Origin of the sequence: Spirochaeta cellobiosiphila DSM 17781 (assembly GCF_000426705.1) — a bacterium.
Taxonomy (GTDB): domain Bacteria; phylum Spirochaetota; class Spirochaetia; order DSM-17781; family DSM-17781; genus Spirochaeta_E; species Spirochaeta_E cellobiosiphila.
The window spans coordinates 57,672-115,342 of sequence record NZ_AUFW01000012.1 but is presented as its reverse complement, the minus strand read 5'-3'; the positions used below and the strand labels follow the sequence as shown (position 1 = coordinate 115,342).

The following is a 57,671-nucleotide window of genomic DNA, read 5'->3' as shown; positions in this document are numbered from 1 at the left end:
TATTTTCATCAGAATGATTTTTAATGCCACCAAATGTTTCTACTAAGGATAAGCGAAAAGTTTCTAAGTCATTACTAAGACTACCAAGTTCATCCTTTGATTTGGCTGTAATTTGCTGAGATAAATCATGGTTTATAAATTGAGCAATATTATTTTGCATAGCTTTAACTGATTTAATAATGGAGCCTACAACCCTGCCTGTTAAAAGCAACACAATCAAAAAGATAGGAATGATGATCATAAAAGCCGCTATAATCCCCTGACGCCTTATCAGCTGCACTTCCATTTTTATATTATCCATTTGTTCGTCTAATTGCTCTATACTTGTTGTCAAAGAAAAAACAACCGTTGATGTTGCAGCTCCAAAAGCAGAACGTTTCTCTTGAAATTCCTCATATCGAGGACTTTGATAGATACGATCATTCTTTAGAATTTGATTTAAAGAAATATTAGTCATGTACATGATATCTTCAACAATATCCATTAACTGATTATAAGAGGCAAGAAACTCATCCCTTCTATTATCCATTAATGAATCTAATTTGGAGATGACATTGAGAGAATCATTGATACTGCTATTGGTATTGTTAAGATATTTTAAATCCTGAACGATAACATTGGCAGGAACACGGTTTTTGCTAAAATCATCATATTTCTTTTTTAAAATAGACAGGTTGTTCAACTGAAACTCGTTAATAATAGCTCTTTCATCTATTAATTCCGTCTTATAAAAATCCAGTTGATCCGTATCTTGGTTGATTCTTCTTATTTTTAATTCGAATAGTGAATAAATCCCGAATGATAAAATAGTGGCCAAAATAAATAATGATAATATTCCAAAGATTTTGACCTTAATACTCATCCCTGACTCCTATAATTAACACGCTATGCTATCCATTATAGAATGGGTATTCACTGAGTCCAAATATTATTTTAACTTTATTATGCCTTCTTAGATAAATAGTAAGGATAATCACCTTCATACACATTTAATTTGCCATGATCAATTTCAAACACCCTATTAACCAACTGAGTTAAAAAATACCTATCATGACTTACAATAATGAGAGTTCCTTCAAAACACTTAAGAGCCTCTAGCAAAACTTCCCGAGATGTAATGTCTAAGTGATTTGTGGGTTCATCTAATATCAAACAATTTACGGGATTAGCCAAAATAGAAGCTAACACAACACGACTCTTTTCTCCTCCAGATAACAGACCAATATTCTTGTCCACATCATCTCCAGAAAATTGGAAGGCTCCTAAAAGGGTCTTTCTATATCCAATAGTAGAATCAGGTAAGCGATGTGTTATTTCTTCAAAGATAGTTCGTTCGTCATGAAGAAGGTCCGATGAGTATTGACTGAAATATCCTAGATCCACAGAACTACCTATTTGAATAGTACCGGAAGTTTGAGGAACTTGCTGGCACATAATCTTTAATAAGGTAGATTTACCGGCGCCATTTACCCCGGTGACAGCAATCTTATCACCTCTATTAATGTCACCGCAGAGTCCTTCAAAAACCTTGACATTTCCCCTTTCCTCATCTGTCCATACCTTACTTAGATTATCAAAGTTAATAACTCGATCCCCACTTCTTCTGACTTGAGCAAACTCAAATTTCATAACCTTAGGTTCTGGAGGGATGACAATCCGTTCCAGTTTTTCCAGCATTTTCACACGGGATTGAACTTGAGCCGCATGAGAAGCCCTTGCTTTGAATCGAGCTATGAATTCTTCATCCTTCGCAATGGAAGCTTGTTGCTTATTGTAAGCAGCGATTAGTTGCTCCCTACGAATATGACGTTCCTGCAAATAAAAATCATAATCTCCGGAATACATAGTAATTGTTTCTCCAGCGACCTCGATTGTTCTATTACACAACCTGGTCATAAATTGGCGATCATGACTTGTCATAACAAGAGAACCTTCAAAGTTTTTTAACCATTCTTCCAACCATACAATTGATTCCATATCCAAATGATTAGTAGGTTCATCCATTAACAATAAATCTGGATTAAGGAGAAGAATTTTAGCTAAGGCTATTCTCATCTTCCATCCTCCAGAGAAGGTATCAACACTTCTTGATCGAGCTATTTTATCAAACCCCAAACCCTCAAGAATGGTTTCTGCTTTATTATCTAGTTCATAACCGTCTCTATTAACGAAGGCCATTTGTAGTTCGCCATAAAGATCCATCTCTTTATCATTTAACCCTTCTTCAGAGGCCATCCGATGCTCAAGATCAGTTAGCTTTCTACCAATTTCAAAGACCTCACCAGCTCCGGATAATACTTCCTCTAATACAGAAGAACCGGTCATCTCCCCTACATCTTGTGAAAAATAACCAATCACAACACCTGCATCTACAGAGACAGAACCTTCATCAGGAGTTTCGACACCCGTCATTATTTTGAATAAGGTAGATTTTCCGGAACCATTAGGGCCTACCAACCCAATACGATCGCCAGGTCTAACCAAAAAGGTGGCGTTTTTGTATAAAGTTCTATCACCAAAGGACATTTTAATATTGGACAGATTAATCAATGACTTACTCCCTAACTTTGAGACGAATGAAGAAAGCAGTCTATCGGAACTATATCATTTAGTCAAAAGAACTATCGATATCAATAGTATCAGCTTGAACCTTATCATCCCAACGTCGTAGGAAGTCTTGACGAGACAAGATTTGTGCTCCTAATTTTGTCTTATATGACATGTAAGGATGACCGAGATTCCAGAAAGAGATTCCTTTTTCTTTTAATAATTGAGCTAACAGAATAAGTTGTACTTTACCCAAATTATTCCATGCCGAATTATGTCGGTAGAAAAAACCTGTCAAACTAGTATAAGTCCTGCCCAATGTATAACCTAGCTCACCAGCAATGACCTCATGAGTCATCGAATTCTCTAATGTCACACCCCATAATTTAAGCTTGTACAAATGACGATTAAGGGCTAACTCCATCATTAATCTTCGATAAGGTCTTCTGAGCCAACTTTTTTCTTTCCAAACATTTTGAAGATGATACAAAACTTTTAATGGATCAGAATAAACCTTTAAAATATAAGGGCTTAAACCTTCATCAATACGTTTAATAATCTTATGACTCTTCGAATCAACATGTAAATTAACCCAATCCAGGACAGCATAGGATTCCTGAAGCTCGGGAAGCATATGTATTTTACCCGATAGTTCACTAGAAATAGCAATCATACCCAGGGAAGCTTGTGCTTCATAAACCTTAGCATCCCATTTGAGTGTATGAAAATAAACAGGACCTGTGTGTTCAATAAAAATATCTCTCCACTCACTATTTAAATGAGAGGTACTAAGTTCAACTAAAGTACCAGGAAGCACGACGCCATCGAGAATCCAGGATTCAAAAGGATAAGATTGCTCTATACCTGTAAAGCTGTCCTGAATAAAGCTTGAAGAGACAAGCTCGGATATTTCAATTTGTCCACCAATAGACTTCTCATTCCTCTGCCAATAATTACCAAAAAGAAGTAGATATTTATAGGGGCTTCTATTAATAAGTATGTAATATTTGCCTCTACCACCCACAGGTTCAGATACATATCTAAATGAAGTTTTATAGCGAGGAGGATATTCAATGATCAAAGATTGGATATAATCGATATGATAAGGTTCCTGCATTTTAACTGTTAAACAGGTTAAGCTGTTTGCTCTCCTCTCGAACTCCTTCCCGATGAAGAAGCTTTTCCTTAACACGAAGCCCACCAGCATATCCGGTCAAGGCTCCATCACTACCAACGACTCTATGACATGGAACAATAATGGACAAAGCATTCGCACCATTAGCAGAAGCAATCGCTCTTAGCCCTGTAACAAAATCCATATCCTGTGATTGCTTTTTGTAACTAACAACTGTGCCGAATGGAATAGTTATCAAATAATTCCACACTTTAACCTGAAAAGGGCTTCCCACAAGTCCTAAGGGCAAATCAAATTCTTGTCTCTCACCCTCAAAGTACTCCCTAAGCTGGGCGATGGCCTTGTCAATGACAGGACTAGCTTCTTCACGATACTCGGCATGTAATCGATCTTTAATACGCTTATCAATCAAGTCCCTTTTTTTACGATAAAACCAATCAGCTAAAACTAATTCTTCCTGAAAGGAGCCCATTAGCATATCTCCATAGGGGGAATGGTATATATAAGTGCTGATAAATTGGTTCACAATCTATTATAATCCTCATTCAATAAGGCTGTTAAGACATGATCTTCCCATTGGCCATTAATCATCAAGTATTTTTTTGCATATCCTTCTGTCTCAAAACCTAACTTCTTGAGAAGATGGGCTGATCTCTTATTAGAGGGCATATAATTAGCCATAACTCTATTTAATTTGAGATCACCAAAAGCAAATTTAAGAACAAAATGACATAGGGAAGTCATAACCCCCTTACCTTCATGATTCTTATCAACGCCATACCCCATGAAACAAGCTTGAAAAACACCCCCAGAGATACCGGATAAAGTACAGTGTCCCCAAATCTGGTCTTCTTCATCTGACAAAGCAACAAAACTAAATAAGCCACCCAAATTACGTTGTTGTTCCCATTGCAATAAACGAACAGACCAGGACGCTATACTATGATATTCCTTATCTCTAGCAGGTTCCCAGGGAGCCAAATGGTCATGGTTGTTCACATAAAATTCAGAAAGGATACTGGCATCCTTTGGTTTTACTTCTCGTATTATCATATGCGCATAAGTCTAACACTAAAAATATCTTTGCAAAAGGTCTTACACTTTTCCCTTGTTTACTTGCTTATCCTAGATTAATATAGATAATTAAATAACGATTAGTGAGGGAATAATGAAAATCAGTCAGTTAGAATCAGATTTAGGATACAAGATAATAACAAAAGATTTTGAAGATCGAGAAGCTGATTCAGGCTATACATCCGATTTATTAAGCGATGTCATGGGGAATGCACCAGCTGATTCGGTATTCATAACCATTCAGGCTCATAAAAATACCATTGCTGTAGCCACATTAGCCGGAGTTTCGGCCATTGTAATCTGTGGAAATCGGCAGATACCGGAAGATATGATCCAAGCGGCTAAAGAGGAAGAAATTGCGATCTTTCAAACCCAGGACAACCAATTTACCGCATCCTGTAAGATCGGCCAATTGCTTGCTTAATGCTTGTAACAGCAGATCTGCATAATCATAGTTGTCTCAGTCCCTGTGGCGATTTGGAGATGAGTCCTTCTGCAATGGTAATGAAAGCAAAAGAATTAGGAATTAGGATGCTAGCCCTTACAGATCACAATAGCGCTCTAAACACACCGGCTTTCGAATTCCACTGTCAACAACAGGGAATATTACCTCTGTTTGGAATCGAAGTAACCAGCTTCGAGGAGGCTCACCTCCTCTGTTTGTTTCAAACAGTAGAACAGGCCATGGATTTAAGCAAGGAACTCTACCGGGTTCTTCCTGCTATAAAGAATGATTCTGATAAATTAGGAGATCAAGTTTACGTTGACAAGGACGATATGATTGAAGGAGAAGTGGAACATCACTTAACTAACGCTGTGTCATGGACCATTGATCAAGTAAGGCAGAGAACCATAGAGGACAAGGGTTTGTTTATTCCTGCTCATGTGGATAAACCAGTCTTCAGCTTAATCAGCCAACTAGGCTTTATTCCAAATGAGTTTTATCATGCCCTTGAAATAACAAAACCTGACACACACCCTGATTATTATGACAACAAACTGATAACTAACTCAGATGCCCATTTTCTTCATTCGATGGGAACTCGTAAAAGTATCTATGAAATGGGAGATTTAAGCTTCAAATCCTTCACAGAAGCTCTTTCACAAGGACATTATCAAATATTCATGTAGACTTATTGCTCTAGGTACTTGATGTATAATTCAAGATCTTCAGGAAGTGGGATACCTGCTTTCTCAAACCTCTTACGTTTACTATCCATACGTAACATAGCCTTACGAGTATTATTCACATACCGATTCTCCAAGCTCGTATACAATGGCTTTTTAGCTAATACTTCCCTAACTTCCTTAGGGAAAGGACAGAACTTATAAAAGATCTCTCTATTAGCAGCATTAAGTTTAACCCGGCCTTCATATTCATTTTCAATCCAGGTTTGATAATCTTTGATAAATCGTTCTTTATCAGAACGAGTCTTCTTCACTAATGCTTTGATCTCTTCCTTGACAGTTAAAGATAATTTAGGATGCTTTTGATAAAAGTTAATATAATCATAGTAATATCCTACTAAGCCGCCCTCAACAGGATCAGTCCACTTAGCACCGGCAATAGTTTTACTCATCTCCCAACGGAAAGCTCCCAACAGTTCAAGGATCGAAGATTCCAGTTTACCATTAAAATAGAGAGGTAAAAAGAATCGGCCCTGGGTAGAACGCTTACGCCCATCTAATTCCTGCCACATCATCATTCGTTCACCAATGGTGGGATACAGAACAATATTGGGAAGGACTTCCATCTTGATAACATCAGATCCAAACTTGGAATGGGCCACAACTTCCCTGAAAAATACAGAAAAATCCCTTGTTCTCACTTCGTTAAAACGTTGGCTTACCTCTTCTGGTTCCTGAAATAAACGTTCTGACTTACCTAAAAATCCCTGGCTGCACAAGATAGGAAGAGAGCGCCGTCTATTACCAAACAACAAGGGCTGTACATTGGCTACAATTTTCTCTATCTCATAGCGAACTTTATCTTCTGCTGTATTTCTATAAATGATTTCAGCCTCGGTTTCCTTCTTAGTGAACCGTTCCTGACGTTTGAGCCTATCCCTAAAGGAGTCACCCATGTCATCCATTGAAGGCATAACTTCATCTTTGTAAACCTTTTCCAAGAAGTACGGGAGTGTCATTACAGGAATGTCATGATCTACAAACAATTCCTTACTATAGGCCTGATCCAAGAATTCGAGGTCCTCTTTGGTTAAAAAATCCTCATCAATAAGACCAAAATGCAACATGATACCAGGTATAAAGCTCTTCAGATCTGATCCTAAGACTTTGAAAAAACATATCTCATACAGTTCCCAATACATAGCACTGAATTCTTTTCTAAGCTCTATAGGTTCTTTATCCATGGAATAACGATCTTTCAATGCTTTTATCTTATAAGTAAGTTCTGTAAAGGTCTCCCGGAACTCATCACTGACTTCAGCAAAATCCAGTATTCGTTTTAACAAGTTTTTATACTTGGCCAAACCTTGACCTAAAGCTTGATCTGTTTTAACGACAGGAACATCTTTGGAAGCTTTTGCTTCTGTTACTACAGGTGCGCTTTTGAGCTTTACCAGATCTTTGTATATATCGAATTGTTCTGCAGGATCATAACCCAGCAATTGTTGGATGTCTTTACGACAATGCCAGGTAAATTTGGCCATAAAGTGATCGAAGATATTCTTTTTATTTTCGTCATCACCATCCAAAGCCAGGATTTGCTCAACCCATCCCCCAGCCGAATACAGTATTCCCATCAAGCTTTTGATATTAAGAACCATAGACTTATTGAGATCCAACAACTGTTCCATGGCCTTACCAAGAAATTGAAAGGTATAATAATTAGAAGGTTCATCCTGATAGAATAGATTGGCTAATATTTTATCAGACTTCTTCACCAGCCTTTTAAAAAAAACAAACTGCTGATAATCAATCACAGCTTCAGGTCTTAGTAAATCCTCTTCATTGTACAGTCCCAGATCCTGCTGTAGTCTTCCCAAGAATAAATTATGATCCCATGGCTCAGAAAGAGGGAGATTTTTATCAGACCCCAATTTTCTCAAATATTCAGAATACTGACTCAAAGACATATTATAACGAGTTTGATCACTTTTTATTTCAAACGCTTCATGGGTAGTAGTAGCTAAAGCGATACTATCCTGAATGGAAGCTAATTTATGCCATAAGTATTTATAATTCTTGAAGAGAAAAACAGCCGATTCAATACGTTGTACCAAAGCTCTGAGAACTCTTAAATTTAAACGAATACGAGACTGTAAGGATTGAATAAGATTTTCTACACTTACAGGAAGATTGGTAATAATACAATCAGTCACGGTCAATACAGAAGTATAGCTAGGTCTAGGACTTCTTAAGCCAACGACCCCACAGACAGATTCCCCTTTAATTAATCCGACACGGACACTGCTCTTAATAACTTCATCAGGAGACATTCCTTCAATATCAGATTCACAGGATAACAATTCAGCCATTCCTGAATGAACCATAGTAATAGCTTTCTCACTTTGACCTTGAAGGATCAAAATTGTCCCAGCTTCAACTTTTTTATTGGCTACCCTCTGGTTGAGATCAAATACTTCCATTAATTTTATTATAGGAACAAATAAAAACTTTGGCTACGATTTCCTTACAATGGACAGGAAAACTTGCTCATGTTAGAAAATTGTTTCCTCCACAAACAAACCATGATAGTATAGGGGGGAACAAGACAAGACAATCAGAAAGCGTTAAGGGACGGAGAAAACCCTCAGGCTTAAAGCTTTGCTTACTGATCTAAGCTTCAAACTCCTTGTTCCCCTATGTTAATGTGGTTTTCCCTCTTTTTAGAGGGTCAACCTCGTTATAAGATTACTTAACCAAAAGAAGAAAATCAAATTAAATAAACTTTTATTCCATAATTACTTAGACAATTTTTTTCGCTATCCAGTTAAATAGCCCATCTGGTACAAGTTTAAGGAGAAGAACGGTTAATTTATTAAAAAAACCGGGTATACATTGAATTTGTCCCCGTCTTAAAGCTTTCCAGGATATTTTGACAACTTGGTCGGGTTTCATCCATCTTACGATGAATCTATTCTTCATATTTTTATCAGCCAAAGGAGCATTAATATGAAAATCCGTCCTGGTCAAACCGGGACATAATACTTGAATTCTCAAATGAGGATTGGTGTTTTCTAATGCTACAGCTTTGGTAAACAGAATAAGAAAAGCCTTCGTTGCCGAATACATAGAAGTTCCTGGTAAGGCATAGAACCCCATCATGGAACTAACATTAACCAGGGAAGCTGATTCCTGCTTGTTAAGAGTTGGATAAAAAGCATGAACAATTTTTGCAACAGATTTGTTATGGACATCAACCATCTCTAATTGTCTATCAATATTATCATCAAGAAATCTTTTTCGATTACCATAACCAGCATTATTAACAAGAAAACTTATCCTGGGATTATCCTTATACTTATTAATAAAATCATCTAAGGAGGCTTCATCTCCCAGTTCAAGATACTCAGTATAGATATTGACATGATGCTTCAGTTCCAGGTCATGAGCTCTCTGGGATAAAACATCCATCCTTCTTCCTGTCAGAACCAGGTCATAACCTTGACTAGCCAACTTATCCCCATAGGCAGCACCAATTCCACTAGTGGCACCTGTAATAATAGCGATGGGTCTACTATCTGCCATTACGAGCTCTCTCCTTTAATAAATAAGTGTGGGCATTACGTGACATCTTATCCAGACCTTCTAGAAGAACATCCTTATTCTGATCTTCAATACCAGACATTAAGATATCACTCCATTCTTGAAGACACTCCTCCCAGTAGGCAATACGTGTCTCTGATTTATTGGTTAAATAAAGGAGGTGAGACCTCTTGTCATGAAGATCATCCTTTTTATAGAGCCATCCCTGGGAAATTAGTTTTTTTATTCCCGTAGAGATTGCCCCCTTATCCATCTTAAGATAATGAACCAAATCATCTTGGGTAGCTCCCTGATTATCAAAAACAGCGAGCAGGATGATTACCTGTCCTGGACCCAAGCCATCTTCTTCTAACTTATGCTTAAGAAAAATATGCCTATAACGGTACAAAACACTAATATTATGATCTGGAGAATTATTCACTAGTGATCTCTTTGATGTTTTTAACAAAAAACATTCTAATCTCCTGCTTCGTTTCACAAAAGGCTTCAATACACACTTGGCGTCCTTTAAGGTATATTTGAATAACCCTAATCCAACGGTCTGTATCTTCCCCTTTACTGTTAGAATAAAGCAAATGGTAGCGGGCCCCCTGTTTTATCCATAGGTCATGAATCGTTCGCCCCTGAACCTTCGTGATATACCCACTCTTTGTCAGAATTTTATTACGCTTTAATTCGGGAACAATTTCGTCAGGAGATAGTTTCATATCCCTAATAGCATGAAGGAATATCTGCATAGCCCCCCAAGCATCTTCCAAAGCTCTGTGTGGTGATATTTCCAGGTTTAAAAATTGACACAAACTGCTTAACTGATGATTCGGAGCTTCCGGATATACTTTACGGCTTAACTTTAATGTATCAATAGTCCAAAAGCTGTCTAGCTTAGTGCCTAATCGGTAAGATTCCATTTCAAGAAAAGGCAAATCAGCTAAAACATTATGAACAACTAATACTCGTCCTCTGACTTGATCCAGAAAGGGAGAAAAGACGTTCTCAATAGGAGGACAATCTTTTACATCATCTTCAGATATACCATGGATATCTTGTACATTGGGAGGAATATCTCGCTCAGGATTAATAAGGACATTCCATCGAGACTGCTCGCCAGACAAGTCAAAATGAACCAAGCCAATCTCTACAATACGATCAGCAAAAGGGTTGAGGCCAGTATTTTCTAAATCAATAGCTGTCAATTTTAAAGGAGTAGGTACTTTATTCACAAAAGCCATAATAAACCGGGAGGGAATCGACTAGCAAGGAGTTTACCGATATGATAACAAAATGAAATCACAAAACAATCAATATCCTTTGGCCGTCATCTTTATGATATTATCAGGTTTAGCCTTTGCGCTTATGGCTCTCTTTGTCAAAGGATCCAATTCTCTCCCCTTAATGGAAAGGGTCTTTTTCCGCAACCTGGTGGTTCTCATCATTCCCCTTGCCTCATGGATCAGTAAACCCAATTATAGTTTATGGGGGCGAAAAGGAAACCGCGGATTATTATTACTCAGATCCCTCTTTGGTTTTTTAGGTGTCTTAGGATATTTCTATGCTATCAGTCAAATGAACTTGGCTGATTCTTCAGTACTCAACAAACTCAGCCCCTTCTTTGTCACCTTCTTCGCAGGATTGTTTCTTAAAGAAAAAATCACAAAGAAAGAAGTCGTGGCCTTGGTTTTAGCCTTTACAGGAGCCCTCTTCATTATTAAACCTACTTGGAATTATTCCATGCTCCCGGCTTTATCAGGTTTTACTTCAGGACTTCTGGCGGGTGTGGCCTATACCATAATCAGAGGTCTTCATAACAGAAACGAACGTTCAACAGTTATTTTGTTCTATTTCTCCTTAGTATCCTTATTACTATCAGGCCTAATGATGATCAAAGGATTTAGAGTTCCTGATAGTTCAGAACTTATATCCCTTTTGCTCATAGGAGTATTTGCTGCTGGAGGACAGTACTTCCTAACCATATCCTATAAATTTGCTGAAGCATCTAAAGTATCCATTTATTCCTATTCAAATATTGTATTCTCAGCGCTTTTTGGCTTTATTCTTTGGCAGGAAGTACCTGATACTTATTCCATCATAGGAGGTATTATTATAGTCTTTGCAGCCCTATGGATTTTTATTGTACAGAAGAAGAAGTAATGAAAAAGCATTTTACAGTTACCACATTTATAGTGAACCAGAACAAAACCCTCCTTCATAGGCACATAAAGACAGGGAAATTACTCCCTCCAGGTGGGCATCTGGAAGATAACGAACTTCCCCATGAAGGAGCCCTTCGTGAGGTAAAAGAAGAAACAGGCCTAGAGGTCACGCTCTATGAAGAGGACAGCCTAAACTGTTCTGATGCCATTGTCTTGCCAAAACCTAGACATGTTTTATTAATAGAGGTGGGAGAAGAACATTACCATATTGATCTTTGTTATTTTGCTCATGCTCAAGAATGGAATATCAATCCAGGTCCAGGGGAAGCCAACTCATGGATATGGGTAAGCAGGGAAGAACTCTCTGATTTACCATTAGTAGACAACATCAAACAAATAGCAGAAGAAGCATTATCCCTACTGTCTAATAATTAGACAGTAGCTATAAGAATTTTCTCATCCTGTAGAACGAGTAAAGCCCTATCTGGTTGATTCATCTGATTGTACAATTTTGATCCGACACGAACCGTTTCATGGGGACACTCATTAAGAAGATCAATAGATCCCTCAGCACAGTCCTTTTCAGCATCAATAAAATCCTGAAGCTTCATATTGGTAAATATATGAATAGAATAGGAATCCTTCATAAGACCCAAATCAAAACCTTCATTGGGATGAATAACTATTTTATTCTGGGGTAGTGTAGTATCTAATCTAATATCAAGAGGACTTGTTCTTCTCATTGTTATTAAACCTCCTAGATGATAATTATATCCATTAATAGGGCATCCACAAATATTCTTTTGTAATTTTTCCTTCCTGATCTACAGGAATCCCTTCTGATCTGAGTAACTGCATCTGTTCATTCTGCCCAATGGGATTTTTTATGGCTATCTGAAGTCTACTATTAACAACCCGATGCCAAGGTAAATTATGATGGGAGGTCTCAGTTTTCAGAATATAAACGATATACCGGGCTGATCGGGGAATACCAGCCATGGAAGCAATCCTCCCATAGCTAGTAACATAGCCCTTTGGTATATTCTTGATGATCGTAATAATATTATCTTTAATGTCCTCTGTCATTTCCTATCTTTTTCCCATCTGATAAGCTTGGGATTATGAGGATATAAAGCCTTGGCCTTTTGTAAATATTCCATGGATTTATCCTCTTCCTTTATTTTATCATACCCCTTGGACAGAGCTAAGTTAACTTCAAACTTCCAAACTTTAGATTGAGGAAAGGCAGCTTTATTGGCCAACAAAAGTTTAATAGCCCTATCCGGATCACCACCCATAAATTTGGGCATATTCATTATACTATGAGAAAACATAAGAGTGGCCATAGGATTAGAAGGATCTTCCTTCCAATAGTTTTCAATATCTTGGGCCAAATCACGGCCTTCTCTTAACATAGCCTTAAAGCCCCCTAATATCAAAAGCTGACTGCGGGACATAATAATCAATCCTCTACCTTGATAGCTAGATTGAAGACTCGTATGGTTAATGACCTTGTTATAAAAAGCAACACCAGTGTCTTCATCGCCTCGATAGACAGCCCCCATACCAAGAAGATAATAGGCATAGTACTTATCGTCTTCCTTACTAGTCTGGTCAATGTAGCTATTTAATACCTTTTTATATTCTTGCGAATCAACATCATATACAAGGTCTTCAAAGTTATAGTCAAAAGGTTCAGCAAAACTCATAAGGGGAATAAGTCCAATGGCAAACAATAAAAATGGCTTCATTTAATATCCTTTGTGGTTAACTTCTTTTCATTAAATAAACCATAACTAAGAGGAATGATTACAAGAGCTGTAAAAGTTGAGAAAATTAAACCAAAAATAATGGTACTGGCCATAGGACTCCAGACAACAGAACGACCTCCTAAACCTAAAGCCGTAGGGAGTAATCCGGCTATAGTGGTTATAGAAGTGAGGAGAATAGGTCTTAAACGGATAGATACAGCTTCCTTCACAGCAAAGGCCACAGCGTGTCCTTGAGACCTCAGATCATTAATAAAAGATATGAGAACAATAGAATCATTAACAGCTATCCCTGCCAGTGCGACTCCTGCATACAGAACGGTAGTACTAAAGGGTGTTCCTGATACAATCAAGTACAGAATAACTCCAGCGAAAGCAAAGGGAATCGTTAATAAAATCATAAATGGTTGAAAGTAAGAATTGAACTGAGAACCCAATATCAGGTAGATAAGGAATATTCCCACAAGAAATATCCTCAAGATATCGTATAATAAAGTTGAGAACTGAGCAAACTCCCCTCCCTGTATTAGATTTACATCCGGATATTCAGATTTCCATTTACTTTCCCACATATCCAGAATCTCTTTATTAACCGAAGGCACTAGACTTTCCTCATAAGCTTGACTATCAATAACAACCTCCCGGCTGCCATCAACACGATCTATAGTGCCAATGCCTCTGTCTTCCTCAATCACAGCAATGGAAGACAAGGGAATAGAAGAACCATTCCCCAGGGGGATACCTAAGGTCAGCAAGTCTTCTGGTCTATTACGAAAGGAAGTGTCATAACTTAGGATAACATCAACCTCTTCATTGTCCCTAAAGAACTCTGTAACCTTTGTCCCTCCATATATACCATTCAAATAACGCCCTACAGTGATAGGAGATAATCCATACAAGGCAGCCTGGTCCTTTTTAAGTCTTATTTGTAATTCAGGGGTTCCTCCATTCAAAGAATCCTTAACATTATATAAATTGTCATTCTGCCAGAGTACCGATTTAATGTCCTGGGTCAACTCCTGCAACTGTTCAAAACTATTTCCTCTCAGACGGAAGGCTAAAGGTGGATCTACAGGGGGGCCATTTTGAGCTTTGCGTACAATAAGCTGCGAAGGGCCAGGAATAGACAACAAATCATTCTTAACATCGGTCATGATTTGGGTAATAGATCTCTTACGTCCTTCTTTTCTCTCAGAGAGATCTACCATGATTTGAGCAATATTGCTTTGACTAATGTTTTCAGAACTGCCTGAACGATAACCAATGAATGATGTTACAGAAAGGACCTCCCCGTTACCAATACGGGGAATAATAAGCTTTTCCATTTTCCTGACAACATCAGAAGTTCCGTTCATAGTCGTTCCCGCAGGCATTTCTACATCAATATAGAATAATGTAAAATCTTCAGCACTAAATAAATCCTGTTTAAGAAAGGGGACACAGGAAAAAATAGCTATGGAGATCCCTACAATAATTGATAGGAATATCTTTTTGTGGCCATATAAATAATCAAGGAATCGCGAAAGTCCCTCCTGAACCTTTTGAAAGATTTTACCGTCTGGTTTGGGTTTACTTGACCACTCGGCAAAATGAGAGGGCAGAAAGATAAGAGCTTCCCCAGTGGACACAATCAAAGCTATTGTTACCACCAATGGGATGACCCTCAAGAACTTACCAATGACTCCTGGTAAAAGCATAAGAGGAAGAAACGCAGCAATCGTTGTTGCTGATGCGGCTATAACCGGAATAACAACCTGATCAGTCCCCTTAATAGCAGCAGCGGAGGACGTTAAGCCTTGTTGCCTAAGACGATAGGAGTTTTCAATAATAACAATAGCATGATCGACTATCATACCTAATACTAATACCAGACCAAACAAAGTATTGGAATTAAGAGTCTCCCCAAGCATATCCAGTACCAGAAAAGTTACAGCAAAAGTCAAGGGAATACCCAAACCTGTAATGAGGGCATTTCTAAAGCCAATGAAAATATAAAGAATGACGATCAGCAAGATAAAACCAAAAAGGGAATTGGACAAGAGAACATTCAAACTATCCCTAATAGGAATAGTCGAATCATTAATATAGGTAATAGATAAAGGAGGGGCTAACTGTTTTTCATACTGTGAAGACACCAGCTTAATTTGCTTTACCAAATCAATACTATTAGCGTCTTCCCTTTTAGCAACCTTAAGGGCAATCCCCGGAATGCCATTGAAGTGAACACGGGGAGCATCGGGACTGTAACCTTCCCGAATACTGGCAATATCCCGTAAGGTAAGACGACCTACTTCTGATCGGCGAATCACAATATCACCAAAGTCATCTCTCTCATTAAGCTCGCCAATAGTACGAAGAAGATACTCCCTGCTATCAGAAATAACACTCCCACCAGGAATACTCATATTATACCCTTCCAGGCCTGTTACCACAGAAGATAAGGGAATCTTCAAAGCTTCCATTCGATTCAAATCTAAGTCAATCTGAATCTCCTTATCTCCCAGACCAACAGCGGTTACATCCGAGACACCTTGAATTTGTTCTATCTTTTCTTTTAATTCCTCTGAGGCAACATTTAGATTCCGAAGCTCTGTTTGTCCTAGAATCATGACTTCAATAACGGGAAGGAAGTCGCTTGTGGAAAAGTCACTCAACTCTCCTTCAAGAACTCCCGAGGGTAGATTAACCTTATTAAATCTGGTCTGAACTTCTTGATATAAACGTTCAAACTCAGCTTTGGAGATCCCATTCTCCATCTTAACCCTCACAAGGCTGAAGCCTTCAGAAGTAGCGGACTCAACTTCATCCACTTTTTTCATATTATTAAAAGCGTTTTCAATGGGGATAGTGACGCTTCGTTCTACATCCTCAGCCGCCACACCAGGATAAGGAACAGTAATATTTACCCAGTAAAAAGGAACATCTGCATATTGTTGTCTAGGAAGATTCACAAGACTAAGCCCCCCTAGAATGAGCAGGCACACCATAAGTATGTTGATAAAAACTGGATTTTTAACACTAAATTTACCAAAACTCATACCCTGCTCCTACTGTACCAACTGGTAGTCGAAGCTTGCCTCTCCCTCCAGGGAATCGGCAGGAGTGACTATAACCAGATCTTCAAAGCTGGCTATCCCTGATACAGACAGATTATCTCCAAAAAATCTAGGAGACTCTATGGCTTTATATACAGGATGAGAATCAACTAGCAGATAGATACCTTGAGAACTTCCTCTCTGGTATAGGGCAGAAATAGGGACAATTAGATCCTGCTGACCATCGGGAAATATTTCAACATCAATAGTCATACCAGAACGTACCACATCCCCCCAGGTATTATCCCAATTGATAATAATCGCATAACTTCCTGTATTACCATTAGCTCCGGCAGCAATAGCCTTGATCACAGCAGCTGTCCAGGAATTCTGTCCCTGTAGGCGAACTTGCACCTTACTATCAAGAGATAAAGACTTGATAGCTTCTTCTCCCAGGTAAACTTCTGCCTTGAGATGGTCCAGATCAACTATACGAGCTACCTTTTGCCCTCTTTTTAGGTAATTACCTACAGATATTTCTTGAGGCCACTCTGCGATTGTTCCTGTAAAAGGAGCCTTAATATGGGTATTATTTAGAATTTCCCGGGCATTAACTAACTGAGCTTCAGCACCGCTTAGTTTGCTCAAAGCAGACTTTAGTAAGGAAGAAGAACTAGCACCCTGGGAATATAAATCTTGAGTCGTACTATATTCGAGCTTAGCATTTTCAAAACTTACTTGCGCTTGTTGATAATTCAGCTTGGCTACTGTATCTGTAATACCGGTCAACACCTGGTCAGCTTCAACATGTTGCCCCAAATTAACAAGCACTTTGATAATCACTCCTTCCGTTTGACTGATGATCCAGGCTTCGTTGCCCCCCATGAGAGAAGCACTCAAACGAAAAGATTGTTGAAGATTCCCTTTAACAGGATGAACAACATTGACCTTGGGAGTGGGAAGCTCCTTCACTTCAAGAGAGGAATTGGATTTGTCATCCTGGGAACAAGACAACAAGACCAGAGAAAATAATAGATACAGAACTTTAGCCATAGAGGGACTCCTTCTATTTACGTTCATAATCAAATCACTTATATTAATATAATCAAAATATAACGGATTGTGATAATTATGACTCCATTTGGTCAACAATTAAAGATCCTCAGAAAAAGAAAGCATCTAACACAAGAACAGTTAGCTATCAAAGTAGGTCTCAAACAGTCAGCCATAGCTAACTACGAGAAAGGGCAACGCTTTCCTGATGAACAAACTTTAATCAAATTTGCTCAAACCCTGGAAAGCTCACTGGATGAGCTTTTAGGAACAGGTATAGGCTACTATGGCGTCCTTAAGGACGAACAAGTCATAGAATCGGGCCAGGCTTTCTACCAAAAACTTCTACAAGGGGATGAGCAGAAAGCCCTTTCTATTGTCTATAATAATCTATTGTACGGTGCGACTTCACATCAAATATACAAATATCTCATATTGTCTGCTCTCTGGAAGACCGGCCAGGCCTGGTCTGAAGGACATATAAAAATAGCCCAAGAACACTATATCAGCGGCCAAATCATGAAAATACTCAGCATATTAGGAGAAAAGCTACCAAAGAAACCTACCCTTGGAAAAACAGTAATAGGCTTTTTGCCTACAGGAGAAGAACACATTATCCCTTTAAGAATTTTTTGTGATTTGTTAGAACAGGAGGGAGTAAAAACCTTTTTCATTGGTCAAAAATTACCTTTGGAAGAAACATGTCAGTGGATCAATCAAATCAATCCCGATGCCTTGGTCTTATCCATAACTCAGGAAAAATCATTACCATCTTTACAACAGAATCTTAAAACCATTGAAGAGTATTGCTCTGAATTAAAGATGATAATGATAGGGGGATCCGGTCTCAGCAAAACATCAAGTATCCCAGAACTGGGAAAAATAAGGGTTTATACATCAGAAGACCTATTCGGAGGCGTAGAAAAGCTCCTAAGATTAATGAGCGCGCCAATTCAATCTAAAACGGAATAATTCTTTATCACCACTTCGACCTGATATTAGATCACTGTTCCCCTTAGAGTCCTTATAAAATTGAAGAGGATCACCATAATGAACTTCATTCAGAAAATTCCCCTGGACCTCACTAAGAACATGTCCTGTATGGTGGTCCATATCGTAAGTATCAAGAAGCCAATGCAGGTATCGTGAATTATTAACATGCTGATTCATATCCAAATCAGAGTAGCGAACAGACCAATCAGTAAAGGAAGAAGGATTACTCACAGCCTCTAGCTTAACCGCATTAATGGGAGAGCTATAATCCTTTCGGACAGGAAATTCTTCCAGAAGATTACCCGGACGAGCAGGACGACCTTTCTTTAAATCAAATAAAATCCAAGTCGTTTGAGCTTCACAGACAAGCTCATTAGAAGCATTTCGTAACTGGTAATGCCTCTCACCTACAAATCCCCTAGCCTCTGTTGTCCATGTAAGGATCTTAATAATATCTCCATTACCTGGATATTGATGCATCTCAAATCCAATGCGGGACAAAAGAAAAACAAATCCCAAATCATGAAGTTTTTCCCAAGAGTAGCCAATAGCCCCACTATGAGCTCCGGCGACCTCCTGGAGAACATCCATAATAGCAGACGCTTTAATGACTCCCTTTGCATTACAGTCTACAAAAGTCACTCGATAATTATCTTCAAAAATTACATTATCCATATACTTGTTATTAACTCCTTGTCATATGAATACGTCATTATAGTGCTTATTTGATTCAACTGATAGGTCTCAACCTTTGAGCTTTTATTGACAAAAGGGATTTAAAACCTTAGTTTTCATTCTGGAGGGTTTAGATAACCGTGAAAAAATTAAAGTATCGATTTGGAGAGAAGTTAAGAAATCTGAGAGAAAAGAAAGGAATCACCCTTAAAGCTGTTGCCGAAATAGCCGGTGTTTCTGAAAGTCTCATTTCGCAGATTGAACGAAACAAAGTCAGCCCTTCCATAGATACACTATTTGCCATCGCCGATGCACTGCAGATTGAACTGGATTATTTATTCGCAGATCTACAAAGACAAAGAAAAGTAACCATTGTAAAAAAAGCAAAAAGGCCATCTGTTCTATTAGAAGGAATCAACTACCATCAATTAACAGTATTGCCAGGTTCAACAGATAAGTATGCTATTGAAGCTTTTATTTTAGAAATTCCACCAGGAATCTCTAAGGGACATGAAGAGTTCGGACACACAGGTAAAGAACTTGGATTTATTATGAGTGGAACAGGTGAGCTTCAATACGGCAAGGAAGTATTTCCTTTCGAAGAAGGGGACAGTGTCTCTTTCTCAAGTGACCTGCCCCATATTATACGTAATACAGGAGAGGAGACCCTTAAAGCTTTATGGGTGATCACCCCCCCTAAGATCCTCTTCTATAATCAAACAGAAGAATCCTCTGAAGTCTAATCTATTATAGATCCCAAAACCTTTGAATCACCTCAGCCAGAGCTGATTCAGAGTGGGATCTTGTTGTCACATAATCAGCAATATCCTTAACCGCATCCCGGGCATTTGCCACAGCAACCCCCATACCAGCCGCTTCGATCATCTCACGGTCGTTAAAACTATCGCCGACTGCCACAATCTCCTCTTTACTTATGTTAAGCATCTTAGCTAATTCGAGCATTGCAAAACCTTTATTCACTTCTTTATTCAAAAACTCCAAATATATAGGTTTGGAATAACTCATATAAAGACGCCCCTCTGCAATAGCTTTTGCCTTAGGATAGATACGGTCCAGATCCTCCTCTGGCGCATTAATCAATAATTTTAGAGGCTCATCATCGATATAATCCACTAACGAACCTACGGCTTCATACTCCATTCCTGATGCACGTGAGTATAATTCGGCTCTGTCATTTGACTCATTGACATAAAACTTTTGCCCCTTGTAGGACTGAATAGTAACGCCTTCCTCAGTCGCCAGAGCAGCTACCTCTTTAGCCAAATCGACAGGAACTCCTTTACGGAAGATTTCCTTTCCTGTAGCAATATCGTTAATAGAAGCTCCGTTGAAGGAGATAAAATATTGATTATCCTTACTATCAGGAAATAATTGATGGGCATATTTTGCCATACTGGCCGTAGGTCTACCGGAGCAGAGAACCACTTGCACACCACTTTGGGCCAAGCGCTTCATAGCGAATAAGTTATCCTGGGAGATCTCCCAATTATCATTAAGAAGAGTATCATCCATATCTGTTAATAGCATTCTGTATTTCATTATTACAAAATGCTAAATATTTACGATAAGAGCAAGTATTAGGGGCACAACTCTTGGTATCTTTGATCTGCATAATCCGCAGCGACGTGGTCCCCCACTTCCCGATAGGAATCTCTCAGGTTATACCAGGTATCTCCATTAGAGGGATTGAGAGAAAGGGTCTGATTAAAATACTCAATAGCTTGTGGATAGTCTTCCTCAAGAAAGGCCAAAACACCCAGATTATTAAGGGCTTTCCAGTACTGTTCATCAAGGGACAGAGCTGTTAGGTAAGCTTCACGAGCTTCTTTTCTGCGGTTTAGATGATCCAAGCACAAGCCCCACTGATTAAACAGATCCGGATCAGCACCACCCAAAGATATAGACTCATTAAACTTCTTAAGAGCCATTTTATATTTCTTCTTAAAGTAATAAACCATTCCCTGGTTAAAATATACCAAAGGCTCCATAGGCCATTCTGATTGGGCTTTCTGTAAACTTTTAAGGGCCTTTCTAAAATCACCTTGCTGTACTAAATAGGATGCTTCATGCATCATTTGTTCTAATTTACCCAAGAACTATTCTCCTAGAGACTGGGCAACTTCTGCCCAAAAGCTGTCAGCATCAATGGATCCATCCAGATATAAACGTATCAGTTTACGAACCCGTAAAGGGAATTTCTGCCAATAGACATCAGTCCATCCAGGGATCTGATTTTCCAGTTCTATACGATAGGAAGCACTCATCTTACCTGTAGAGAAGCTCAGAAAATCACTAATCATCTTCTTAAACATATCAGGATTCAAAGAGACCTTGGCTTCCATAGCTTTGGAATCTCTTTTCTGTCTCTGATCTTCATTAGGAATCCACTCTTCAAGCAGCATGGATATCTGTTCATCTGTTAATTCGGGAGCCTCCTTGCGAATAACATCAATGGCCATTCGTTTGACAGAAGACTCGAGCATATTACGTGTTTGATTCAAAGAAGATTCCAGTTGTCCCGCCAGCTGTTTTGCCGCTTTCTGAGGACTAACTCCTATAGAACCAATACGGGTTAAGTTGGATTTTCTTCTTTTAAGGGCTTCTTCGATTGCTTCTATAGAAGGAGAGTCAGCCCTATTTAATATAAAATCAAGAACATTAATCAGATCTTGATCTGCCAAAATAAACTCCTAACCTACTTTCTTTTCCAATTCTTCCAAATCAGAAGCTTTAATAGTCGTAACACCAGTTAATTCAAAGGTCTTAGCTTTGTAAACAGCTTCTTTTGCTTCATCTGATTTATCCTGGACTAATAAAAGACGTCCATAGTTATACCAGGCTTCTACAAACTGAGGATTGGAAGATATAAGCTGACCGTAGATTTCAGAGGCCTCCACTGTTCGGCCTAAATCAATCAATATGGAACCAAGATTGTCCAGAATGACACTATCCGTATGGTCATAATCATAGGCCTCCTGACAGATAACCAGAGCCTCTTCCTTCTTGAGAGCTAATGAGGCTATGAAGCCTAGACAGCCATAAAATACAGTATTACGAAAACCTTGATTATGAAGGTCCTTTAAAATGGCCCAGGAAGCTTGAATATCATCAAGCTTCCATAACCACAAAGCTTTATAAACTTGGGCATTTCTCCTTTCCCGGATCTGCTTTTCATTTTTGGCCTCAATAGCTTCAATACTATGAATGATTTTTTCACTCATAGATAACTCATTCTTCTTGATACTCATAAAAAGCAAACGGTTCATTTGGCTTAAAGACAAATGACCAAACTTATACGCTTTGGTGAATATTGGATATATTTTAGTCCAATGGATTTGCCTAATAGACATAGAATAGACTCTCATCATGTAGAGTTTAGATAAAAGGGATTTGAACATCGAAAGCTAACCTCCCCACTTAGTATATATGGATCTTGATATTTTGTATTGTAATTGTGTGGTTATTGTTCCCAAGGCCCTTTGCCTTGCCTAATAATCTGAGCCTCACCCCTTTCCAGTTTAACCACTGTAGATAGGGATTTTTCCAAAGGTTCACCGGAATCGATGATAAGATCAATTCCATTAATGGATTCTAATTCCCAACCACATTCTAATAAATTATCCTCTGGATATTCCACATCTACATCCTGATCTATCAAGTCCTTACCGGCGGTTATGGAAAAAAGGGGAACACCTAATGCCTCCACAAGACAAATAGGGACCCTATGATCAGGAATACGTAACCCTATCTCCGGACGTTTGATTCCTATCTTTTTCTCTATCTTTTGAATCGTTTCAAGGATAAAGACATACGGCCCGGGAGTATAATGTTTAATGAGACGGAAACTTTGATTATCTACATGAGCCACACTACTCATTTCACTAATAGAGGAACAGATAAGAGATAATTTATTTTTCTTCTTATCCCTTAGCTTTGTTAAGGCATCAATACCTTTGCTGGATTCGCTTGAACATCCAATAGCCCAGCTCGAATCTGTAGGGTAGGCGATAAGCCCACCCTCAGTTAGTATATGTACCGCCCTTTTAATGATCCTGTCATCAGGATCATGATAATTGACATATTCAATCATGAAACGACCTATAAACTAAAATTAAACCCTGTTGATACGGTAGTCTTAAGATTAATCCAATCGGGAGGTCCGATTAGCATAGATTCTTTAGCTTCCACATACCATTTAAGATTATCATGAATCTTTACCCTGGTTCCTAACTTAATTGATGGTCCCAGAAGAAAGTTAACATCTTCATCATCTTCACCGGGAAAGAGAAAAGTAGGTTCTAAACCTATACCTACCAGTCCATCAAAAGTAGGTTGAAAAGGGAATACAAAGTTAAGTCCTATATTAACAGGCACAATAAAATTTGCTTCAGTATTGCCATCATTCTGTTCTGTTTGGATACCAACAGCTGAACCTATTTCGAATTCTGTGTTTGTACTGACCAAGGTCACAAAGGCGCCACCAAAGTTAACATAAGCACGCTTTGATGTAAAATCAGCACCAAAGGATGCATTAAAGGATTGGGCTCCTACCATTGAGGCAAGACCAATCAGTATACTGATGATTGCGTATTTTTTCATTTGGCTATCTCCTCTTACAAGATATGCATATATCGCATTTTTTCAAAGAATACTTTATACCACTGAACTCAAAAGATCCTTTTATATCGATTATTTTTATCTCTTTTTGACCTTATTTTGTAAAGACTCTTGTCATTAGACCGATTCTTCACTATTTATGTAAAAGAATCTATCCTTATTATGATAGTAAACAATAGATTTAGGAGAAGACCATGAAAATAGCTTTTTTCGACTCAAAGCCCTATGATGTAGAGTCCTTTATTAATAAGAATGAGGCTTATGGATACACTCTTAAGTTCTTTGAACCCAAACTTAATCCTGATACGGCCCTCTTAGCCAAGGGATATGAAGCGGTATGCGCCTTTGTAAATGACACCCTGGACAATCAAGTTCTGGATATACTGGAACAACAGGGAACAAAAGTTCTGATCATGCGCTGTGCCGGTTATAATAATGTGGATCTTAAATCAGCACACAAGCGAATCCATGTTCTCCGGGTTCCCGCTTATAGTCCCTATGCTGTGGCAGAACATGCCTTGGCCCTCATCATGACCGTGAATCGAAAGACCCATAAAGCTTATATCCGAACCAAAGAAAGCAACTTTACTTTGCGTGGTTTAACGGGCTTCGATATGCATGGCAAAACCATGGGTATCATTGGAACCGGGAAGATTGGACAGGTGATGATTGGTTTATTAAAAGGTTTTGGAATGAATATTGTCGCCTATGATCCCTACCCCAATGAACAGGCCTCCCAAGAATTAGGATTTACCTATAAGAGCCTGGATGAGCTCTTTCAATCAGCTGATATTATAAGCCTTCATTGTCCATTAACTCCTGAGACTCAATACATTATTGGAGCTCATGCTATTAGCCAGATGAAACAAGGCGTTATCATTATCAACACAGGACGTGGTGGTTTGATTGATTCTAAAGCCCTTGTTGATGGATTAAAGAATCGCAAAATTGGAGCAGCCGGTCTTGATGTATATGAAGAAGAGGGAGATTATTTCTTTGAAGATATGAGCATTGAAGGAATTACTGATGACACCTTAGCCAGACTACTCTCCTTCCCAAATGTATTGATCACTTCTCATCAGGCCTTCCTGACACATGAAGCTCTCAATAATATAGCCGAAACATCCCTGGATAATGTCAAAGCCTACCTTGCCGGAGAGAAGTTAGTAAACGAAGTGTGCTACCGATGTTCCAGTCCTGAATGTGCCAAAGACTCAACAGGCCGTTGCTTTTAGGCTGTTTGCCCATTGAAAATCATCTGTTTTCAATAAGCAAACCACCTATTTGCTTATTGGATTCTAAATGTTTTCAATAAGCAAAATTATAAAACCCAGTAATCAAAACTTCTTCTGCCTGGATACAAACATGGCACTGATGAGAGCCAATGCAGTAGAAACACCCAATATAGCCGGGAAGGCCCAGCTTTTATCATGAAAAGGAAGATGGGATACATTCATACCATATAAGCTGGCGATAAATGTTGGGATCATTAATACTATGGATATCTGAGTCAATCGTTTCATAACAACATTCAGATTGTTAGAGATAACAGAGGCGAGAATATCCATCATTCCACTGAGGATATTCGAATAGATAGAGGTCATCTCCTGAGCTTGTCTTACTTCAATCCTCAGATCTTCCAAAGCTTCTCTTTGCGAACTGGATAACTTGGAATCAAAGAGCTTCTCAAAACGTTCCAATAACATTTCATTACCTTTCAAAGAAGTGGTAAAGAAGAGGAGAGATTTCTCCAAACGCAGAAGTTGAAGTAATTCTGTATTTTTAACAGCATTCTGCAAATCCTCTTCTATACGGCTAGTAAGTTTGTTGATTTGCTTAAGGTATTGCAGATAATTGGTAATGGATTTGTTCAATATCTCTAACATAAAAGTATAGACATTACTATCTGCCACAGAGCCAATTTTCTTAGCCACAGCATCAAGTATGGCTGAGGGACGTGAACAGATGGTGAACACTAATCCATTAGAGATGATAATCCCTAAAGGGACTGTAAAATACCGTACTTCTCTCGTTTCATCATACACGGGAACACGAGTTATTAAGCAGGTATAGTAATTGGTAATTTCTATTCGAGAGCGTTCGTCTTCATCGAGTATATCCAGAATGAGATCTTCAGGAATCTGGTGTTCTACATTTAGGAATTCGATTTCGCTTTCACTGGGATTGGCAACTTCCACCCAGCTATTTCGTTCCAGAACAATGGATTTGACCATCTTTTTGTCAGTTGTCTTCCAGATAGATATCATGGAGGGCCTCCTACCTTCTTAGTTCGTTTTGGGATAAACACAATCACAAGAAGGGGATGGTCTCTTATGCTTAAATAGGAGAGCTGCCCACTCTGAGTGATTGATCACCCCGGTGGATAAAGTCATGTAGGCATAAACTGCCGTCGGAATCAGACATAACTTCCTTCACCTCACTATTAAGCTCCCTTTCCTTAGAGGAAAGGGGAATATTATTCGCTTCATACTATCCAAAAGTATATGGTATGACAAGCTATTATTAAAACGTACTCTACACATTAAATCGGAAATGCATTACGTCTCCATCTTTGACAACGTATTCCTTTCCTTCAATACGGAGTTTACCACCAGATTTGAGAGCACTTTCGCTTTTAAACTCAAATAGATCTGTACAATGGTAGACTTCAGCCTTGATAAAACCCTTTTCAAAGTCTGTATGGATAACCCCAGCCGCTTGAGGTGCCTTATCTCCTTCATGAAAGGTCCAGGCCCGGACTTCCTGTTCACCAGCTGTAAAATAAGTTCGTAATCCAAGCATGTTATAACTCTTGTGGATTAAACGGGATAATCCTGATTCAGTCATGCCTGCTTCATCTAGAAACATTTGTTTTTCTTCTTCCGTTTCCAAGCTGGCAATATCCGCTTCTAACTGACCACAGATGACAACAACTTCAGCCTTTTCTTCCTCAGCCAGGGCTTTGACTTTCTTGACATAATCATTGTCTTCATCAAGACCGTTTTCATCCACATTACATACATACATGGTCTTCTTAAGAGTAATGAGGTGCAATTGTTTTAAGAGTATTCTTTGATCATCACTCCACTCGATACCACGAGCCGGCTTACCCTCTCCTAATTGCGCTTGAAGTTTGTCCAGGATAGGCATAATCTGAGCGGCTTCTTTTGCCTTCTCAGAGCCAGCGGCTCTTAATTCTTTGGAAGCCCGTTCTTTTCTTTTATCAACAGTTTCCAAATCAGCTAAGGCTAACTCAATGTTAATGGTTTCAATATCCCTGAGTGGATCGATACTTCCATCGACATGTGTGATGTCTTCGTTCTCAAAACATCGGACAACATGAAGGATAGCATCGGTCTCTCTGATATTGGCCAGGAATTTATTACCAAGGCCTTCGCCCTTACTGGCCCCTTTAACGAGTCCCGCAATGTCTACAAACTCTACCACTGCAGGTATGAGTTTCTGAGGAGGAATGAGTTCTGATATCTTATTAAGTCTTTCATCAGGGACATTAACTATTCCTACATTGGGGTCAATAGTGCAGAAAGGATAGTTGGCCGCTTCTGCAGGAGCAGAAGTTAAGGCTGAGAAGATTGTTGACTTACCTACATTAGGAAGTCCTACAATACCACAATTTAATCCCATTTTATTTCCTTGTATTCTAATATTTTCGCTGGAAAGTATAACCAATAATACCCACTAAGAAAAGCCTAGACCTTACAACATGGGACTTTAAATTTATATCCAAGATTTGTAGAGTAAGGAATACTTATTGATTAATGGGGATATGATGGCTTCAGATAAAAATGCTTTAGATTATCACAGGTATCCAACACCTGGCAAAATATCGGTCGTACCGACAAAGGAATGTTCCAGTGCTGAAGATCTAGCCCTGGCCTACTCTCCCGGGGTAGCCCAACCTGTTCTGGCTATAGCAGAAGAGGAAAATCAAATCTATAACTATACGGCGAAGGGCAACCTGGTAGGAGTGATCTCCAATGGAACCGCCATTCTTGGTCTGGGCAATAGAGGGGCTGCAGCGTCCAAGCCTGTTATGGAGGGTAAGGGGGTCTTATTTAAGAAGTTTGCCGGAATTGACGTGTTCGATATAGAATTGGATACAACAGACCCACAGGCTTTTATTCAAGCGGTTAGCCTGATGGAGCCAACTTTTGGTGGCATCAATCTGGAAGATATCAAAGCGCCAGAATGTTTTGAAATAGAGACAAAGCTGAAGGAAATCATGAACATACCCGTCTTCCATGATGACCAACATGGGACAGCTATCATATCCGCAGCGGGCTTTTTAAACGCCCTGGAGGTTACTGGGAAAAAACTGGATCAAGTGAAGATCGTCTTTTCCGGTGCAGGGGCGGCAGGTCTTAGTTGTGTCAAAATGCTCGCAACGTTGGGTGTGCCCAAAGAGAATATCATCATGTGTGACATAATCGGAGTCGTCTACAAAGGACGTACAGAGGAAATGTTCCCGGAGAAGGCCCAATGGGCTTCAGACAGCCCGGCCCGAACTATGGAGGAAGCTATCCTTGGTGCGGATGTTTTCTTTGGCTTATCAGCCCCTAACATTCTCACTCCAGCTATGCTCAAATCTATGGCTCCACAGCCTATTGTCTTTGCCATGGCCAATCCTGATCCGGAAATCACCTACCCCTTAGCCAAAGAAACACGCCCGGATATTATCATGGCGACAGGTCGTAGTGACTATCCCAACCAGATAAATAATGTGTTGGGATTTCCCTTTATCTTCCGGGGAGCACTGGATGTGCGGGCTACCTCCATAACAGAGAATATGAAGATGGCAGCAGCTAAAGCCCTTGCCGCTTTAGCTAAAGAACCTGTCCCTGAGGACGTGATAAAAGCTTATGGGGGAGAGGATTTCTCCTTCGGCCCAAACTATATCGTTCCTAAACCATTTGATAAGAGGGTTTTTATTGAAGAATCCTTAGCCGTAGCAAAAGCCGCCTGTGAGGAAGGTATTGCTCAAAAGCCAATTAAAGATTGGGCGGGGTACCGCAAACACCTGGAAGAATTATCTAAGACATTATAAGGAGTCATTATTTCTTCGGGGTAAAACTGGGACAATGGGCCTTATTGGCACGATAGATCTCCAAAGAGGGTAGATGATAACTCTTGATACCGAACTTACGGCATCCTCTAGGAAATCTAATATCGTAGGTTACATAATAATACCGGCATAGCAGACATTTAGGAGCTTCCATGGATTCATTATGTCGAGGAAGCTCTTTTCTTTCAATAAAGGTTCCTATTCACTTGACCACAGACCTCCCCTGAAGTATGAATTTAAACCATGAGTGATATAAATCTTCAATCAGAAGAACAAGATATTTTAAGCGAGAAATGTGAACGGGCCTTCCTTGTGGGTATTCAGTATCCGGATATGAAGGAAGAAGAAGCTGAAGAGCATATTACAGAATTATACAGTCTCGTTCATACTATGGGCATAGAACCTATTGGGCATTCCCTTGTCAAATTACGGAATCCCCAGCCTAAATACCTTATTGGAACGGGAAAGGTAGAAGAAATCCTTGAAGAAGCTAAGGAAGTCGAAGCTGATCTCATCATATTTAATGATGATCTAAGTCCTAGCCAACAGAGAAACTGGGAACGTAATAGTCAGGTAACCGTTATCGATAGACAGGAAGTTATCCTGGATATCTTTGCCGATAGAGCGCAAACCAGAGAAGCAGTCCTCCAGGTCGCCCTGGCCCGGATGGAATACTCACTCCCCAGATTAACCAGAGCCTGGACACACTTATCCCGTCAACGGGGTGGAACAAAAGGAACCAGAGGGGAAGGAGAGACTCAACTAGAAATCGATAGACGTATCGTTCTTCGTAAGATGGATGCCCTGAAGAAAGAATTAATCAAAGTTCAAAGCAGTAGAGCTATCCAGCGAAAAAAACGAAAGGCCCGTCCAGTCCCCACGGCCAGTATCGTGGGATATACCAATGCGGGAAAATCCAGTTTACTAAATACCTTAACCGATTCAGAGGTTTTGGCAGAGGATAAGCTTTTTGCTACATTGGATCCTACCACAAGAAAAGTTAAGCTTCCTTTAGGTCAGGAACTGCTGGTGACGGACACAGTAGGGTTTATCCGTAAGCTTCCCCATAGCTTGGTAGAAGCCTTTAAATCTACCTTGGAAGAGACGGTCATGGCTGACTTCCTTGTTCATGTTCTCGATGGCTCTAACCCGGAAGTTTTAGATCATTACAAAGCCACTATGGCTGTGTTGGGAGAGCTGGGGGTTAATGATAAACCTACGATAACAGTGTTTAATAAGCTTGATAAGTTTCAGGATGATCTGATTCACAAGCAGATGCTTCAGAATGAGTTTCCGGACGCTTTGTTCATATCCCTCCATGAACGTTTAGGGTTAGAAGAACTGGTTAAGGCCCTAGAGCAAAAGTTATCCCACACCTTTCAGACAGAGGAATATTTATTTCCCCATACTAGACATGATCTGGTTAGCCTTCTCCATAGAGAAGCTCAGATACTGGAAACGGAATACCTGGAGGCAGGAACAAAGGTCATAGCCAAAGTCCCCATTCATCTTGCCGCCAAATTGGAGAACTATACTTTTGACTTTTAAACTATCCAAGACTTGGGAAACACCCCATTCTGTTAACTACATAATAACAACGAAACCTTACACTCCAGAAATAGATTCATTGCATAAAGATGCAGAATTACCTTCTAGACCATTCTTAGTTAATCAGTGTCATTCTGCCAGAGTGATCCGGACAAATCAAAGCCCGGATCAAGCAGATGGTGTATACACAGACAAGGTAAATGATGTTATCGGCATAGTAACAGCTGATTGCCTCCCACTCCTTCTTACGAATGAAGAAGGAACAGAGATCGCAGCTTTACATGGGGGATGGCGAGGCTTAGCAGGGGGTATTATTGATAATGGTCTTGGCTATTTTCACTCGCCCTTATCACAGATCAAGGTTTATTTGGGACCAGCTATTGGTCAAGATAATTATGAAATAGGTCCAGAAGTGCGAAAAGCCTTCCTTGATAGATATCCATCCACAGATAAGGCTTTTCATCCTTCTGAGAAGGAAGGTCATTACTATTTGAGTCTGACCAAGGCCGCTACCAGCATTCTACACACTCTGGGAGTTGATCAGATATACAATGAGAATCTATGTACTTATGAGGATTCTGTTCGTTTTTATAGCTATCGCAGAGAGGGAAAAACCGGTCGAATGGCTAGCCTCATATGGCTATCTAATCCATCTTCTTCATATAGCTTTGAAGCAGCTGAATAAAGTAAAACATACGTTTGTAGGTTTCAGTCATCCAGGGAAGCATCTCTTTTTCTGAGGCACCTTCTATTTCTTTCCAGTTAATGATCAGCTCTTTCTTGGCTTTGTTATAATCTTCAATGACCATCTTCAGCCCTTTACCTATATTGATAAGATTCTGAGCAGAATTATTAATGAGCTCTTTGGCTTTCTCATTAACATCATTCATGGTAGAAGTTAGTACATGGGCTGCGGCTTTATCCCTTTCAGCTCTGAAAGCTGCTTGTTTTAGCTTATTGCCTACAGGACCTTCATCTGCCAACGATTCATCAAATTCAATCAAGTTCTGACTAATATCTAAACACTTATAGAAAGCTTCTGATAATTGCTGGCTCATGAGGTTAGTGCTCCACTTTCCCCTAATCAGAAGTAAATCTACCAGTTCTTTTACGTCCCTTTTAAGGATATCCAACAGGAAAGCTTTTAGATAATTCATAGGTTCTATATAGCTAAATCCACCAGAACCCTTTTTAGAGAAAGCCATGTTATTCTTTTCAGTATAATACTTTGTTCTTGTAATTATCGTAGTGCCAAAGATTCCCATTAGTAACTGGTCCTTCTTGGCGTTTTTTTGCTCACGTATAAGATTTTGAATAACCTTTTCTGTTTTGGTTTTAACAGTTTGAAGGTAATTTTCGACAATATGTTCATCGTAGATTTCGCTATACGGTACGTAGTACGGGTCTTTATCAATGTATTGAGCCACCATCAACAATTGGCTTGATTTTTTGACAGCAGACAGCCCCCTAAGCATTTTCGCCCAATCCTGTCTATTAATGACCTCTATTCCTTTATATTCCTTGAGAACATCCAGGACCTTTTCCCATGCAGGATCTGTATCCATTTGGGGTATTACAGACAAAAAGTCCTTTATATCCTCGGATATATATTCACCACTGATACTGTCAAAACGGGGATTATAGGTAAAATCCCTTTCAGGGAGACTGGAATCAAATTTCTTCAAAATGAAATAATAATCATAGCGGACAAAGTCCACCAGGTAACGGATTTTGTTGTAATTGTAATTTATCTCTTTAACTTTATTGATATCAAAGCCAGAAAAGAACTCTACAAGTTCTTCCTTTACCTCATTGGCCAGGACTTTGATTTCCACTTCATTAGCTCGTTGACGGAGAGCATCCTCTGTCACTTTTTGAGCTATATCTGCCTGAATGTCTGTAAAAGAAGACTCTATTATAATGTTCTTGAGAGCCTCAGAAGAATCTGCGACTTCCAGAAAAACCTGAGCGGAACCGATGATTTTGTATATTTCATAAAAGAATTTGGCTAAGCTTGGTTGAGCCAGATCACCAGAGGTTTTATAAAATCTGCCTTTTGAACGGTTTATATTTTTTTTCAGATTCTTTAATTGTCTTTTCTTTTCACGCTCTGGATCTGCTCCCCCCATCATCATACTTAGTATTTTTGTGATAAAGTTGTCAGTAGGAGCGCTTTTTTTTATGGTTAAAACTTTATGTTTTTTCTGTCTAGGTGTCAATGAGAACCTATATAGCAAAAGGGGGTGTGAAAAAAAATTTTACTTCTTTTGTTCGATGTATTACAATTGGCTCACGTATAAATAGGAGCGTTAGATACCCATATCATGCGAATACTAATCGTTGATGATGACTCGGTTACAAGAAAAGTACTCACCTCCCTCCTTTTTGAAGTTGGAGATTGTGATTCAGCATCCAATGGAGAAGAGGCTATTGAGGCCGTCAAAAGATCAATGGAGGAAGGCAAACCATACAAACTTATCTGTATGGATATTATGATGCCCTCCTTAGACGGTCAGGAGACGCTTCAAACTATTAGAACCTTGGAAGAAGACAAGGATATTCCCGTCATCGATAGGGCTCATGTGTTTATGATAACAGCTTTGTCAGATGCAGCTAATGTTATGAAGGCATTTGGAGAACGTTGTGATGCCTATCTTGTCAAACCCATAGAAAAAGATAAACTTTTTCAAGAACTTAAGAATCGTAATCTCCTTTAATTGACCAAACTTTAGACAAATAGTATTCTCAAGAACATGAATAAACTTGCAGTCGAACTGAATAAAAAACTAGAAGGTACAAGTGCAGGTGCCTTACTATCAGACTTAGGACAACGGATGTATTTCCCAAAGGGAATAGCTCGACAAGCGGGTGAAGCGAATCGAAAAGCTACCCGTTACAATGCAACCACAGGTATGGCTGTTAATGAAGGGGAACCGATGATCCTGCCTACAGTACAGGATAATTTACCCCGTCTTAGTCCCACTGAGTCAGTCTCTTATGCTCCCACCCCTGGTGAGGAAAGGTTGCGTAAGGTATGGAAAGAGGAGATGATCCGGAAAAATCCAGGTATTGATGAAGATAAGGTTAGTCAACCTATGGTTGTGCCTGGCTTGACTAACGGAATTAGTCAGACTGCAGATCTATTTGTCAATGCTGGTGATGTTGTCATCATGCCTGATATGTATTGGGGCAACTACAACCTTATCTTTGAAGTCAGACGAGAAGCTGAGATTTGCACATTTCCCTTCTTTAACGATAAGAGTACTTTTAATGTGGAAGGATTATTATCCACAATTAAAGAAAAACAAATAAACAAAAAAGCGATTGTCCTTCTTAACTTCCCCAACAATCCTACAGGCTATAGCCCTACAAAGGAGGAAGCGGAAGCAATAAATGAAGGTATTTATAAAATTGCCGAGGAAGGTACACACCTCCTTGTGATATCCGATGATGCTTATTTTGGCTTGTTTTATGAAGGCGATATCTATAGAGAGTCAATGTTCAGTCTCTTTTCAAGAGCTCATGATAATATTCTTGCTGTAAAAGTTGATGGAGCAACAAAGGAAGACTTTGTATGGGGTTTTCGAATCGGTTTCGTTACTTTTGGAGGAAAAGGCCTTACTTCTGATCATTATTTTGCACTGGAAGAAAAACTGACAGGAGCCTTGAGAGGAACAATAAGTAACTCCAGCAGAGCCGGTCAGACTATTTTACATAAAGAATTGTCAAGCTTGATCTATCATGGTGTAAAGATTAAGTATTACCACCTGTTAGAAGATCGCTACAAAGAAGTTAAAAAGATTGTTGAAGAACGAAAAACAGGACTTAACCTGGAAGTAGTTCCTTTTAACTCTGGTTACTTTATGTCCTTCCAACTTAAAAAAGGCAGTGCAGAGGATTTAAGAATTCACTTGCTCAAAGAAGAAGGTATTGGAACCATTGCTATTGGAACAAAATACTTACGAATTGCCTATGCTGCAGTAGATAAAAGGGACCTTAAGGACTTATATAATGCGGTCTTTGAGGCTTCAGATAAGTTATTTGGTTAATTCCTTGGATATTAGTGAAGCCATCAGTAATCTGATGGCTTCTATGATCATTTAATCTTGAACAAGATACTTGCCGATAAAGTTCAAATCCGGATTCTTGCGGAACTCTTCTCTACCTTGACCATTTTCATTTTTATCGAGGTTAATGATTAGCATATAAAGATTGTTAATCTTGTCTGACAGAATATTCAAATTAGATTTAAAATTATTGACAGCCATGTCCCGGAAGACTTTTGAGTTATCCATACGATTGACTCCCCCTCGTAAAGCTGTATCTGAACCAGCCTGGTTGAGCATATGCCTTAAATTAGGTTGGATTTCCTGTCTGGTCTTGTATACAAAAACACTAAGAGCCAGGATCATTTCATACATCTCTGTATAGTAATACCCTTGATAACGGTATTCACCAGATCGTTCTGTAAGCTTTTCGATCATACTCCACTGAGCCGAATCAAGAGAGACAGTCATCACAACTTTGCGAAGAAATCTATTATAGATATTATTAAGATAGTGATCGCTTAGATCATCAATAGCATTAAAAACTGCAGTATCTTTAATCTGCATAAGTATTCATTCCACCCTTCTTTTATACTTACAGCCCTGAAAACTTCCGGCTTCCCCCATTCTACGTCTTAGGCGATCATAGAAGAATGTTTTGTCCCACATCACACCAGGTAACAAGGTACCATCCTTCATAGTATCATTGGTCAAACGTAATATTACAATATCCTCAGGTATCCGTTCCAAAGCCTTTTGGCAATAATCCATATGCCGTTCCATACTTGGAAGGGTTATCTCACCGGAAATATAGTCTTTGTATAAAGGTGAGTGCTGAGGAATATGCAGATTATGAATCTTAATCCCCTGGACTCCCTGATCAACAACAAAGTCTACAGAATCCAATATATCCCGTTCAGTTTCCCCGGGCAACCCGAATATTAGGTGTGTTACAATTTTTATATCCCTATCTTGAGCTCTCTTAACCGATTCGATGTATTGCTTGACTCCATGCCCTCTGTTTATTCGTTTTAGAGTTATATCCTTTGCGCTCTGAAGCCCAAACTCAGCCCACACTTCTCGTTCTTCTGTTCGATAAGAGCTTAGAAGATCAGCCACTTTATCACCAAAACAATCAGGTCTAGTGGAGACGATGAGTTCCCGAAAATCCGCCTCAGACAAGGCACTATCATAAAGGGCTTTCAACCTATCCAGAGGAGCCCAGGTACTGGTATAGGCCTGGAAATATAACAAAAAGATTTCTGCGCCGTATCTTTGTCTTAAAAAACCAAGACTTTGACGAATTTGATCAGTGAGACTATGTGCTCCAGTCAAATAAGGAGCTCTCGCCCCATAGGCATCACAATAGGAGCATCCCTCTTTAGTACGATCTTTGCCTCGATTAGGGCAGGAAAACCCCCCATCCAGACCAAGTCTGTAGGCTGGTTTATTGTATTTCTTTTTTAAGTACCGGCTATAATTATTAAAAACAATGGGTGCATCCATGGTTGTATTATGATTAATGAAGATGGTAATGACAATAGACATGTCAACGTTGACAATACCCTTAGTTTGGCCTAGATTCCTTTTATGAAGCCATACATTATTATTGTCTTACTATCTCTCATACTATTCTCCTGTTCTTCAAAAGGAATGGATATTAATATCAGGACTGATTCAGTAGCAATGCTTAAGGCTATTGAATTATATAATCAGGATAATCCGGATATAAATATTACCATTCTGCCAACACATTCTCAGGAAACGGTTGATATTTACATTGGCAATAACCTCAACAATCCAGGTCATTTGGAATTACTGGACGAGTACCCCAAAGACTGGCTGACAGATATGAACATAGATAAATTTATCGAATCTGCACAAACGGTCATACTAGACAATGAGAACAAGATAATCCCTTTAGCCTTTGATGTACCCCTTGTTCTCATTGATAAATCTCAAGCTCCTAATGTTTTTCCCTTGTCCATAGATATGGGGACACTTACAGATCAGGCTATACAATATAATGTTATAAGTACTTCAACTTCTGCTCGAAGAGGCTATAATCCTTTATGGCAGCCAAAGTTTTTGGATACTTTACTTCTATCATATGATACTAACATCCAACTGGGCTCTGATTTCATCAGTTGGGATAGTTCCGTGATGAAGGAAGCTATTACAAAATTAACGACTTTCATAGATTACGATAATGGATTTCGTAAGAAATATTTTATTGAACATCCTTATAATTTATTAACTTCAGGACGTATTAAATTTTGGCTTGTCACCTTTGAAGAGTGGCTGGAAATGCCTGAAAATATTAGAAGCGAAACCAATTTCTACTTTTTTAATACAGATTCAAAACTTGAAAGCCTTCCCCAGTATCTAAGCATTGGATTGACTCCAGAAGGGCTCAAGAAGAAAACACCCTTGGAAATGGTAAATTGGCTTTTGGATAGCAATAATCAAAAAAGGATTATCGATAGTCGTTTAGAGTCAAAAGATTTGATCAAAGGGGCCTATGGCGGCTTATCAACGATAAAAGCAAGCAATGAATATCTGAGCAGTCTATATAAACAATTAGCCCACAGGTTTCCCCGTTCCGAGGACTTTGAATTATATCATCACATCCCGGAACACTGGGATGACTTTGTAGAAACAGGATTAATTCCCTGGTTTGAAAATCCCCGGATTGAAAAGAATGAGGAAAACTTCTCCCAGATGGTTGAGAACTGGCATCGCTCATCTTTGCAGGAATAAAGTTGACAGATATAAGATGTCATATTAAAATTGCCTTCATAAAATAAACTTGATGGAGGCCCCTTGTGGCAGAAGTTATTCTTAATGACATAACTAAAGTCTACGATGGCGGAGTCAAAGCAGTTGATAAGGCAAATATCCATATCAATGATGAAGAATTCGTTGTACTCGTAGGACCTTCTGGATGTGGTAAAACAACTACACTTCGTATGGTAGCTGGACTTGAAGACATCACAGATGGTGAATTGACCATTGATGGTAAAAGAATGAACGAAGTTGCGCCTAAAGATCGTGACATCGCAATGGTATTCCAAAACTATGCGTTATATCCTCACATGAGTGTATATGACAACATGGCATTTGGACTGAGAATCAGAAAATACGCAAAAGAAGAGATTGATAGTCGTGTAAAAGAAGCTGCTCAGATTCTTGATATCGAACAACTTCTTGAAAGAAAGCCAAAAGCCCTTTCCGGTGGTCAAAGACAACGTGTTGCTGTAGGACGAGCTATCGTTCGTAAGCCAAAAGTTTTCCTTTTTGACGAACCACTTTCCAACTTGGATGCAAAACTTCGTGTACAGATGAGAGCGGAAATCTCTGGTCTTCACACTAGACTTCAAGCAACAATGATCTACGTAACACACGACCAGACTGAAGCGATGACCATGGGTGATAAGATCGTCGTTATGAAAGACGGTTTAATTCAGCAAATCGGTACACCATTAGGATTATACAACCAACCATATAATAGATTTGTTGCTGGATTTATTGGTTCTCCTCCTATGAACATTCTTTCTGGTGAAGTACTTGAAGAAAACGGCAAGGTTGTTGTTAACGAAGGTACTTTCAAAATCGAAACTACTGAAAAGCAGTCTGCTAAACTAAAAGAATATGTTGGTAAGCAGATCTTATTTGGTATTCGACCAGAAGAATTCAAATATCAAGCAACCCCAGCAGCTAAGAATAACATCAAAGCTACTGTTGAAGTTATCGAACCATTAGGTAATGAAACACACCTTTATGTAAGCACTGAATCACATCAGATGATTACTAGAGTAGAGCCAGATGTACTTCCAAGTGTTGGAGATGAAGTTAATTTTACTGCTGACCTTAATAGAGTTCTTTTCTTTGATATGGAAACAGAAATTACTATTCAGTTTGACTAAACACTAAGATTACTTTGACTTGATTATAGAACTGCCCTTGATAGGGCAGTTTTTTTATTAATTGAAGAATTCGCTGTTAGGTGATAAAAAGTTAGAATCCGAGTCTAGTGTTGAATCAAAAGGTAGACTCCCTTCATTACGCATGGCATATAGCTTATTAATATAGCGAACATAAGCCATCTTGCGCATCAAAGCATCTTTGTCCTTATTGAAATCTTTAAAGAAATCCTGGTAAGTATAACCAGTTCTCAAATTACCTTTATATTTATTACTGTTATAATAGTCCTCTAATTCAATAAGCCTAAAATAAACTCTTTCAAACAAGAATAAATTTTTACGCAAGGCAACTAATCCTCTGTATAGTTCTTTCTTGTCCCGTAGTAACTGGCTTCCTGATCCGATAATACCCTGCTTATGTTCCATATCCCAACGACGGATAACATCTTCAGAAGACATTAGTGTAGAATAAGCGAGATCAAACTCACGCTTCAATTTTTCATATCTGGCAGCATAGTTTTTGATAGCCCTGGGAGCATTTGCTTCTAAGGCTCTTGATTTTTCCATTTGCCATTCATCTCTAAACGATTTTAATGAACTAACAGCAATGGGGATTCGCCTAAAAATAGAATCACCGGACTTTTCCACAGCAGTACCTGGTCTGGCATAGAGAGTATTACCATCAGAGTCTGTACAGGCCACTAATCCTTCTTCACAAGTGATAAGGATATCTCCTTCCACTGTCGTTGAGACCTCAAAACTAGTACCTCTTACCCCCATTAATGCTGTTTCTGTCTGTACATTAAACCTGTTGTTACCTGTTAGCTTCTTTACTTTAAAAGCGACAGATCCAGCCAGTACTTGAATAACACCTTTCTGTTCTTTTTTCTGATCAGAAATTTCTAGGTAAAAAGTAGAATTGGGAGTTAGATGTACTTCAGATTCGATCCCTGTGCTTCCATAGAGAGAGATATCTAATTCACCTGTTGGACCAGTTCTAAAAAAATCCAGGTCTTCTACTGGATCCCCAAAAGAGATATCCCTATCCGTGTATGTTTCCCCATCACGAATCAATTCAACATCGTCAATAAGATAACTAATCTCCCCCACTTGGGCGAACAAGGGTAATATTGTAAAAGATAATAGCAAAAATAGAACTTTTATTCTCATTACCTACTCCTCATACAAGAAATGTATCACATCTGTGATACATTTTAAATCCAGTGGAAAAGTTGACGGTTAAAGTACTTGGTGATAGACTCATGAACGGAGGAACCGATGAAAAAGTTTATATTTTCGATTCTTACATTAACGGTAGTTGCTCTAATATTAGTAGGTTGTGCTTCCACACCGGAAGAAGAGCCAGCAGCTACACAGCCCCCCCCAGATACAGCTGTAGAACCAGAATCTGGAACACAAAAGCCAGAAGCAGCTCAATTAACTGACGAAGATTTTGAACAGGTCAGATTGGCTATAGTTAGAGCCGAAGAAGCAGGAGCCACAGATTACGCTCCTGAGGAATTAAATAATGCAAAAGAAGCACTGGAAGCTGCTGAATCCAGTGAAGGAGATAAAGCACAAGAATCTCTTAATATTGCAATGGATTGGGCCAATAAGGCTTATGAAATCGCGTCAGAGAAAAGTGAACAAGATTTAATAAGTCGTATCAACACAATGATGGAAAAACTCAAAAACTTGGAGGCTGATAAGTTCAGTCCTGAAGAATATGGAGCATTGGCTCAAAGAGCTACCAACATTGAACTTGCTTTTGATACATCATTCCAGGAGGGAAAGACTAAAAGCGAGTCTTTACTGCAGGATATCACAACAACCTACAACAAGTTGGATGAAAAGATACGTTGGGTAAAAATCCTTCAAAGAGATACAGAAAATTACCTGTCTGACGCAGAGAAAGCTGAAGCTTATATCTGGGCTTCTGAAGAATTGGATAAAGCGAATGATTATTATTTTACAGGGTTGAATGCTTATCGTAATTACAATCTTGGTCAAGGTGAGGAATCACTTTCCCAAGCTAAGTACTATGCTTTAGAAGCAGGAAAAGCAGCTAAAGAACGAAAAGCCCAGAAAGAAACTGAAGACTTTATGATGGAAGTTATGAAGGAAATCGAGAACGCAAGTCAAATGACTGTTGTTTCTGATGATGATGAGATAGTGACTCCAGCACCGTGGCAGGGAGAAAACCTTCTTGATTCAACTTATTCTACAGAGGGAGAACAGGAGTCTGAAGAACCTACTAAGGAAGAAGCTTCAAAGCCTCAAGCTATACTACTACCCGCAAATGGAGAGGTAGCTGTACTAGGGGATGAAGATGTCTATTCTTACCTTAATAAAGCACAGGAACTCTGGTTGTCAGGAGTTAAAGAAAAGAATGCTGGAAATATGGCCATTGCTAATCAATATTTTGGCCAAGCCCAATCTTATATTCGTTTATATCAAGATAAAGCCGTTAATGCTTTCTATACCGTCAAATACAACCCTGAACTAAGGGATTGTTTATGGCGAATCGCCGAAAGAAAAGACGTATATAACAATCCTTACCTTTGGCCAAAAATCTGGAGACGTAATAAAAAATTGATCCAGAATCCTGATCTTATCTATCCAGGATGGAATTTAATTATCCCTCCCAAGTAAGTTTTATCATGGCCTTTCTTGACAGATTAGAAAGGCCTGTCTAGGATGGTGATTCAGGAGGATCACCATGAGTAAAATTGGAATAGCCCTACTAGGATGCGGAACCGTAGGCGGGGGCACAGCAAAAATCCTAACTCAGGACATAGAAAGCATATGTAAGAGATCAGGTTTAGATCTTGAACTTTCCTATGTTGTTGATGTTAACTTTAGTCATGCTGAATCAATTGGAATACCCTCAAATTTATTCGAAACAGATTATCAAAAGGTTTTAAAAGATCCTCTCGTTAAGATTGTTGTTGAATTAGTGGGAGGCACAACCATAGCAAAGAGCTTTGTTGAACAAGCTTTAAAATCAGGTAAACATGTAGTAACTGCCAATAAAGCTTTGTTAGCCATTTATGGAAAAGAACTATTCGCTTTAGCCAGAGCTAACGATGTAACTATCGGATTTGAAGCTAGTTGTGCTGGTGGCATACCTATCATCAAAGCCCTTACAGAAGGGTTGATAGCTAATAGAATAGATGCACTCTTTGGTATCGTTAACGGAACATGTAATTTTATCCTCTCTGAAATGACTCAAAAAGGCCAATCCTATGAAGAGGCTTTGAAAGAAGCTCAAGAACTGGGCCTGGCAGAAGCTGATCCCACATTAGATGTTTCTGGAATGGATTCCGCTCATAAGATAGCCATAATGGGAGCGTTATCCTTTGCAGGAAGTGTAGAACTAGATCAAATACCTGTGGAAGGTATAGATAATTTAGATCTACTAGATCTTAAAGTGGGAACTGAACTTGGTTATATCATGAAGCTCATTGCTGTAGCACAGCGAATGGAAAATGGTATCAGTTTTAGAGTTAGACCTGCTTTTATTGGTAAAAATCATCCCCTTGCCTGGATAAAGGGACCTTTCAATGCTGTAAGTGTCTATGGTAGCTCTGTAGGTCATACATTGTACTATGGTCGTGGAGCAGGAGCTTCACCTACGGCCAGTGCTGTAGCCTCTGATATTGTTTCTGTAGCCAGTGGAGTTTCTGATATTGTATTTAATCAATATAACTTTTGGCCTGATCTGACAGATAAAGCCGTACAGTTACCCAATTCAGAGATTAAGAGTCGATACTACCTTAGATTCAATATTGCGGATAAAGTCGGTGCAGTAGCTCAGATTACAACAATTCTAGGCAATAATGGTATTAGCATATCAAGTGCACTTCAAAAGGAATTAACAGAAACTTCTAAACAAGAATATGCCGTGCCCTTAGTTATGACGACTCATTTGGCTAAAGAGGAAGATGTTACCAAAGCTATTGCATTAATAAATGCCTCTGATGTTACCTTAGCCAATACCATTTGTATTAGTATTGTTGACGAACATCCGGAAACTATCAGTTAAATAACTCGGGAATACTCCATTTTTACCGTTTTTTTGGTCTTATAAGTGTTATAATTGTCTAGTGTGGGTCATATAACTAAATTGTTGACCCCAAAAAGTCGATCATGATATTATAAAATTATATAAAATGAGGAGGTCACCATGGTCGAAAGTCTGGAGACTCCCGAAGCTATGATAGAAAATGAAGAAACAGTTTCGGCCCAGGATAAGGTTTATTGTGCTAATTGTTCTAACTGCAAAGTAGTTAAGATCGCTGTTGGAAATGGCAGTCAGTATCAGCTACGTGTGCGTTGCGCAGCTGGTAAATGGCGAAAGAAGCTTGGAGATGAGAAATACTATAAATACTTCACTGTCGCTAGGAGAAGTATGCTTAGTTGCGATTCCTATGAACCGATGGGCGATTCAAAAGAATTCATTAAGGATCTAAAAAACAACTTACCAATTAAGGATGAAATCTACTCGTCAACAGCAGGTTGGGATAAAGAATGACCAAATATTTTACTTATGTTCTTTTGCTCGCTTTAATACTGGTATCCTGTAAAACACCGGAGCCGGTCATAGATGAAGGAATGAACAGAGAAATCTATTTTCAAAGAGCACAGGAAGCTTATGACTCAGGGTATTATGACAATGCCTTATTTTACTATGAACATTTTTTACAGGATTTTCCTGATGATCAGGCTAATGGGATTATGGCTCGTTATGAGATAGCTTTTATCTCCTATAAAAGAGGCCAACTAACAGAAGCCAAAGAGAAATTCCAGGCAATATTGGATGAGTACAAAGAGAATCCAATAGCCCCCTATCCTTCTTGGCCAAAACAGTTGAGTGAAAAGCTCATCAACGAGATACAAGAAAAGGAATTTACTGCTAATCAACAAAATCAATAAAATAGAGAGGGACTGGCAGTTGCCAGTCCCCATTTCCTACACAAGCGAGTTATTCATTGCGTAATTACAAATTAATTGATTCCGATCCAAAAGCTAAGCGTTTTATACAATCCTTAGTTTCAAAGAAAGTTACACACTTAGCCATTGATTTTGAAGGGGAATATAATCTCCATCAATATGGAGAGACTCTTTGTCTTATACAAATATATGATGGTGATATTTTTTATCTCTGGGATCCTTTTAAGATAAGCACTGAATATATTAAAGAACTCCTTGAGTATCAAAGAATAGTTAAATTATTTTATGGAGCAGAGTCTGACTATCAACTAGTGTTCAAACAATATAATATTCAAATGATCAGTGTGTTGGATCTGCAAATTTTAGTCCAAGCACTAGACTCTCCCAAATTGGGACTAGATTATGTTTTACAGACCTATTTGAATGTTGAACCTAGTGTAAATAAAAAGAAATATCAAAAATACAATTGGACAATTCGCCCCATCAATGAAACAGCCGTTGAATATGCGTTAAATGATGTAGCATACCTTTTTGAATTATATAGAGTACTCTCAGATAAACTTACATCAGAAAATAAATTATCTGAAGTGTTAGAAGGTTTTGTCTCCAGTCGTATTAAATTTAACCCTAGTCCACAACCTGGATATAAAAAGAAAAGGGAATATAAAAACTTGTCTAAAAATGCTCAACTGCGATATGACAAGATATACAGAGTTCGTGACAGGTATGCCAAAGAACTAAATTGGCCACCTCATAATGTCCTCCCCAACCCTGAGATTTTCTCCCTTGCTATTCATAGAACTTTTATTGGTAATTACAACTTTAACAATAAAATACCAAGAAATATGATCTCAGGAATCAAAGAGGACATTGAAAAAATCGATTAAATAGGACTATGGCTTATATTGTTCATACTCAACGAATTTTGCATTTTCCACTTTCCAGTGAACTAAAGCAGGTTTAATATTGCCCAATTTATCCCAATCTAATGAATCATAAGCCCCTTCATAATTAATCTTTTCACCAGCAGCGATAAGTTTAATAGCCTTCTGAAAGTCTTGTATATTCGGACGTATAATTGCGCTCTCTTTATTATTTATTTTCGTTAACCCCACCAGTACATCCTGTCCTGATACATAACTCTTTCCGGAATCGTAATACGCCACTAAAGAAGCGAGCATCATCGCTATAGTACCATCATAAGCGCCTGAGCAGGTCATTTCCGGGATAGATCCAGTATAATCAGTAAAAGCTTTAATAAACTCATCACCAGATTCATTGTGATCAGCCAATTGTACAGAACTTCCCTCAAGGCCATCAGCATCATGTCCGACAGAAGCTAATATGTAATTACGTCTAAAACTATTATTAGACAATATGGGAATTTCATAGCCAGACTTCATATATGTTCTAACAGCTTCCGTTGCCGACTGTGGCATCATGGCAACGATCACTACATCAGGTTTTGTATTGACAATACTCTTCCAATCTTCTTTGATTTGAGAGGACTCTTGAATGATCTTAATATCTGCTGTGGCCGTTGGATCATACGCTGGAAGTTTTTCTGCAATGGAAGAAGCTAATGATTGATGAAAAGAGTCTGCATAAATACTTACTTTGAAAGATTTAGCTGTTGTTTTCTTAGTCAAAGCAATCTTGATTACCACATCAGCTTCATTGTCAGCGATATAAAATACACGATGGAGCCATCCTTGATGATCTCTTAAGGCCTTTTGCCTAACTGGATTCTCATCTTTAGCTTCGGGATTATTGATATATCCTGAAGAACTCATATAACAAGCTAAAGGAACTTTTTGAATAAAGGGAGTATTAGGGGCATAGTTCAGCATGTTCACCGCTATGGACTCACCACTGGTGGCTGTGATCAATGCCACAGCTGATTCTTCATTCACTAGTCGAATAGCTTCCTGACTTGCAAGACTAGCAGTGCTTTGTGTATCACCAAAGGCAATATTCATAAACACTGGACTCTGCACTTCACGTAGGGCTTGATTCATCTGCTTTCCAGCCAATACAACAGCTTCTTTATAAAGCGGGGAAGTACTAGCACCTGTTTGATCTACGAGAGCACCTATAGTGATAGTGTTCACATCTGGATTAGTGGTAGTCTTTACGGCCTGACACCCTACAAGCATCACTACCATACATAAAGCTAAAAGATTTGTTAGCTTTTTTACCTCTGTCATTTTTCTCTCCTTATGTCATTTTGATATGGGTTGCTATTAGATAAAACGATGTGTGCTACAAACTTATTGATCTAATTAAAACATAACTCGGAGCTCCCCTTTTTGTACAGAATAAAAAAAAAGAGCTGTTACCACAGCTCTTTCTTTCTACAGGGAATGACTTAATAAAAATTCTATTCTATCATCAAATTTTCCTTGGCTATATGAAATTCCATGTCTGTACTGGTCTCATCAACTTCAAAATATAACTGATATGCATTTCCTTCTTCATCAATCGCAAGTAGATCATACCCGACGGTAGCATCCTGAAGTGGAAAAACAAAGGACACTTTATTCTCCGTTTCAAGAATGGTATTTTCATCAAGGAAATCGACACCCCACATCTCACTATCAGATGGACTGATAAAGAGATAGTAAATATCATTGACGTCATTAATGATATTTACTTCTAAAGTGGATAGATTGACAGGATCATCATTCATGTTGACAGATGTTAAGACCAAGCTAGCCTCTTCATCATCACTTATAGTAAAGTCCCAGGCAATATGCACATTTTGTTCAGAATCAATAACCATTATATCAAAGTCGTCTGATTCATGTGGATACAATATAAAATATCCTAACTGCCCCCCTGCGGAGAGAACCCATTCACTACCTAATACTTCGGGTCCCCAATAATCACTATCAGCAGGTGAGATAAATATATATTCAATATCGTTGTCGGTTGTATTATCGAATAGAATATAATTAAGATCATCCACATCTATGGCATATAAAGATGATCCACTGATGATAGCCATTATGAATAATATGGCGACTATCTTTTTCATGTTAACAACTCCTATCTTAAATAGTGTCCTAAAATATGACAGAAGTTGAATGTTTTATCAAATTTAATTACTGGGTAGCATGATAGTTGTAATTTGGATACCCAATTCTCTGGCATCCTTAATGACTGTTTGTTCTGTTACTATCTTAGTCTTTCCCCTTGGGACAGGGTGGGGAGGAGCATCACCAATCAGAATGATATGACGTGCCTGGGCTATCCAGTCAAAGTTATGTATTCCCGCATCTATCCCTTCATAAACGGCTTCGGGAAGATCCCGTCCCCCACCTACTGTTAAACGCTCGAGGTCTGTTTGCAATGAGTCTAAATCTTCTCTAAAGGGAACGGTTTTAGTCAAATATTCAGCAAAGTAATCACGATAGTAGACAAATCCAAGACGAAATATCTTAAACTTGTTAACTTCATTTTTAATAATTGGGATAAGCCTATTCTTAATAAACGCAATGTCATCTTCCATGCTGGATGTAGTATCCAGAGCAATGACCAGATCTAATGTGTCAGCATCAATGTCTGATATAATTCTATCTATTTCATCAACAAGATCTTCCCCACCGTTGCTATATAAAGTCTCACCACCCGATTCCTCTGCTAACACGGGAAATGTTTTTTCCACATCTTTATGTACTGCTACTGTTCCAGCAGGAATATCTTTGGGAGGCGCCTGGGTCATATGCATAATAAAGGGATTATCAGCATATTGTCCTCTATAATCAGCATAGGGCGTTGTAAAAGTCCTAATACCTATCCAGGAGCCATCATAGGTATACAGAGAACCATTTATCCCATAAGCATTCCAGGTATTACCATAGAGACTTATGTAGGGAATAAAAATATGGAAGGCTTCTCCAAAACGTTCATTATCTTCAACAGTTGAGTCTATAAGTGAATTGTGGCCATCAGGTAAGAAGATACCATCAAGCATCCTTTTTTCATCTCCATTGATAGGATTATATTCACTACTTCTTAAGGCAAAGGAGGGGACCTTAAGGTTAGGGTCTTTTGAAGTATTTGTTAACATTACAGAATTGATATCCGGTTTCTTACGAATATACAGATGATAACCACCTTCTATGGAAGCTTCCATATAGAGATCTTCTGCACTCAAAGTGAGATCCTGGGCAAAAGAATATATAGTGGATAATAAGATTAAACAAAAAACCAGTACCTTCTTCATAAGTCAATTATCGGAGACAGGAAGGTCTTACTAAAGTTTTGAATAACTCTTTATGAACTGTTCCATTTCTTTGACTCTTTTGATTGATAAGATCTTATTGGCCAGTTCCTCTGCTTCTCTTATAGTGTAACTACTTAGTATTTGTTTTACGCTTTCAACTTTAGCTGGAGTTACTGATAATTTTCTGATACCTAGTCCTATGAAAAAGGGAATTAATAATGGATCCGAAGCAACATCACCACAAACTGATAGCTCAGATAAGAGCTCACCCGATCCTTTAGCAATATCTGCAAAGACTTTTAAAACAATAGGATGATGAGAACGATACAAGTGACTTAAATTTTCATTAGTCCGGTCTACAGCCAATAAATACATCGTCAAATCGTTGGAACCTATGGACAAGAAATCTGTTTCCTTGGCGATCTCTTCCACAGACATGGCAGCCGAGGGTAATTCGACCATGGCACCGATTTTTGGATGTTTATTATATAAGGCGCCTCTTTCTTCTAACTGATGGATACAAAGTTTTAATTCTTCTTTAACTGTAAGGACTTCCTCCACATCAGTCACCATAGGAAGCATAATTCCTAGATCTTTACCAGCTCCTGCTCGCAGCATAGCCCGTAACTGATCTCTAAACATTTCTCTATTGGCCAATGAAAATCTTATACCTCTTACTCCAAGAAAAGGATTTGACTCTGACGTTGTTCTCCCCTGTAATAATTTATCACCACCAATATCAGTCGTACGCATTATGACAGGCTTTGTTCCCTGGGACTTTATAATCTCAAGATAGATTCTGTATTGCTGCTCTTCCGAGAGAAAATCTTTCTTAAGAATGAAAGGGAATTCGCTACGATAAAGTCCTATCCCTTCAGCACCCTGTGAGTTAGCCATCCTTGCATCAGAATAAAGATTGACATTTGCCAATACTTGAACTCGCACTCCATCCTTTGTTTGACCTTTAAGAGTATAATATTCCCGTTCACCAACAGCACTATTTGACTTATAAAGGTATTGTTCCCGTAAATTTTGATCTGGATTAATATAGAGAGTACTTCCTGTAGCATCTAATAACAGAGCAGTTCCTTCCTCTATAGAGAGTAAACTCTTATCATCAGTGATTAGTACTGGTAAATTCAAAGATCTAGCCAATATGGAAATATGAGCTGTAACTCCTGTTCCTCTTAGGACTAATCCTCCTACTTTTTCTACGGCTAACCGGAATAAATCTGTTGGGTAGATATGTCGAGAGAGAACTATTTTCCCTTTATAGGAAAAACCTTCACCAGAGTTTGATTTCATATTTGATATGAGTCGGAACCCTAAATCCCTAACATCCTGAGCCTTTTCAGCCAAACGTTCTTCACTCATTCTAGCGAATCTATTAGCATATTCATCAATAACAATCTTTACAGCTTCAGGAGCAGATACGCCATCCAGAATATGATTCTTGATACGTTCGACCAGACTTTTATCTTTGAGCATATAGTATTGTGCTGTAAAGATTAATGAAATCATTTCTGTATCAATGGAAACTCTTGAAGATTGAATCTCTTCAAGTTGTTCAAGAGATGTTGTTAATGACTTATTGAATAGATTCAATTCTTCTTCAACTGAACCTTTAGAGTCTAAATCTTCCATAAGAGAATTAATATCTGCCCATATGGGTAAGGCGTGACCAAAGGCTACACCATCAGAAGTTTTTAATCCTTTTATACTAGATCTTTCTACCTTAACTTTAGGAAAACCAGAATTTTTGTGATTTACAAATATCATAGAATCTCGCAACATATCTCCTAGACGGGATGCCGCTTCCAGTAAATCTTCTTTATTAACTTTATCAAAGCCGTTAATTTCCTTGTGAGCCATTATTAGTACGCCTAATCGGTTAGGGCCTCTTTTAATGGGTACAAATATCTTAGAACCAAAGGGATGAGCTTTATCATCTGGCGAGTAAGTGACAAATCGAACCCTGTCATTATTAAAGGTATCTGCCATATCATTACCGGTTATGGAAAACCTTATGGGTACAGTATTATTGCATCGCTGATTATCCCACCATCCTGATTCATCAAAGCCTACTCTAAAAACAAGCTGATCTGCTTCCTCATCTCTTACAAAAATCGTAGCTAAAACAGCACCTGCTTTTTTTACTAAAAGAGATAAGGCATCTTTTAAGAAATCATCCACCTCATGGATGGACTCAAAGAGATATATCCGTTTTGATATAGATTCTAATATCTGAGAGTAGCTTTGTGACATGCCATAATTGTAATAAGGGAGAAGATGATGGTCAAACTAAATCAATCTAGTTTGAAGACATCTATCTTTTTTAATGTTACCTCACTTAACTTTCCAGTATTTTGAGTGATTTTTATTAGATCCTTTATTTTTTTATCAACACTTTCATTTCGTTTTAACATGTTCTGACAAGTATCTATTGTTGCTTTGGAAAAATCTGATAACTTTTTCATGGCATCTAGTAAACTAGAACCTTCAGAGCTGATTTCATTTATGGATGTTTTCAATTCATTTGTTGCCTTTTGTGTAACATTTAATTGTTCTAGAACAACTTTGTTAGCCTGATCATGTTCTACCATTGCCGTATCAATATTCTGAGTTTCTTTGTCAATGAGAATAATCCCCTTATTCATTTCACTAAAAGTATCTCCTGCTTCTCTGGCGGCAACTAATGAGGCATCAATTTCATCCCGGATCCGAATCAAGTTATGAGAACTGGTTTGCGTATGAATTGCCGTATCCTCTGCTAATTTACGAATCTCATCTGCCACTACTGAAAACCCTTTCCCAGCCTCGCCAGCATGAGCCGCTTCAATGGCAGCGTTCATAGCTAATAAATTAGTTTGCGAGGCAATTCCGGAAATAATGTCATTAATTTCAATTAAGCTATCAGAGTAATTCGCTACACGTCCAACAGAATCAATTGTCTTATCTACTTTTTCTTGTCCTGCTGTGAAGACTTCTTTGATGTCTGAAGTGTGTTTTCTCACTTTATTTATTTGTTCTGTAGTATCAGATATAGATCTTATCATTTGTTCAATACTACTTGAGGATTGGCTCATAGAAGTCGTTTGTTTTTCTACCTGTATTACAGAATTTTCTATATTGCCAATTAATTCTTGACTAGTAATCATTGATTCCTTAGCCATGAGGTGCTCTTCTTCAATAATAGTATATAAACCTGTTATGTCCAGGGTTAAGGCGACCACATCCTCGGAAGACAAATTCACATTGTCCACCAATTGCCGTTGAAATTCCGTTAGTTTTCTAACCATCCCATTTGTTACTTTCAAGTGATTAGAAATTATCTCACTAAATAAATTCACCCGATGACTCATCATGGAGATTTCATCAACAGAGCAAATCGTAATTCTCTTTGTCATATCTTTCTCTCCAGAAATCATTTCCTCTAAACGCTGATTAAGTAGGTTGTACAAAGTTGAAGTATTATTCGCAGAGATGACAATTAAGGGGATAATCACAAAAAGGAAAGCTATCAAATAAGGGAAAGTGGATTCTAGTATGAATCCTAAAACATTTTGAGATTCGACATTTAAATTAATAGCTTTAATCAATTGAAGATAGGTTAAAAAGACAGAAAAGATAAGAGACATGATAGTTATGAATGATGGGATAATAATGCCCTTGCTTCGTTGTCGTTTTGTGTTAAATTTATCTGGAAATCTCTTTAATTGATTTTCATAGAGAAATGATAAGACTAATCTATCTAAAAGCACATAGACAAAACTACCACTTACCATTCCACAGCCCACTAAAACCATTCGGAAAGGGAATAGTAAAACTTGCAGATCCCCTGAATCAGAAAATGCTAAATGTGTATAGACCATTAAAAAACCAATTAACAGGATCAATAGCATTAGCAGGGAACGAAGAGGGGCCGCACCCAAGGATTTAAATCGCTTTAAAAATATTTGGTTATCCATATCCCAGTCCGAAACTTTTACTAGCTTAGACAAAGGGAGAAAAAAAACATTGGCAAGAATGATTGTTCCGATTAATGGAATAGAGAGACCTAAAAAGAGTGCATTATAATTTAAATTCACTACACTCCTACCCAACCCAAAAGCTATTAAGGAGAATAATACTATTAAAATATTAATAGTGAAATGAAATCGTGATCTATATGACATAGCATAATAATAACTTTATTAAAGATCTTGAATCAATACTTACATGATATCTGTATAAAAGTCGGAGGTCATATATGAAGTTAAATCACTTATTTAAACCATTTCCTATATTATTACTATTCATCACATCCTGCATCCCCTTACCTAGTGCAACAGCACTAATGAATTGGGATACAAAACCAGCCGAATTATTAACATGGAATCTTAAGGATAGGAAGATGATGCTGAGCTTTGATGAAGCCATTAGTCAAGGAGACTTTAATTTAGATCAATTAAAAGTTGATTCTATGGAGATAGAGGGAGACACCATAACTTTAACACTCCCGGGCAATAGAGGAGCAGATAAATTAACAGGTACTGTTAACGATCAAAATGATAATGAGACTTTCTTCATCCTTCCTTTTTATTATTCAAATCCCAATTTGCCGAATATAATCATTAACGAGTTCACAACAAAAGGTTCAAAAACTCATCCTGATATGGTTGAGTTTTATTGTTTGACATCTGGTAACATTGAAAGTCTAACATTTTATATTGGAGTTAAATCAAACTATACAAACCGTTATATTTTTCCTTCATTAGAGGTGAAAGCAGGAGATTATATTCTTCTTCATCTAAAACCGGAAGGGATTGAAGGAGAAATAAATGAATACACTAGTCAATCCGAGTCCATTGGAATCGATCATTGTGACACTGCTTGGGATTTATGGGTTGATGAAGCTACAGGATTATCTGCAAATAATGGCATATTAGCATTATATAACAACCCCAATGGCAATATCCTTGATGGTGTCTACTACACTAATAGATCAAGTGAAAATATGGATAAGTATTCAGGTTTTGGCAGCAAGAAAACCCTTGAACAAGCAAATATACTCTATAAAAACGAACAATGGGAATTCGATAGTCTCTCCCCAGACTATGGTATCAGATCAACAAACAGCACAAGTACAAGAAGTATTTGCCGTTCATCGGATTTTATTGATACCAATGGCACTGGGGATTGGCATATCGTTCCCACAAGGGGATCCACTTTTGGTTATAAGAACACAGATGATTCTTATAACTGATCTTTGAATAAAGCTTCTATAGCAGCTTTAGATCCGGCTCCAGCTTGTTGGTTTACTACTTCCCCACCTTTGACAACCATCAAGGTAGGAATACTAATAATGTTAAAACGTCCGGCAAGCTCGGGGTTTTCATCAACATTGATTTTACCAACTTTCAGTTTGCCTTCATAATCTTTTGCGATTTCTTCTACAAGGGGAGAAATAGTTCGGCAAGGCATACACCATTCTGCCCAAAAATCAATTAATACAGGAATATTGGACTGTATTACTTCAGATTCAAAATTATCATTCGTAAGGGTTAGTTCGCTCACAGCAAATCCTCCATATGTTTTATACAGGTTTTAAGTCCTTAAGTCGAAAGTCATCAAGAACTTGTTCCACAAAAGTTAAAACTTTTTTTACTTTAAGGCTATCAGTTTCTTCTAGATTTTGATCATTTTGAAATTCATATATAAAATTTCTTACTTCATGAAAGAAAAATGATGCTTCTAAAATACATCTTTTATGTTCTTTTGTAATAATGGACAAACTTATATTGTCATTATTAAGCATATTGACGTATTTATCTAAGTTTCTTGGTAAGCTACCATCAGAGGGAGAAGAAAGGTTTACTAACATGGTTTCCACTTTGCTTGTAGGTCGAAATTGTCTAATAGGATAATAATCACGAAATACATTATCTAACTCAGACCAATATTCTTTATCAAATTGGGTTATAGCTCCATAGAGTCGCTCCATATCTTCAGAAGATTCTTCATGAATATGTATTCTTGGGTATTTGACGATTCGACTTCGTAATTCATCTAAAACCCTTTCAACAAAGGGTTTTGTGGGCTTCTTTTTCTTTGGAGGTTCTTTTTCTTTTTGTTTAACTTTAACTGTTTTTTTGAACTCTTCAACCTCATTGTATGCATGAGCAACTTCCCATTCAGCCTTAAAAAAGGTAGGTAAATCCAAACGTTTCCTTAAGGCCTCATAATATCTATCTTCAAAGGCAGATTTAAGTCGAGGAGATTTTCCATATCGTACAACGAGATGGTTATATTCAGATCTAATCTTATCTAACCATTCTACGGAATCATCATGTGTCCACTTTTTTCTTTTCATGTTAAACATTCTAATAGTAGTGGATAAGTATCTCAAGAACCTAATAAAGATAATAATTTATCTTTTACAGCTTTATAGATCTGTTCATTGCTGCCCTCTTGAGGAATTGATTTTACCAGTGCAGAACCAACAATTAGGGAATACACTTTGTCCTTCAACTCTTCAATTTGACCATGAGAATCAATTCCAAAACCAGCAAGCACTTTGCAGGAACTATTTTGTGCGAGCTTATTAAGAAATTCAATACTATCTTCACCTATACTTGTATGACTTCCTGTAATACCAACACGTAGTGCCCCATAGATATATGATAACGATAGTTTTTGAATAGCCTCTAGCCGTTGTTCAGAAATATTGGGAACAAGTACAGGAATGACGTGAAGATTATTTTTTTTACCAAAGGAGTACAAGCCCTCATCCTTATCAAAAGGAAGATCAGGAATAATTAGCCCCTTTGCTCCAGCTTTAGCTGCCTGCTCACAGAATAGCTCTACCCCTCTAGCGTAAACCAAACTGGCATAACTCATGATAAAAATAGGTATCTTTGTTAGTTGAGACACTTCCTTTACTAATTCAAAACCTTCATCCAAAGTAAAACCAGAGGCTAAGGCCTTAGTACAGGCTGCTTGAATGGTTGCTCCATCTGCAGAAGGATCAGAAAAAGGGAACTGTATCTCCAGAAAAGAGGCACCTCCATCAATCAATGCTCTTGCCACATTTAAAGAAGCTTCTCTATGGGGGTAATGGGATATCATATGGGTCATAATTTTAGCTTTCATATCGTTTAACCTCATCTTTTAAGAATTTAGTCCACGTTTCTCTACTTAGCTGTCCTGCAGTAATAAAAATATCTTTATCTCCCCTACCAGACATATTGATAATGACAGCTTTATCTTTTGGTAATGTAGGAATCACCTTAAGTGCAGCCGCTCCTGCATGAGCAGATTCCAAAGCAAATATGACACCTTCTTTTTCTGCAAAGAACTTTACCGTATCTAAGGCTTCTTTATCGGTTATAGAGACAAACTCTATTCGCCCGGTTTTCCCAAGGTGAGCTAACTGAGGGCCAATACCTGCATAATCAAGGCCAGCAGATACAGAATGAGTAGAGAGAACTTGTCCATCTTCATTCTGGAGAAAAAGACTTTTATAGCCCTGAACAATACCCTCTCGTCCAGGACCAGTCATTCTACTCGCATGTTGACCAATGTCTGCTCCAATACCGCCAGCCTCTGCCCCTATTAATCTCGGTTTATTCTTTTCTAGATAAGGGCTAAAAAAACCAATAGCGTTGGACCCTCCACCAACACAAGCAACCATAGCTGCCACATCAAGATTCTTTTCTTGGACAATAGTATCTACTTCTTTTCCAATAACAGATTGAAACTCTCTAACCATATCCGGAAAGGGAGAAGGCCCCAAAGCAGATCCTAATAAATAATGTGTATCATCAGGATGAGAAGCCCAATCTCTCATTGCTTCATTAACAGCATCCTTCAAGGTCTTATCACCACTAGTAACGGGAACAACCTCTGCTCCATATAATTCCATTTGGAAGACATTAGGGCGTTGTCTTCTTATATCAACTTCCCCCATATAGATATGACAATCTAAACCTAATTTGGCACAAACAGCAGCGGTTGCCACTCCATGTTGCCCAGCCCCTGTTTCTGCTATTATTCTTTTTTTACCCATTCGTTTAGCTATTAGTGCTTGGCCCAAGGCATTATTGATTTTATGAGCCCCTGTATTAGCCAAACCTTCTAGTTTTATATAAACCTGAGCTCCCCCCAATAATCGAGTGGTATTTTCCGCATACAATAAAGGGGTTGGTCGACCAACATATTGTTTCATTAGACTAGAATATTCTTCCCAAAATTCAGGATCTTCCATCGCTTCTCTAAAAACAATCTCAAGTTCATCTAAGGGTTTTCTTAAGACTTCAGGGACATATCGGCCACCAAACTCACCAAAATAGTTATTAAATACTTTCAACTCGTGTCTCCTTGAAAAAACTTTCCATCTTTCTATGATCCTTTATTCCTGGTGAAGATTCTACTCCACTAGCCACATCTACTAGTTCTGGTTGATACATTTTGACGATTTCGTGAATATTGTCTGGATTCAAACCGCCTGCCAACCACAAGGGCTTACTCTTTGATGCCTCTGTTATTATTTCTGGTGACAAGGTTTTTGAAGCATTTGTATCAAATCGATCCTTATGAAAAGCATCAATTAGGTGTCTTATAGAAGGTATATCTCTTTGACCCCTGTATTCCTCAATCGATTTAGCTTCTATTCCTATATAAAAAGGATATTTAAAATCCTTCAGAAGTTTTCCACTTGGTGCTCTATGGAATTGAATAGCATCCAGATATCCGGCATCCAATAAAGTAGTCAAACTCTCTTTATCTTGTTCCCAATCTGTAACAACGCCAACCTTTAAAGCTTTAGTTTTTGGTAAACTCCTTACAAAAGAAGGACTTACTCTACGTGGACTTTCTGCAAAAATGAAACCCATTATGTCTGCACCTAGTTTATCAGCATAATAAACATCCTCCTCTCTTGTTAATCCACATATTTTAATGAGGGGTAGATGATTTTTCTTATACAGATTAGACCAAAACTTTGATTGTCTGTTTTCAGAGGGAAAAGTTCCTAATAAAGAAGGGATTAGTTCTGGAGCCCTAACAACTGACTCTCCGACGAGAAGCCCATCAAATCCATTACTCAACGCAACATTAGCAGACCAGGATCCAAAAATTCCAGACTCAAAGATTTTTTTCCCTTCATAGTTCAAGTTAAATAACTTCTTTATGGGAGAAGCTAAATCAATAGAAAAGGAAGATAGATCCCTACAATTTATTCCTGTTATTTCCGGTTTGATAATATTAGCCTTTTCAAAATCCTTCTGATCATGGACCTCAAAAAGGACTTTCATACCAAGCTCTGTACTTAGCTGATACATTTCTTTTAACGCATCGAGAGTCAGAGCGGATGCTATTAAAAGAACCGCATCAGCTCCTGCTTTATAGGAAGTTATAATATCTTCTGTATCGATAAGAAAGTCTTTTCTTAAAACAGCTAATTCAGGAGTAGCTTCCTTTACTGCGATTAAGTCCTTAAGGGAGCCATTAAAATGATTTTCTTCAGTAAGCACAGAAACAGATTTAACACCTTTACTATAATAAAGCTTACTTTGAGCAACAGCATCTAAATCAAAACGAATATCACCTTTGGAAGGAGATTTTCTTTTTATTTCACATATCAATCCTGGAGATTCGCAAAAGAGTGTAAGGGGAACCCGTCTTTCTTCAGGGATTTCAACACCTAAAGCATACCCCTCACTCTTAATACGATCACGTCTCATACTAATTATCTTTGTTTTAATATTATCTATCATTGAAGAGCCAACTCCTTGCCTCTTGATACAATTAGATTCAGCTTGTCCTTAACTAGTCCAGATTTTAATATTTCCTTCGATCTTGTATATCCTTCTGAAATGGATTCTACTAGACCATAGACCATCAGAGCGGCTCCTGCATTCACACATATAGCATCAATTAAAGCTTCTTTTCCTTTTCCATTAAGAATGTCCAGTGCCATATTTGCATTCTCTTGTCCACTCCCTCCTTTTATATCTCCAAGGGTATAACCATTTAGGCCTAAGGATGCAGGATCAAAACTATAATTAGTTTCAACACCAGATTCATCTATAAAACATATCTGAGTAGCGGC

At 38.4% G+C, this 57,671-nt stretch carries 59 protein-coding genes (2 of these 59 cut by a window edge); 20 read left to right on the top strand and 39 right to left on the bottom strand.

Annotated features, from left to right (window positions below; translation table 11 throughout):
- The 5 genes from K345_RS0102325 to K345_RS0102305 form a co-directional block, all read right to left on the bottom strand.
- Positions 1-862, bottom strand: the start of a protein-coding gene (locus K345_RS0102325; RefSeq protein ID WP_028972806.1) for a methyl-accepting chemotaxis protein. The gene continues 1,007 nt to the left of window position 1, outside the view; only the first 862 of its 1,869 coding nucleotides appear in the window; it begins with the start codon at positions 860-862; its stop codon lies off the left edge, out of view.
- 80 nt (positions 863-942) lie between these two features.
- Positions 943-2,550, bottom strand: a complete 1,608-nt coding sequence (locus K345_RS0102320; protein ID WP_028972805.1) for an ABC-F family ATP-binding cassette domain-containing protein — start codon at positions 2,548-2,550, stop codon at positions 943-945.
- Positions 2,551-2,608: 58 nt separating this feature from the next.
- Positions 2,609-3,664, bottom strand: coding sequence for a hypothetical protein (locus K345_RS0102315; RefSeq protein ID WP_028972804.1), 1,056 nt, complete (start codon positions 3,662-3,664; stop codon positions 2,609-2,611).
- A gap of 1 nt (position 3,665) precedes the next feature.
- Positions 3,666-4,208 carry a methylated-DNA--[protein]-cysteine S-methyltransferase gene (locus K345_RS19365; RefSeq protein ID WP_211227816.1) on the bottom strand — a complete coding sequence of 181 codons (543 nt, stop codon included), beginning with the start codon at positions 4,206-4,208 and terminating at the stop codon, positions 3,666-3,668.
- On the bottom strand, positions 4,205-4,735 hold the full coding sequence (locus K345_RS0102305) for a GNAT family N-acetyltransferase (protein WP_028972803.1): 531 nt from the start codon (positions 4,733-4,735) through the stop codon (positions 4,205-4,207). Before K345_RS0102305 ends, K345_RS19365 begins: the two co-directional genes overlap by 4 nt.
- Positions 4,736-4,850: 115 nt before the next feature.
- Between K345_RS0102305 and K345_RS0102300 the strand changes: the two genes are divergently transcribed.
- On the top strand, positions 4,851-5,180 hold the full coding sequence (locus K345_RS0102300) for a DRTGG domain-containing protein (RefSeq protein ID WP_028972802.1): 330 nt from the start codon (positions 4,851-4,853) through the stop codon (positions 5,178-5,180).
- Positions 5,180-5,887: a PHP domain-containing protein gene (locus K345_RS0102295; RefSeq protein ID WP_028972801.1), complete on the top strand. Its 708-nt coding sequence runs from the start codon at positions 5,180-5,182 to the stop codon at positions 5,885-5,887. The genes K345_RS0102300 and K345_RS0102295 overlap by 1 nt, the downstream gene beginning before the upstream one ends.
- Positions 5,888-5,889: 2 nt before the next feature.
- Here the strand turns inward: K345_RS0102295 and K345_RS0102290 are convergent, their stop codons facing one another.
- From K345_RS0102290 to K345_RS22055, 4 genes are all read right to left on the bottom strand, one after another.
- Positions 5,890-8,367 carry a cyclic nucleotide-binding domain-containing protein gene (locus K345_RS0102290; protein ID WP_028972800.1) on the bottom strand — a complete coding sequence of 826 codons (2,478 nt, stop codon included), beginning with the start codon at positions 8,365-8,367 and terminating at the stop codon, positions 5,890-5,892.
- Between the two features lie 319 nt (positions 8,368-8,686).
- The gene (locus tag K345_RS0102285) at positions 8,687-9,469 is read right to left on the bottom strand and encodes an SDR family NAD(P)-dependent oxidoreductase (RefSeq protein WP_028972799.1); all 783 of its coding nucleotides are present in this window, start codon (positions 9,467-9,469) and stop codon (positions 8,687-8,689) included.
- Positions 9,459-9,908 carry a MarR family winged helix-turn-helix transcriptional regulator gene (locus tag K345_RS0102280; RefSeq protein WP_028972798.1) on the bottom strand — a complete coding sequence of 150 codons (450 nt, stop codon included), beginning with the start codon at positions 9,906-9,908 and terminating at the stop codon, positions 9,459-9,461. Before K345_RS0102280 ends, K345_RS0102285 begins: the two co-directional genes overlap by 11 nt.
- Positions 9,901-10,707: a 3'-5' exonuclease gene (locus tag K345_RS22055; protein WP_169714745.1), complete on the bottom strand. Its 807-nt coding sequence runs from the start codon at positions 10,705-10,707 to the stop codon at positions 9,901-9,903. The genes K345_RS0102280 and K345_RS22055 overlap by 8 nt, the downstream gene beginning before the upstream one ends.
- Before the next feature lie 61 nt (positions 10,708-10,768).
- Here K345_RS22055 and K345_RS0102270 point away from each other — a divergent pair, with 61 nt between their 5' ends.
- Positions 10,769-11,635, top strand: a complete 867-nt coding sequence (locus K345_RS0102270) for a DMT family transporter (protein WP_028972797.1) — start codon at positions 10,769-10,771, stop codon at positions 11,633-11,635.
- The gene (locus tag K345_RS0102265; RefSeq protein WP_028972796.1) at positions 11,635-12,072 is read left to right on the top strand and encodes an NUDIX hydrolase; all 438 of its coding nucleotides are present in this window, start codon (positions 11,635-11,637) and stop codon (positions 12,070-12,072) included. Before K345_RS0102270 ends, K345_RS0102265 begins: the two co-directional genes overlap by 1 nt.
- Here K345_RS0102265 and K345_RS0102260 read toward each other — a convergent pair.
- From K345_RS0102260 to K345_RS0102240, 5 genes are read right to left on the bottom strand one after another with little or no spacing between them, the layout of a single operon-like run.
- Positions 12,069-12,380 (bottom strand): hypothetical protein, encoded by a 312-nt coding sequence (locus K345_RS0102260; protein ID WP_028972795.1) that lies wholly within the window; start codon positions 12,378-12,380, stop codon positions 12,069-12,071. The genes K345_RS0102265 and K345_RS0102260 overlap by 4 nt on opposite strands.
- 34 nt (positions 12,381-12,414) lie before the next feature.
- Positions 12,415-12,723 (bottom strand): MGMT family protein, encoded by a 309-nt coding sequence (locus K345_RS0102255; RefSeq protein ID WP_028972794.1) that lies wholly within the window; start codon positions 12,721-12,723, stop codon positions 12,415-12,417.
- Positions 12,720-13,388, bottom strand: coding sequence for a hypothetical protein (locus K345_RS0102250; RefSeq protein ID WP_028972793.1), 669 nt, complete (start codon positions 13,386-13,388; stop codon positions 12,720-12,722). Before K345_RS0102250 ends, K345_RS0102255 begins: the two co-directional genes overlap by 4 nt.
- Positions 13,385-16,444: an efflux RND transporter permease subunit gene (locus K345_RS0102245; protein WP_028972792.1), complete on the bottom strand. Its 3,060-nt coding sequence runs from the start codon at positions 16,442-16,444 to the stop codon at positions 13,385-13,387. Before K345_RS0102245 ends, K345_RS0102250 begins: the two co-directional genes overlap by 4 nt.
- Before the next feature lie 9 nt (positions 16,445-16,453).
- A complete protein-coding gene (locus tag K345_RS0102240) occupies positions 16,454-17,494 on the bottom strand; it encodes an efflux RND transporter periplasmic adaptor subunit (RefSeq protein ID WP_028972791.1) in 1,041 nt (346 codons plus the stop codon).
- A 78-nt stretch (positions 17,495-17,572) separates the two neighbouring features.
- Here K345_RS0102240 and K345_RS22050 point away from each other — a divergent pair, with 78 nt between their 5' ends.
- Positions 17,573-18,466: a helix-turn-helix domain-containing protein gene (locus K345_RS22050; RefSeq protein ID WP_053227991.1), complete on the top strand. Its 894-nt coding sequence runs from the start codon at positions 17,573-17,575 to the stop codon at positions 18,464-18,466.
- On the opposite strand, the gene K345_RS0102230 is transcribed toward K345_RS22050, so the two are convergent.
- The gene (locus K345_RS0102230; protein ID WP_028972790.1) at positions 18,431-19,162 is read right to left on the bottom strand and encodes an acyl-[acyl-carrier-protein] thioesterase; all 732 of its coding nucleotides are present in this window, start codon (positions 19,160-19,162) and stop codon (positions 18,431-18,433) included. The genes K345_RS22050 and K345_RS0102230 overlap by 36 nt on opposite strands.
- 140 nt (positions 19,163-19,302) lie before the next feature.
- On the opposite strand from K345_RS0102230, the gene K345_RS19350 reads away from it, so the two are divergent.
- Complete coding sequence (locus K345_RS19350; RefSeq protein WP_037570961.1) at positions 19,303-19,905, top strand: helix-turn-helix domain-containing protein; 603 nt, start codon at positions 19,303-19,305, stop codon at positions 19,903-19,905.
- Positions 19,906-19,909: 4 nt separating this feature from the next.
- Here the strand turns inward: K345_RS19350 and K345_RS0102220 are convergent, their stop codons facing one another.
- The 6 genes from K345_RS0102220 to K345_RS0102195 all read right to left on the bottom strand — a co-directional run bounded on the left by K345_RS0102220 (position 19,910) and on the right by K345_RS0102195 (position 23,782).
- A complete protein-coding gene (locus K345_RS0102220) occupies positions 19,910-20,722 on the bottom strand; it encodes a Cof-type HAD-IIB family hydrolase (protein ID WP_083963587.1) in 813 nt (270 codons plus the stop codon).
- Between the two features lie 38 nt (positions 20,723-20,760).
- On the bottom strand, positions 20,761-21,276 hold the full coding sequence (locus K345_RS0102215) for a tetratricopeptide repeat protein (protein WP_028972788.1): 516 nt from the start codon (positions 21,274-21,276) through the stop codon (positions 20,761-20,763).
- A 3-nt stretch (positions 21,277-21,279) separates the two neighbouring features.
- Positions 21,280-21,864, bottom strand: a complete 585-nt coding sequence (locus K345_RS0102210) for a hypothetical protein (RefSeq protein ID WP_028972787.1) — start codon at positions 21,862-21,864, stop codon at positions 21,280-21,282.
- A 9-nt stretch (positions 21,865-21,873) separates the two neighbouring features.
- The gene (locus K345_RS19345; RefSeq protein WP_037570957.1) at positions 21,874-22,581 is read right to left on the bottom strand and encodes a tetratricopeptide repeat protein; all 708 of its coding nucleotides are present in this window, start codon (positions 22,579-22,581) and stop codon (positions 21,874-21,876) included.
- 62 nt (positions 22,582-22,643) lie between these two features.
- Entirely contained in the window at positions 22,644-23,273 is a 630-nt protein-coding gene (locus K345_RS0102200) for an L-threonylcarbamoyladenylate synthase (RefSeq protein ID WP_028972785.1), read from the bottom strand.
- Between the two features lie 8 nt (positions 23,274-23,281).
- Positions 23,282-23,782, bottom strand: a complete 501-nt coding sequence (locus tag K345_RS0102195; protein WP_028972784.1) for a hypothetical protein — start codon at positions 23,780-23,782, stop codon at positions 23,282-23,284.
- 212 nt (positions 23,783-23,994) lie between these two features.
- Between K345_RS0102195 and K345_RS0102190 the strand changes: the two genes are divergently transcribed.
- Positions 23,995-25,035: a 2-hydroxyacid dehydrogenase gene (locus tag K345_RS0102190; RefSeq protein WP_028972783.1), complete on the top strand. Its 1,041-nt coding sequence runs from the start codon at positions 23,995-23,997 to the stop codon at positions 25,033-25,035.
- Between the two features lie 102 nt (positions 25,036-25,137).
- Here the strand turns inward: K345_RS0102190 and K345_RS0102185 are convergent, their stop codons facing one another.
- Entirely contained in the window at positions 25,138-26,067 is a 930-nt protein-coding gene (locus K345_RS0102185) for a magnesium transporter CorA family protein (RefSeq protein WP_028972782.1), read from the bottom strand.
- A 268-nt stretch (positions 26,068-26,335) separates the two neighbouring features.
- On the bottom strand, positions 26,336-27,445 hold the full coding sequence (gene ychF, locus K345_RS0102180) for a redox-regulated ATPase YchF (protein WP_028972781.1): 1,110 nt from the start codon (positions 27,443-27,445) through the stop codon (positions 26,336-26,338).
- Positions 27,446-27,572: 127 nt separating this feature from the next.
- Here ychF and K345_RS0102175 point away from each other — a divergent pair, with 127 nt between their 5' ends.
- Positions 27,573-28,865, top strand: coding sequence for a malic enzyme-like NAD(P)-binding protein (locus tag K345_RS0102175; RefSeq protein ID WP_342664867.1), 1,293 nt, complete (start codon positions 27,573-27,575; stop codon positions 28,863-28,865).
- A gap of 7 nt (positions 28,866-28,872) precedes the next feature.
- Here K345_RS0102175 and K345_RS23280 read toward each other — a convergent pair whose 3' ends face one another.
- Positions 28,873-29,037: a hypothetical protein gene (locus tag K345_RS23280; protein WP_169714744.1), complete on the bottom strand. Its 165-nt coding sequence runs from the start codon at positions 29,035-29,037 to the stop codon at positions 28,873-28,875.
- Between the two features lie 89 nt (positions 29,038-29,126).
- Between K345_RS23280 and hflX the strand changes: the two genes are divergently transcribed.
- Positions 29,127-30,431, top strand: coding sequence for a GTPase HflX (gene hflX / locus K345_RS0102170; RefSeq protein ID WP_028972779.1), 1,305 nt, complete (start codon positions 29,127-29,129; stop codon positions 30,429-30,431).
- Positions 30,421-31,116 carry a peptidoglycan editing factor PgeF gene (gene pgeF / locus K345_RS19340; RefSeq protein ID WP_053227990.1) on the top strand — a complete coding sequence of 232 codons (696 nt, stop codon included), beginning with the start codon at positions 30,421-30,423 and terminating at the stop codon, positions 31,114-31,116. Before hflX ends, pgeF begins: the two co-directional genes overlap by 11 nt.
- Here the strand turns inward: pgeF and K345_RS0102160 are convergent.
- Positions 31,076-32,560, bottom strand: coding sequence for a DUF5312 family protein (locus tag K345_RS0102160; RefSeq protein ID WP_211227815.1), 1,485 nt, complete (start codon positions 32,558-32,560; stop codon positions 31,076-31,078). The genes pgeF and K345_RS0102160 overlap by 41 nt on opposite strands.
- A gap of 195 nt (positions 32,561-32,755) precedes the next feature.
- Between K345_RS0102160 and K345_RS0102155 the strand changes: the two genes are divergently transcribed.
- Entirely contained in the window at positions 32,756-33,148 is a 393-nt protein-coding gene (locus K345_RS0102155; protein ID WP_028972777.1) for a response regulator, read from the top strand.
- A gap of 36 nt (positions 33,149-33,184) precedes the next feature.
- Positions 33,185-34,480, top strand: a complete 1,296-nt coding sequence (locus K345_RS0102150; protein WP_028972776.1) for an aminotransferase class I/II-fold pyridoxal phosphate-dependent enzyme — start codon at positions 33,185-33,187, stop codon at positions 34,478-34,480.
- A gap of 51 nt (positions 34,481-34,531) precedes the next feature.
- On the opposite strand, the gene K345_RS0102145 is transcribed toward K345_RS0102150, so the two are convergent.
- Positions 34,532-35,044 carry a hypothetical protein gene (locus K345_RS0102145; RefSeq protein WP_028972775.1) on the bottom strand — a complete coding sequence of 171 codons (513 nt, stop codon included), beginning with the start codon at positions 35,042-35,044 and terminating at the stop codon, positions 34,532-34,534.
- A gap of 6 nt (positions 35,045-35,050) precedes the next feature.
- Complete coding sequence (mnmL, locus tag K345_RS19335; RefSeq protein WP_211227814.1) at positions 35,051-35,983, bottom strand: tRNA modification radical SAM protein MnmL/YtqA; 933 nt, start codon at positions 35,981-35,983, stop codon at positions 35,051-35,053.
- Between the two features lie 84 nt (positions 35,984-36,067).
- On the opposite strand from mnmL, the gene K345_RS0102135 reads away from it, so the two are divergent.
- A complete protein-coding gene (locus K345_RS0102135; RefSeq protein WP_037570952.1) occupies positions 36,068-37,237 on the top strand; it encodes a hypothetical protein in 1,170 nt (389 codons plus the stop codon).
- 65 nt (positions 37,238-37,302) lie between these two features.
- Positions 37,303-38,403 (top strand): ABC transporter ATP-binding protein, encoded by a 1,101-nt coding sequence (locus K345_RS0102130; RefSeq protein ID WP_028972773.1) that lies wholly within the window; start codon positions 37,303-37,305, stop codon positions 38,401-38,403.
- A 57-nt stretch (positions 38,404-38,460) separates the two neighbouring features.
- Here the strand turns inward: K345_RS0102130 and K345_RS0102125 are convergent, their stop codons facing one another.
- A complete protein-coding gene (locus tag K345_RS0102125; protein WP_028972772.1) occupies positions 38,461-39,570 on the bottom strand; it encodes a FecR family protein in 1,110 nt (369 codons plus the stop codon).
- A 108-nt stretch (positions 39,571-39,678) separates the two neighbouring features.
- Here K345_RS0102125 and K345_RS0102120 point away from each other — a divergent pair, with 108 nt between their 5' ends.
- From K345_RS0102120 to K345_RS19330, 5 genes are all read left to right on the top strand, one after another.
- Positions 39,679-41,052 (top strand): LysM peptidoglycan-binding domain-containing protein, encoded by a 1,374-nt coding sequence (locus K345_RS0102120; protein WP_028972771.1) that lies wholly within the window; start codon positions 39,679-39,681, stop codon positions 41,050-41,052.
- A gap of 67 nt (positions 41,053-41,119) precedes the next feature.
- Entirely contained in the window at positions 41,120-42,445 is a 1,326-nt protein-coding gene (locus tag K345_RS0102115; protein ID WP_028972770.1) for a homoserine dehydrogenase, read from the top strand.
- Between the two features lie 141 nt (positions 42,446-42,586).
- Positions 42,587-42,934 (top strand): hypothetical protein, encoded by a 348-nt coding sequence (locus K345_RS0102110; RefSeq protein WP_245584594.1) that lies wholly within the window; start codon positions 42,587-42,589, stop codon positions 42,932-42,934.
- Complete coding sequence (locus K345_RS0102105; RefSeq protein ID WP_028972768.1) at positions 42,931-43,335, top strand: outer membrane protein assembly factor BamD; 405 nt, start codon at positions 42,931-42,933, stop codon at positions 43,333-43,335. Before K345_RS0102110 ends, K345_RS0102105 begins: the two co-directional genes overlap by 4 nt.
- A gap of 56 nt (positions 43,336-43,391) precedes the next feature.
- Positions 43,392-44,240, top strand: coding sequence for a ribonuclease D (locus K345_RS19330; RefSeq protein ID WP_053227987.1), 849 nt, complete (start codon positions 43,392-43,394; stop codon positions 44,238-44,240).
- A 6-nt stretch (positions 44,241-44,246) separates the two neighbouring features.
- Here the strand turns inward: K345_RS19330 and K345_RS0102095 are convergent, their stop codons facing one another.
- From K345_RS0102095 to K345_RS0102075, 5 genes are all read right to left on the bottom strand, one after another.
- The gene (locus K345_RS0102095; RefSeq protein WP_028972767.1) at positions 44,247-45,560 is read right to left on the bottom strand and encodes an ABC transporter substrate-binding protein; all 1,314 of its coding nucleotides are present in this window, start codon (positions 45,558-45,560) and stop codon (positions 44,247-44,249) included.
- Between the two features lie 173 nt (positions 45,561-45,733).
- On the bottom strand, positions 45,734-46,390 hold the full coding sequence (locus K345_RS22045) for a hypothetical protein (RefSeq protein WP_053227986.1): 657 nt from the start codon (positions 46,388-46,390) through the stop codon (positions 45,734-45,736).
- Between the two features lie 63 nt (positions 46,391-46,453).
- On the bottom strand, positions 46,454-47,581 hold the full coding sequence (locus K345_RS0102085; RefSeq protein WP_028972766.1) for a vWA domain-containing protein: 1,128 nt from the start codon (positions 47,579-47,581) through the stop codon (positions 46,454-46,456).
- A 30-nt stretch (positions 47,582-47,611) separates the two neighbouring features.
- Entirely contained in the window at positions 47,612-49,846 is a 2,235-nt protein-coding gene (gene ptsP, locus K345_RS0102080) for a phosphoenolpyruvate--protein phosphotransferase (RefSeq protein WP_028972765.1), read from the bottom strand.
- Positions 49,847-49,887: 41 nt separating this feature from the next.
- Positions 49,888-51,669: a methyl-accepting chemotaxis protein gene (locus tag K345_RS0102075; protein WP_028972764.1), complete on the bottom strand. Its 1,782-nt coding sequence runs from the start codon at positions 51,667-51,669 to the stop codon at positions 49,888-49,890.
- Between the two features lie 161 nt (positions 51,670-51,830).
- Here K345_RS0102075 and K345_RS0102070 point away from each other — a divergent pair, with 161 nt between their 5' ends.
- Positions 51,831-52,826, top strand: a complete 996-nt coding sequence (locus tag K345_RS0102070; protein WP_028972763.1) for a lipoprotein TP_1001-related protein — start codon at positions 51,831-51,833, stop codon at positions 52,824-52,826.
- On the opposite strand, the gene trxA is transcribed toward K345_RS0102070, so the two are convergent.
- The 6 genes in view from trxA to K345_RS0102040 are tightly spaced (at most 32 nt apart) and all read right to left on the bottom strand, a layout consistent with a single transcriptional unit that may run on beyond the window.
- Positions 52,817-53,137 carry a thioredoxin gene (gene trxA / locus K345_RS0102065; protein WP_028972762.1) on the bottom strand — a complete coding sequence of 107 codons (321 nt, stop codon included), beginning with the start codon at positions 53,135-53,137 and terminating at the stop codon, positions 52,817-52,819. The genes K345_RS0102070 and trxA overlap by 10 nt on opposite strands.
- A 19-nt stretch (positions 53,138-53,156) precedes the next feature.
- A complete protein-coding gene (locus tag K345_RS0102060) occupies positions 53,157-53,933 on the bottom strand; it encodes a hypothetical protein (RefSeq protein WP_037570945.1) in 777 nt (258 codons plus the stop codon).
- A 32-nt stretch (positions 53,934-53,965) separates the two neighbouring features.
- The gene (trpA, locus tag K345_RS0102055; protein WP_028972760.1) at positions 53,966-54,712 is read right to left on the bottom strand and encodes a tryptophan synthase subunit alpha; all 747 of its coding nucleotides are present in this window, start codon (positions 54,710-54,712) and stop codon (positions 53,966-53,968) included.
- The gene (gene trpB / locus K345_RS0102050) at positions 54,702-55,928 is read right to left on the bottom strand and encodes a tryptophan synthase subunit beta (protein ID WP_028972759.1); all 1,227 of its coding nucleotides are present in this window, start codon (positions 55,926-55,928) and stop codon (positions 54,702-54,704) included. The genes trpA and trpB overlap by 11 nt, the downstream gene beginning before the upstream one ends.
- Positions 55,915-57,336 carry a phosphoribosylanthranilate isomerase gene (trpF, locus tag K345_RS0102045; protein WP_037570943.1) on the bottom strand — a complete coding sequence of 474 codons (1,422 nt, stop codon included), beginning with the start codon at positions 57,334-57,336 and terminating at the stop codon, positions 55,915-55,917. Before trpF ends, trpB begins: the two co-directional genes overlap by 14 nt.
- Positions 57,333-57,671, bottom strand: the 3' portion of a protein-coding gene (locus K345_RS0102040) for a bifunctional anthranilate synthase component II/anthranilate phosphoribosyltransferase (RefSeq protein WP_028972757.1). The gene runs 1,266 nt beyond the window's last position; only the last 339 of its 1,605 coding nucleotides appear in the window; its start codon lies beyond the right edge, outside the window — the gene reads right to left on this strand; its stop codon occupies positions 57,333-57,335. The genes trpF and K345_RS0102040 overlap by 4 nt, the downstream gene beginning before the upstream one ends.

Coding starts and splice junctions, on each gene's coding strand:
- K345_RS0102315 (WP_028972804.1), bottom strand. CDS start 3,664: ATGCAGGAACCTTATCATATCGATTATATCCAATCTTTGATCATTGAA.
- K345_RS0102305 (WP_028972803.1), bottom strand. CDS start 4,735: ATGATAATACGAGAAGTAAAACCAAAGGATGCCAGTATCCTTTCTGAA.
- K345_RS0102300 (WP_028972802.1), top strand. CDS start 4,851: ATGAAAATCAGTCAGTTAGAATCAGATTTAGGATACAAGATAATAACA.
- K345_RS0102295 (WP_028972801.1), top strand. CDS start 5,180: ATGCTTGTAACAGCAGATCTGCATAATCATAGTTGTCTCAGTCCCTGT.
- K345_RS0102290 (WP_028972800.1), bottom strand. CDS start 8,367: ATGGAAGTATTTGATCTCAACCAGAGGGTAGCCAATAAAAAAGTTGAA.
- K345_RS0102285 (WP_028972799.1), bottom strand. CDS start 9,469: ATGGCAGATAGTAGACCCATCGCTATTATTACAGGTGCCACTAGTGGA.
- K345_RS0102270 (WP_028972797.1), top strand. CDS start 10,769: ATGAAATCACAAAACAATCAATATCCTTTGGCCGTCATCTTTATGATA.
- K345_RS0102265 (WP_028972796.1), top strand. CDS start 11,635: ATGAAAAAGCATTTTACAGTTACCACATTTATAGTGAACCAGAACAAA.
- K345_RS0102260 (WP_028972795.1), bottom strand. CDS start 12,380: ATGAGAAGAACAAGTCCTCTTGATATTAGATTAGATACTACACTACCC.
- K345_RS0102255 (WP_028972794.1), bottom strand. CDS start 12,723: ATGACAGAGGACATTAAAGATAATATTATTACGATCATCAAGAATATA.
- K345_RS0102250 (WP_028972793.1), bottom strand. CDS start 13,388: ATGAAGCCATTTTTATTGTTTGCCATTGGACTTATTCCCCTTATGAGT.
- K345_RS0102245 (WP_028972792.1), bottom strand. CDS start 16,444: ATGAGTTTTGGTAAATTTAGTGTTAAAAATCCAGTTTTTATCAACATA.
- K345_RS0102240 (WP_028972791.1), bottom strand. CDS start 17,494: ATGGCTAAAGTTCTGTATCTATTATTTTCTCTGGTCTTGTTGTCTTGT.
- K345_RS22050 (WP_053227991.1), top strand. CDS start 17,573: ATGACTCCATTTGGTCAACAATTAAAGATCCTCAGAAAAAGAAAGCAT.
- K345_RS0102230 (WP_028972790.1), bottom strand. CDS start 19,162: ATGGATAATGTAATTTTTGAAGATAATTATCGAGTGACTTTTGTAGAC.
- K345_RS0102220 (WP_083963587.1), bottom strand. CDS start 20,722: ATGAAATACAGAATGCTATTAACAGATATGGATGATACTCTTCTTAAT.
- K345_RS19345 (WP_037570957.1), bottom strand. CDS start 22,581: ATGTTCAAATCCCTTTTATCTAAACTCTACATGATGAGAGTCTATTCT.
- K345_RS0102200 (WP_028972785.1), bottom strand. CDS start 23,273: ATGATTGAATATGTCAATTATCATGATCCTGATGACAGGATCATTAAA.
- K345_RS0102195 (WP_028972784.1), bottom strand. CDS start 23,782: ATGAAAAAATACGCAATCATCAGTATACTGATTGGTCTTGCCTCAATG.
- K345_RS0102190 (WP_028972783.1), top strand. CDS start 23,995: ATGAAAATAGCTTTTTTCGACTCAAAGCCCTATGATGTAGAGTCCTTT.
- K345_RS0102185 (WP_028972782.1), bottom strand. CDS start 26,067: ATGATATCTATCTGGAAGACAACTGACAAAAAGATGGTCAAATCCATT.
- ychF (WP_028972781.1), bottom strand. CDS start 27,445: ATGGGATTAAATTGTGGTATTGTAGGACTTCCTAATGTAGGTAAGTCA.
- K345_RS23280 (WP_169714744.1), bottom strand. CDS start 29,037: ATGGAAGCTCCTAAATGTCTGCTATGCCGGTATTATTATGTAACCTAC.
- hflX (WP_028972779.1), top strand. CDS start 29,127: ATGAGTGATATAAATCTTCAATCAGAAGAACAAGATATTTTAAGCGAG.
- K345_RS0102160 (WP_211227815.1), bottom strand. CDS start 32,560: ATGGGGGGAGCAGATCCAGAGCGTGAAAAGAAAAGACAATTAAAGAAT.
- K345_RS0102155 (WP_028972777.1), top strand. CDS start 32,756: ATGCGAATACTAATCGTTGATGATGACTCGGTTACAAGAAAAGTACTC.
- K345_RS0102150 (WP_028972776.1), top strand. CDS start 33,185: ATGAATAAACTTGCAGTCGAACTGAATAAAAAACTAGAAGGTACAAGT.
- K345_RS0102145 (WP_028972775.1), bottom strand. CDS start 35,044: ATGCAGATTAAAGATACTGCAGTTTTTAATGCTATTGATGATCTAAGC.
- mnmL (WP_211227814.1), bottom strand. CDS start 35,983: ATGGATGCACCCATTGTTTTTAATAATTATAGCCGGTACTTAAAAAAG.
- K345_RS0102135 (WP_037570952.1), top strand. CDS start 36,068: ATGAAGCCATACATTATTATTGTCTTACTATCTCTCATACTATTCTCC.
- K345_RS0102125 (WP_028972772.1), bottom strand. CDS start 39,570: ATGAGAATAAAAGTTCTATTTTTGCTATTATCTTTTACAATATTACCC.
- K345_RS0102120 (WP_028972771.1), top strand. CDS start 39,679: ATGAAAAAGTTTATATTTTCGATTCTTACATTAACGGTAGTTGCTCTA.
- K345_RS0102115 (WP_028972770.1), top strand. CDS start 41,120: ATGAGTAAAATTGGAATAGCCCTACTAGGATGCGGAACCGTAGGCGGG.
- K345_RS0102110 (WP_245584594.1), top strand. CDS start 42,587: ATGGTCGAAAGTCTGGAGACTCCCGAAGCTATGATAGAAAATGAAGAA.
- K345_RS0102105 (WP_028972768.1), top strand. CDS start 42,931: ATGACCAAATATTTTACTTATGTTCTTTTGCTCGCTTTAATACTGGTA.
- K345_RS0102095 (WP_028972767.1), bottom strand. CDS start 45,560: ATGACAGAGGTAAAAAAGCTAACAAATCTTTTAGCTTTATGTATGGTA.
- K345_RS22045 (WP_053227986.1), bottom strand. CDS start 46,390: ATGAAAAAGATAGTCGCCATATTATTCATAATGGCTATCATCAGTGGA.
- K345_RS0102085 (WP_028972766.1), bottom strand. CDS start 47,581: ATGAAGAAGGTACTGGTTTTTTGTTTAATCTTATTATCCACTATATAT.
- ptsP (WP_028972765.1), bottom strand. CDS start 49,846: ATGTCACAAAGCTACTCTCAGATATTAGAATCTATATCAAAACGGATA.
- K345_RS0102070 (WP_028972763.1), top strand. CDS start 51,831: ATGAAGTTAAATCACTTATTTAAACCATTTCCTATATTATTACTATTC.
- K345_RS0102060 (WP_037570945.1), bottom strand. CDS start 53,933: ATGAAAAGAAAAAAGTGGACACATGATGATTCCGTAGAATGGTTAGAT.
- trpA (WP_028972760.1), bottom strand. CDS start 54,712: ATGAAAGCTAAAATTATGACCCATATGATATCCCATTACCCCCATAGA.
- trpF (WP_037570943.1), bottom strand. CDS start 57,336: ATGATAGATAATATTAAAACAAAGATAATTAGTATGAGACGTGATCGT.